This is a genomic window from Priestia taiwanensis (assembly GCF_014638355.1).
Lineage (GTDB): Bacteria > Bacillota > Bacilli > Bacillales > Bacillaceae_G > Priestia_D > Priestia_D taiwanensis.
This window is the reverse complement of the sequence record NZ_BMFK01000001.1, coordinates 493,845-549,846: the sequence shown is the minus strand read 5'-3', so window position 1 is coordinate 549,846 and position 56,002 is coordinate 493,845. Positions and strand designations below refer to the sequence as shown.

Genomic DNA, 56,002 nt, shown 5'->3' with positions numbered 1-56,002 from the left:
GAATATCTTTCAAGAAACTAAACCAGTAATAGAAGGAAATACCAATTTATACGCTCCACAAATCAATGCATATCGAGCAGCCATTTCTCACTACAAAGAATTCCCAGAACTTAGTCATCGAGAGAGCCTTATTGTGATGCCAACTGGTTCAGGTAAAACAGGTGTTATGGCTATGCTGCCTTTTGGTCTAAGTGAAAAAAAGGTATTAATCATTACTCCTGGTAAGATTGTTCGAAAAACAGTATTTAAAGAATTTGATTCTATTACTAACCCTGAACACACGTTTTGGTACAAACAAAAAGTCATATTAGATCGTAAGAAATTCCCAAAAAGTTACCTATACCAAGGCTTTAATAGTAAAGATGACGAAGCTAAGCAGCAAACATTAAGAAAATTAGACCTTACAGATATTGTTATTACTAATATTCACAAGATAGTTGGCAGTAGTGATGAAGTAAATTTAAAAGAATTAGTAAGTCCAGATTTCTTTGACTTGATTATTATTGATGAAGCACATCATGTGGCAGCAGACATGTGGCAACAAACTTTAGATTATTTCAAAGACTCTAAAGTTATTAAATTAACAGCGACTCCTTTCAGGGGAGATAATCAAACTATTTCTACCCACGAATATGATCCAATTTTTGAATATACTCTTGCTGAAGCTATAGAAGATGGCTTGTTAAAAAATATCGTAAAAGCAGAAGCTATTCCTGGTGAAATGAGCTTTACTAATCCAAAGAATGGTAAAGTCTATACTCTCGAAAGAGCCAAAAGAGAGATTGGGAACAATTGGGTTAATAAAACAATTGCAATGGACGAAAAATGTTCAAAACAAGTCATCTATCATACAAAAGAAATTCTGGAGCTAAAAAGAAAAAGTTATCCTAATCACCAAGTTTTAGCCGTGACTTGTAATGAGGATCACGCTCAGCTGGTTACAAAGTGGTTTCAAGAATGCGGTCTAACGTGTTCCTATGTAAGTAGTAGATTAGCCCCTGAACAAGTTGAAATTCGCTTAAATGATTTTGCAAATGGACAATATGACGTCATGGTAAGTATACAAATGTTAGGAGAAGGATATGATAATCCTAATATATCAGTAATATCAATTTTTAGACCATTTAAAACCCTAACACCATATGCTCAAGCAATTGGACGTGGCTTAAGAAAAATACATAATGAGAATTTACAAGAAATTGATAATTTCTGTAATGTTGTATATCACCAAGAACTTGGTTTAGAACCTCTATGGAATTATTACAAAAATCAAGAAGAATATGGGAAATACTTAAAAGAACAAACAAAATTCGTTATCGAGCAATTAACGCTTACTTTTGATGAATTAGGATTTGTAGAAAAAATTCCAGTTCCTACTAAAACAGAACCTTCAGAGATTGATTCCAATCCATCAGTTGTTAATATTGGATCTGTTCAATCCTATTCACCAAAAGGATTTGCTAAACAAGACTCCTTTACAAACAATGGATTTAAAGAGTATCTTGAGTCCAGACATAAACTAATTTCTGACACAGTAGAAAGCAACAAACAAAAAATTTCTGATATTAAATCCTTATTAGAGAATGGAGCGCTTAACCAAGAACAAGCAGAACTTCTAATTAACCAATTAGAATCTAATACTCAAATTGAACATGATAATACATTTGAAGAAATTCAACACCTTCTCTTAGCAGAAACAGTAAAAGGTGATTTCAATTTATGGGTACAATCTAGACTAGAAGAATTTTTTAGAACATCTGTACTGGAAAAAGAAGGATTTGAGCTATTTGATGAAGAATTTAATATTGATAATTCACGTATAAATAATATAGGATATATACTAAAGAGTTTTAGACAAGGATTATACCGTACAACAGGCAAACATTTTTCATCATATTTACCCGAAGATTTTGCCATAGCAAAACAGCGCTTCATTAAAAAATTAGACTTTTATCTCACTCAATATGGAAAAAAGAAAGAAGGAGGTGCACAAAACGATGAACTCTAACGTAGATTATAAACTAGTCTACAAAGGCATCCATTATTTGGATTTAGTAGCACGTAATACTCAAAATGGTGGTACTATATTAGACATAATCTTTGACAAAAAAATGAACAACTGTATGAAAATTGATGTGCATACCAGTTATGCTGATGGTTTAACAACGACAATTGATAGATTAGTCTATGATAATGAGCTACTAACAACTTGGGAACTAATAACATCTTATGATACTCATACTATCTTTTCTAGAGAACTATTAGATAGCTATCTGTCTAAAGCATCAACTATCTCAGCTTTATCATAAGTAAATAAAATATATACCAAAAGCCCTCTTCACGGGCTTTTATTTTTGCTGTAAAATAGAATATATGTTCGTATTTTACAATATTGGAGTGAAATAACATGCACACGTCACAGCACTACTACACTACTCAACTTGAAGACTATATACAGAACTTGTACCACTCTCTAGGTATATTTGTTCCAGAACAAATGAATATAATGAAGGTTACTCAAAAACTCAATATATGGATCTACTTCGCTCCAATGGGAAGTTGTGCTATCGAGCGTAACGGACTAGCTAGTATCGTAATTGATAATCGTCAACCGCCTCAAGAACAATTTGAAGACTTTGGCCATGAGCTTGCTCACCTACTCTATCACGCTGGTAATCAACTACATATGCCCAAGATGTTTCTCGATTACCAAGAAGCGAAAGCACAAAGTTTCGCTATGCACTTTTGCATCCCTACTTTCATGTTACAGAAGCTATCCCTTCCCTATTCAAGATTGGAAGCGATTTATCTTATCTCTACTACGTTTAATGTCACGCCAGAGCTTGCTGAGAAGCGCTTGGAACATTATGAGCAACGAATACTCACAAGTCGCTTTCATGACATTGTACGTGCCGAATATGCCGTTTAAATATGCTAAGGGGGTATAAGACAAATGAAAGGCTATTTTAGAAAACGTGGTGACACGTGGTCATTCACGATTGATATTGGTATGGACGATCTAACAGGGAAACGCAAACAGAAAACAAAGACTGGATTTAAAACGAAGAAAGAAGCGCAAAAGGCTGCAGCTGCTATGATAATAGAGCTTGAGAAAGGCATTTATTTTGATGATAAAAATCTAACAATACTTGACGTATTTACAAAAATGAAGCCTATTCGAAAATCACATTTAAAGAAAACGTCATTTGAGAAAGAAAATAGTATCATCAAACTCCATATCCTATCTCGCTTCGGTCAGAGAAGATTAAAGGATATTAAGCCATTTATGATTGAAACCTATTACTCTGAATTACAAGATAAAGGTTTGTCTACTGGTACCATTAGCAATATACACAATTGTTTTCGAGCAATTTTCAAATGCGCGGTGGAATGGGAAATAGTACATACAAATATTCTCTCGAAAGTAAAGAAACCACGCGATACGCAGGTAAAAATGAATACTTGGACTGTTGAAGAGTGTAATAGATTTTTAGATTACCTCCAAAAGAAAAAGAACAAAAAGTATTATATTTTCTTCTTACTTGCTATCTATACCGGTATGCGTCGTGGAGAATTACTTGGGCTGACATGGAAAGATATTAACTTTGAGAATAAAAAGATACTTATTACGAAGGCACTAACTAAAACGGATAACGGACTAGCAGTTGACTCTCCAAAAACAAAGTCGTCCAATCGAAGTATCAATATTTCAGCATTTGTTGTGAAAGAGATTCAAAAATATCATCTAGATCAAAAGAAACTATTTCTTCGATTCGGTTTAAAAATCACTGAAGATTCATTTGTATTTTCGGGGGCTACTCCACGCTCTCCCCTACATTTAGATGCACCACATCACTTTTTGAAAATAAATTATAAACAAGCTGGCGTACCAAGGATACGTATACATGATTTACGACACACTCACGCAACGTTAATGCTCGAAGCTGGTGAGCATCCAAAAATTGTACAAGATCGATTAGGTCACTCCTCTATCCAAATGACCTTAGATAAGTACAGCCATGTAACAGAAAACATGCAACAAAAGGCAGCCGAGAATTTCGAGAACATCATTAATAGCACACACAAAATACAATAAGTTTTTCAATGTGGTCAAAATGTGGTCATTTGTACTTTTATAGCTTCACACACCCTTATATATCAAGGTTTTACAAAGGATTTCGTTGAGTGCTGGGAGAAAAACGAGCAGTTTTAGTGGTGTTCATTTCGTACTGCTCCAAAAAGAAAAAAGTGCTGAAAAACCTTGATATGAAAGGATTTTTGGCACTTTCGTATTTAATATGAATTATTGAGATATAGTAGCTATTTTCATAGATTTCCGGGGGTTTTTATATAAAATGTGGTCATTTTCTTGAATCAACTTCCACATTAATAAGAGTTTAAATTCCGTGTTTAATTAATGAGACGCATATACATTCATAGTGGTTCAAATATACCTGTATCTCAGCATTCTCCATAATAAACAAAGTTGTTATTTTTTTATTTTTTAGTCAAAATGTGGTCAAAAATGTGGTCATTTTCCCCTTTAAAATCTTGTTGATTTCATAAAAAGGGGATACTCTCAACGGTGATGGAAGATTTATATGGTGAAGAACCTATGAACGCTTAACGGCGTCTATTTTTCATGTAGAAAATATGCATACTTTTTATTGCATAACGCATACTAATTCCACGGTAGAAGCTTACTCCTTAAAAAACACGTAGTCTAGAGAATTCTTATTCACCTTATTTGGCTTCTCTACATGTCTTAATTGAATAACTTGTATAATACGTACAAGGCATTACAATTTCAATTTTATTGTATAATCCACACACAACGTAATTATAATAATCGTATATCAGTAATGTATTTGAGAACTCCATAGATAAAAAGGCGCACAACTCGTAATGAGTTAATGCGCTTTTTTATATTATAATATAATCTTTTAAGAAAAATAAAAAAAGCACTCAAATGAGTGCCTTCCATTATCGTAGTTGATAACCAATCCACTTACGTCCTAACCATGTTTCAATTTCATACCAAGCCTGACGTACGTCCACAGTTTGAGGTGAAACTGTTCCAGGAATGCCCTCACTCGACTGAGGCACAGCAGTATGATATAAATTTCTTTTATCTGATACTTTAAGTGTTGCGTTTGACGCATTAAAGCCAGTATCAATCATTGCTCTATTTTGTAAGACTAACTTATGCTCATACCAATTACTAGTCAGTTCCTCACCAGGAAGTCTTACCCACTTATGACCTTTATACGAATTAATTAAAAAAGCTGCGTTTACTACCTTCACGTTTTGAACAGGAGAGACATAATTTACTACAGCAAGACTAGATGGATCATTATGTAAAGATTTAGTTACTGTAATTTTGTTGTACAAGATATTGTTTGTTTCAAATACGTCTGCTCTAGAATCTCCTACTGCTGAAGCTGATGGTGCATAAATAGCTGTTAATGATAATGCAAATACAAAAAATGATGCGATTAATTTTTTCATGATATTTCCCCTTTGAATTATTTTCCACTCCAATAAATTAACACAATTAACATAAAATTGTAAATACAATTATTCCAAAATAGTTATATAGAACTATTTTTTACATAAAAAGGAATTACTATTGATGCACCCCTTCATGCATTTGAAGGGGTTTTTTTACGTAATTAAATAGCAAGGCAATATAACTTGCCACCTTCTTTGTGACAGTTACCTTTGAACCCAAAGTCACTCTTCCTGTCGCTAGTTATTGTTATGAGATGTAAATATTCATAAAGCCATACCCAGTATGTTTCATTACCGTACATGACCGAATAATTTTTATAATGTTTGGAATTAGAATCCCACAATAAATGATTGCTTGTATTTGCAACTACAACATTGTATTTACCTTGCCCAACGACATAGAATGCGTGATTGACTGTATCTGTAACAAACTTTTCTCTTTCTTTGTCTTTCTTCTTACCTTTGCCTTTGCTGTAAGAGATCATATCACCGGTTTCAACAATGGGTTTAATTGTACTCAAATTACTAGGCACATTTTCATTTTCAAAAGCGTTAGCAGTCCCTCCTGTTAATAGAAGTGACAATCCTAATCCTGGAGCTATTAACTTACGAATCATATTTTTCATGTAATATCATTCTCCTTTTCTCATTAATTTTTTATCTACCAAATTAGCTATTATTTAATAGTTGATTTAATCATAACAAGAAAAAAGTGAAAAAATGTAATATGATGTCAGCTATATGTTGGGAAAATAAATCGACTTTTACACCTCTTTAACCCCGTACCACCAACCTCAATTGTTCAAAACCCCTTAAAAGCTGATTGTGTATATTCGCTTAACCCCACCTTTTATAGCAATTCCAAGCCCTCATTAAACCCAGTTTCCCCTACTAGTTTCACTCAGAAATATATTGGGAAACTTCGTCGTCTTCGTGTATGAGTTGCCCAGCAAGTGGACCTTTCACATGACGGACCAACGACTGAACAAAGTCATTAGCTTTATATTTTCCCACTATTTTTTATTCAAAATGTGGTCAAAGATGTCGTCATTTTCTCCTTTAAGATTTGGCGGATTTTATAAAAAGCGGATACTATCAACAACTGTGATGGAAGGTTTATATAGAGTAGAACTTACAGGCACTTAACGGCGTCTATTTTTACGATAAACCCATGAATAACTTACCATTGCATCACCTGTACTAATTATACGGTAGAAAACTTACTCCTTAAATATATAATCTAGAGAGGCCTCGTTCACCGTACTGGACTTCTCTACATGTCTTAATTGAGCAACTCACATAAGACCTTACAAAGCATTACGATTCCAATTTCATTGCATAATCCACTAACAATGTAATTATAATAATCATACATCCAAAAAGTTTTTGAGATCTCCATAGCTAAAAAAGGAGCACAACTCTGTAGTGAGTTAGTGCTTCTTTTTGCGTTATATTATTGTTTTATAAGATAAATAAAAAAGCACTCAAAAGAGTGCCCTTCCATTATAGGTTATAACCAATCCACTTTTCACCCATACGTGTATCAATTTTATACCATACTTGAGTTGCAGTTACAGTCTGGGGATTAAAAGACACGGCATCTTTATCAGTACGATTAGTCGTTGCATTTTCCCATGTTTTAGTTCTTCTATCTAAATACAATTCTCCCATTGTTGCGTTAAATCTTTCAGGGAGGTTAATCATATCACCGTATTCATCATACTCAACCCATCTAGGACCAACACTTGTTTTAATTTTAAATAAAGCTGCCTTAGGAGTTGTCTTCTCTCCAGGGTAAAGTACCATTTGTACTGATTGGTTAGATGGAGATAGATGTACATCTTTCTTTTCCATTAATACGTGATATATTAAATCTTCTCCGGTTTCGCTATGTGTCACTGCTGCCTTAGGATTACCGGCTGATGCTGATGGTGCATAAATCCCTGTTAATGATAATACAAATACGAACAGTAATGGCATCATTTTTTTCATAATATTTCCTCCTTTGTGATAAATCGAACCTTTTAAATAATACAATATTAAAATACCAACTGTAAACCAAAAAGAACCAATACAGGAATTTATAACCATAAAATAAGAGGGCGACATGCCAATTGTATGACACGTCGCCTGGTTGTTTCCTCTTTAATTACCTTTTTCATGTAATGTTCGTGGAAGCCACTTCAAATTATTTTACTTACTTTGATGAATGTCGGTTATTATCCTATTCTATTTCCATCCTTCCATATCGCAATGTACTTTGCAGCTTAAAAGGCAGTAAACAAATGCTTTCTGCTTTTTATTAGTTGTTTTCGTAAAGGTTATTTTTTTATACATGTCAATCATGTATAGTATAAGAGATTGACATGTCATATTTAACACCTATTAGTTATGAAGAAAGGGATGATAACAATGACGAAATTATCTTATAGTGGTTTAAAACATGGAGAAAATAATGTGGAAATAACATTATTGGCGGATATCCAAAATGATTGGTTGGAGATAACACATACGAATGAAGTGTCTCAAGTAATGAATAAATCAACAGGTAAATATATCATAGTAAAGCGAAACACTTTGAAAGTTGAATTTGCTTCATAATACGGAGAACATATAAAAAATGCGGCTGACTAGATCAGTCGCATTTTTTATGTACTTTTAAATACCTCCATAAAGGGCATTATGTCAGTCTCTATATACAACAACTTTTTAATTAGTTGATTCTTTTTCTTTCCTCATCGCGTTTTTATTTTAGAACTCGTTTAATAAATTCTGTTTTAGCTTTTGTGTATGCTTCTCTATCTTGATGAAACTCCCTAGCTAGTTCTTGTTTCAGATTTGCATAATCATAAACTAATTGCGGATTTTCCCGTAAACGATTACGAAATAGAAGTTGTTGCTCCCATCGCTTTTCCCCTTTAAGCATCACATGCAAATGAGCTACACGCTTATTATTTTTTACCTTCACAAAAAATCTTCTCCAAGGTCGTTCATCTAATTTCGGACTTACATAATGCCAATCATATGTAGACAATGCAGTCGAAATATCTTCTAATCTATCAAACGAATGTGCTTCAGCCATTAAGTCAATGATAGGTTTTGCAGGTAAATCGGGTATTGATGTACTTCCTATATGCTCTATCTTACTTATACCCAGAGGAGCAAGAAGGGTATAAAGTTCTTCCTTCTCTCGTTTTCCTTCGTCTTGCCAATCAGGATTTGGTTTCACTATCTCTACCGATTCAGTGGCCCATACTGGCCAATTATTTTGCTCCACCATACACAACTCCTTTTCTTTTATAAACTCTAATTCTAATTATATACTCTCTTCTGCTCTAAAACTAACTAGACACACTCCCCCATCTTGCATCTCAATTGATATTTAGACACTATTCATGTAGTATATAAGGTAATATTTCACTTTATCTAAAGAAAGGAGAGTACCGAAATCATGAAGAAAAAATCAATGAAATTTTTATCAAATGGATATGGGTACTCGACTGCTGTTTTTTTCTAAAATCATTTTATAGGGAGAAGTGTGTCCAAAAATGAGATAGAAGAAATCGCAGTTATTTTTATTATGATGAGGTGGATCAAATGAGAAACGGAATAATTACTAGAAAGAACCCAGCAAATATGCCAGGACCAGTAGGGAACTATACACATATTACGAAAATCCCTAGAAATGCAGAGTTATTTGTGACATCAGGACAGATCGGAATAAATCAGGACGGCCAATTCCCAGAAAGTATGAATGAACAAATCAGTAATACGTTTCAAAACATAAATAAAGTTTTAGAATCCGAAGAGTTAACTGCTGCTAACATTATAAAAGTGAATATATGGGCAACAGAAGAAATTGATTGGGAGCACATGGATTTCGAATGGGAAAAGTTGTTTCATACGGAATATCCAGCAATGACAATTGGATATCTTTCAGCATTAGGATTGCCAGAAATTAAAGTTGAACTAGAAGTATGGGCAGCTAAACCATAATATAAACACACACTTCATTCCATTTGGAGAGCAGGTAGCTTTTGCTAGCTGCTCTTTTATTTATCCGATGTAAGACGCATTCTCTCCTTCATTTTCTTTACTAAAATAAAGCTTTTGTTAAATATTATTTTCCTTTAAACCTACATCTCTATTAAACTACCTAAGTATAATTTTGGCATTAGAGATATCTGTATTTGATATTTTTACGATGATGGGGGTGTATCTAGTGGCTTTTTAGCTAAAAAACGCTTCATACTTGTTTTTACTTACTTTGTTAAACTTCGCTTAGCTTCCTGTTCTAATGACCTTTTTATTCATTGTTACGGCTTATCCATCCCCCTATCATATTAGTGTCCAGTTGCTAATAACAATGCAAGTAATATGTTCGTAGATAATACCTTTGGTGAATTTTTCTATAACTTACTAGTTATTATATTTAGCTTAATTGGCGAAGAATGTCTTGTTTTAGTTCCGTCGATACTAGCAATTTATTTTTTAAAAAACATGAAGTAAGCAAACAATGGTCGCTCATTATCGTCACTCTTGTTGGGGCTTTCTTATTCGGTTTAACCTATTACTCCGTATACGACGGTAATTGGACTCAAATTTTGTTAATTATTGCTTTAGCGAGATTACCTTTCAACTGGGTTACCTTTAAAGTCAATTCACTATGGGCTATTGCTATTGTTCATATCACATTTGATTTCTTATCACTCCTAACATTTTCATTTATTTAAACAGGATATTGACGAAAGGGCGCTTTTAAAAAAGCGCCCTTTTTGCATTTCCTTAACATCTATCTTGTTTCTATGCCATTTTGTTTATAGCAACTTATAGAAAAACTAATCTATCTACCTCCGTGACGCTAAATATACGGCGACACACCAGCTTACACATTCCTTGCGCCTCTATTCTTCTTAGTAATTCTTCTGTTGGAAAACCAGCTTGTACATGTTGGTGAAAGAATGCATGGACGTTATAGAATTGAAAATAGTCCGTGTTACTGTCTATTGGAATATGCGGGAAGTCATATTTTAACATGTTGAAGATATGAATAGATTTAGAATTATCCACTTTCAAAACAGACAAACATGGCATCAGTGTGAGAACAAAGTCGATTCCTTTATTCATGACCCCTATCTCTTCCAACTATTCTATTACGGTTAATTCGTCCATGATACAAGGTTTTCCTTTCATATTATTTTACAAGCTAAAAAGCACGCCTAAAGCGTACTTACTACATACATATATGAAGTTACATGTCATACTATCTTTTACAAGCAAAAATCCACTCAGCTTGCACATTAAATCGCAATTCCGACCTCTGCCTAGCTTAATTATAACATGTAAAAAATCGTGAATATAGACTTTTTCTTCTTCTGTCCTCTTGCTACAATCAATTACACATTAATGGTTAGGAGAGATGCCGCATGAATTCTTTTGTTCTTCATTTTCATGAAATAGAAAAAACACAGCTTTCACTCGTTGGTGGAAAAGGATTAAATCTAGGAAGATTAGCAAGCATGCAAGGAATACACGTACCAGAAGGCTTTTGTATCACAACCGCCGGATATGAAAAGGCACTTGAGCAACATGACACGTTTCAAACATTGTTGGATCAACTAACGATGCTCAAAATAGAAGATCGTCATCACATTAATGAAATTAGCAAGAAAATCCGCCAAGCCATTACCGAAGTGGAAATTCCTTCTGATGTGGTAAAAGAAGTTACTCACTACCTATCTCAATTTGGCGATGAACATGCTTATGCAGTTCGTTCTAGTGCGACTGCTGAAGATTTGCCACATGCCTCTTTTGCCGGTCAACAAGACACTTATTTGAATATTATCGGTATAGATGCTATCTTGATGCATATCAAAAAATGCTGGGCTTCTCTCTTTACAGATCGCGCAGTCATCTACCGAACCCAACATGGATTTGGCCATCGAAACGTATCTTTATCCGTTATCGTTCAAAAGATGGTATTCCCACAAACTTCTGGTGTTTTATTTACAGCTGATCCAATTACGTCTAACCGAAAGCTACTATCGATTGATGCTAGTTTTGGACTTGGTGAAGCGTTAGTCTCTGGATTAGTATCCGCTGACTGTTATAAAATACAGGACGATACGATTGTCGATAAGATAATTGCCACGAAGAAATTAGCTATTTATGCACGAAAAGAAGGCGGAACAGAGACGAAGCAGCTCGATCCTGTGCAACAAAAGACGCAAGCACTTACGGAACAACAAATTTTACAGGTAGCATGCATAGGAAGACAAATCGAAGCTGACTTTGGTTGTCCACAAGATATTGAATGGTGTTTCTTTGATGGTACGTGTTATATTCTCCAAAGTCGACCAATCACTACGTTATATCCGATTCCGGAAGTACATGATGAAGAAAATCACGTCTACGTATCTGTCGGCCATCAACAAATGATGACCGATGCGATGAAACCGCTCGGATTGTCTTTTTATTTGTTAACAACTCCTGCACCGATGCGCGTAGCTGGCGGAAGGTTGTTCGTTGATGTTACCCCTCCGCTCGCTTCACCAATTAGCAGAGAAAAGATCGTAAATACATTAGGACAATCCGATCCACTTATAAAAGATGCACTAATGACGATCATCGAACGGGGAGATTTTATCAAATCGGTACCAAACGATACTAATCCTACTGAGAGTGGCAATGAGATACAGGCACCACAAATGGAAAACGATCCGACCACCGTTGCTAATTTGATGAAGAATAGCCAAACGTCAATCGAAGAATTAAAAGAAATGATCAAAACAAAATCAGGAGTAGATGTGTTTGATTTTATTGTGGAAGATATGCAGCACTTAAAACAGATTTTGTTTGACCCACAAAGTTTGCGTGTTATTACGGCAGCGATGGATGCTGCAACGTGGATTAATGAAAATATAAACAACTGGTTAGGTGAAAAGAACGTGGCCGATATCCTTTCTCAATCTGTACGAAATAATATTACGTCGGAAATGGGTCTGGCACTACTAGACGTGGCGGATGTCATTCGTCCTTATCCAGCAGTCATTGATTATTTACACCACGTAAAAGATGATACATTTTTAGATAAAATCGATACGCTGGATGGTGGACAGGAAGCTAAGGACGCTATCACCGACTATCTCCGCAAATATGGCATGCGCTGTCCCGGAGAAATCGATATGACAAACACTCGTTGGAGCGAAAAGCCAACTGTACTTATTCCAATGATCCTTAGTCATATTAAACATTTTGAGCCAAATGCTAGTCATCAAAAGTTTGAACAAGGGCGACAAGAAGCATGGAACAAAGAACAAGCGTTACTAGAACGAGTGGAAAAATTACCAGACGGTCAACAAAAAGCAAGGGAAACAAAACGAGTAATCGACCTACTTCGCACCTTCATCGGATATCGTGAGTACCCAAAATATGGCATGATTAGTCGCTACTTCGTCTATAAACAAGCATTACTAAAAGAAGCAGCACAACTCGCCCAAGCAAATGTTATTCATGAACAAGAAGATATATACTACCTCACGTTTGACGAACTTTACGAAGTTGTACGCACAAACAAACTCGACTATGAAATAATCAACAAACGAAAAGACGAGTACAGACTATATGAAAAACTAACTCCCCCACGTGTTATCACGTCGGACGGAGAAATCATCACCGGTACGTACAAACGAGAAAACCTCCCACACGAAGCAATTGCCGGTCTACCTGTTTCTTCTGGTGTTGTAGAGGGCCGTGCTCGTGTCATCTTCAACATGGAAGATGCTAATTTAGAAGATGGCGATATATTAATCACCCCCTTTACAGATCCGAGCTGGACACCAATATTCGTATCTATCAAAGGACTAGTCACAGAAGTTGGCGGGCTGATGACCCACGGTTCCGTTATTGCACGTGAATACGGCTTACCAGCAGTTGTCGGCGTAGAAAATGCTACGAAATTAATAAAAGATGGACAGCGAATTCGCGTCCATGGAACTGAAGGATATATTGAAATCGTGTAAGCTATCGAGACGAAACTCTTACTAGAAAAGAGTTTCGTCTTTTACGTTAGGTCATTTTCTCAAAAATTGTTGTTCCTCAAATCATTTGATAAAATCAATATGTGAAAAATTCACAAAAAAGAGGCTGTTCATTCTCAAAAGGACTTATACATCATATTGAAATATACGTTTCAAATTTGAAAAATTCGATTGCCTTTTGGGGTTTGTTATTAGAAGAATTAGGTTATGAGCCTTTTCAGAAGTGGGAACGTGGTCAAAGTTGAAAAATCGGAGACACATACATTGTTTTCGTTCAAACAGAAGAAGGATTTATGGATATACCCTATCATAGGTGCAGAGTAGGTCTGAATCATTTGGCGTTCCATGCAAGTTCACGGCAAGAGGTTGATGATATGACAAAAAATTCAAAAGACAAAGGTATTAACATTCTTTATACGGATAAATATCCCTTTGCAGGAGGAGAATATTACGCAGTTTATTTTGAAGACCTAGATAGAATACAGGTTGAATTAGTAGCACCTTGACCTCTATATGTAGTGGTCTTTTTATATTGTAATAATGAGGACTCGCTAAAATAATCCGCCTAACACGCTTCCACCTACTCCTCTTAGACCGAACAATTAGTTTTTGCTAGCTGTTCTTTTTCTGTAAAATAGCACTTTTTCTTTTACTTTTGCAAATGTCTAAAATTGTTTTCGTAACTACATGAATAGCCAAAACAACTATAAGTATAAGTGCTGATGTCATCAATGGAACAAATGAAATCACAGCTTCCTTAAACGTCATCTAAACAATTCCGTTCTATACAAAATTCAAATCTTCCGACTAGACCGTTCATCTATGCAAAGTACCTTTCCGTTTTGCCAAATGGTCGTATGCTCACTAAATCGTGTTCCTGGTTGCCCGATTATTTCCACGTCGCTATCTTTCACGATGAAAATTCTATTTTACTTATATCTATTACACCACCTGCAACCGTGTAAAAAACACTTTCCCACCCTATATCGGTACTCTAATTTCAACTGCTTCTTTATTAACCTGATGTTCTTCTAGATTTCAAATAATTGCTCACTTTAGAAGTTGATTTGAGTTCTTCCCACTATCTTCCCCCCTAGAATCGATTTCGTATAAAACTTAAAATTCCGCTTACCATCGTAATCTCCCATTGTCCATGTGCTAAAATTCTGATAGACTATACATACAGATGTATTTATTGAGTGTTCATCGCTATAACGATGGGCCTTTTTTTATGCCTTCAACTAAGCTAGCTATTTAACCCAGACTATATATATATATGTATTTGCTGAATAATACGTCGTCTCTCGTAATTCACCTTCTCATCATGCAAGTCCTCATCCCCTTTCAAATTAAAACTTGATTAATCATCAAATTCTCACTCAAAAAAAGAATGTCCATCAATCCTTTCAATTGAATATCCAACTTTTGTGCTAGTAAAGCTTTTAATTTACTTTCACGTTTATAACCACCTGCATAACATATTAGTAGTCTATTGTCTGAATTCAATGCGCAAAATCCATTTAACTTCATTCCCCGCCACTTATTTGGTATTTAATCAAGTTCTCGTTTTTATGGAAGTTGATTAAAAAGCAAACTTTGTATGAAAAAATTGGCATGAGTGGTAAAATTAATTTAATAATGTATCCAAAAGAGGGATATCGTTTAAAAGATTAAACTTTTTCTATAGTTACCCACGTATATCAATATTATTTCTCGTTATTAATGTGATTATTTCACACTAGTATATATACCATTTACATATTTTTAGAAACAAAGGTTAAAGACCATGGAGGTGAAAATGAATAAAGCAATACATATAATTTTTTCAAATTAATTCATATTTTTTAGATTAGGAGTGTTACAGATGGAAGCTTTATTAGGAATATTTTTCGGACTATCCTTTTGGTCATTTATCGTTTTTTTGGCAATATATTTCTTCCGCCTTTTGATGAAAAAAGACAACCCAAACAAGTATGCAAAGTTAGCTGGCATTGCATTTATGATTGCTCTCACTTCGTTAATAATATTCAATATACTAATCTAACGGTACCAAATAATTACCAAGCAAGTATAGAAAATGGAGCATTAAACATTGAATAAATAGAACTATCATCCAAAAGCTGAACTGCATCCAATAAGTGAGACACAAATAAAAAACAGGAAAGTGCCAAGAATCCTTTAAATGCTAAGATTCCTGGCACTTTTTATTTATTGTAGATACCCTTCCATCCTCCGCAAAGGCTTATCTGTGGAACAGTTCGTATAATTAAAACTGCAAATCAAACTCAATTAACATGAGAAATTTTCACACTTGCTGGATCCACTTTCACATCAATACTTTTTACTTTAACAGAATAACTACCTTCCTCTACCCCTTTTATAGGCGCTAAAAATGGTTGATATGTGGAAGCATTAGAAACCGTTGCCGAAGTGCTATATACTAAATCACCTTTTAAATCGTAGAATTCGAATATAATTTGACCAGATGAATGTTCCGGTGTTGAACTAAAATCAGCTATTCCAATGAAGCTATTAAAATACGGATGATATTTAATTGGATTTCCATCACTTAACCAAAATTCATTCGTACTTACTTGTACAGCAGTTTCCGCAGAGATTTCTTGCTGAATAGGATGATAAAATGCACTAGAGAATAATACACCCATACTCATTATTGGAACAAGCATTCTTTTTTTCAATTTCATCATTCACATCTCCTTGACTTTTATAATTTTTACTCGAAGATAAATTTACCAAATAAAGTAATTTTTGTAAATGTATTTAAAATAAAGGTTAAATGAAGATTACATGCACATTATGAAACAAACTCTCCGTTCTGAATCTTGATCAAGTAGGTTCGATTACTACAATCTTACATACAACTTATTTCCCTTAGATTGTTTGATTTAACATACACTTCTACTAACGTAAAACTGCCAGCATATATATACGACAAAACCGCGTTTTTCATGTTTATTCCCCTCTCGAATAAAGGTTTTATAAAGACTTCATCAAGATTACTCTCTTATTTCTGCTAATGAATTACAAATAGTTACAGATTTCGAAAAATAGTAAATAAACAAGCTAGTTTTCCATACATTGAGAACGTATTCCAAATCTAACTTTTGAAAGGTGATGGTAATGTATGTTTAAAAAGATTCTTTTATCTAGTGTGTTATTAACCGGGGCTTTAGGAACTTCGACAGCTCTAGCACAAACTGATAATGTAAGTAAACCCGTTTACACTGAAAGCAAGCATTCTGCTTCAACTGTAGAAAGTAATTTTCATTATGGTTTAATCGACTTCAACTTTTCTACAAGGTATATAGTAGATGAACTTTTACCTGTAGAGAATGGAGATAATGCTGTAATAGGTATCTTCAACGACAAACCTTTTGAATATAACGTAATTTTGAGAAATGTTGAAACAAACGAATTAATACACGGTACAGCAACTGGAGGCCCACTTGTCGAGGGATACAAAGCTGAAGTTCCCTTCTCTTCTTTAAAAGCTGGAACTTATCAAGTAATTTTAGAAGATCTGACTGGAACAGAGCAAAAAGGTCAATTTGGAATGTATACCTATAAACCTAACTAACTCGTAATTCTTTTCATAGGTGGGCTTTTCTTTTTGAAAAGCTCACCTTTTGTATTTTTTGTTTCCTTTCATACTAAATAACACGTCTATTCGAGTTAGCATCCATTATCTTATACACTAAAAAAGATTTCTATATAAAAGATGGCTGCCGTATAAGTCGATATACATCCGCTTATACGACAGCCATCTTTTATTTTTCTCATAGGTCCTACTGCTAACTCAATCAAGGTATTCTCATCTATTTAGATGCATACTTATTGTCTAAAAAATAAAAATCCAAAAATAGTAACTTAAGTTGAGCATTGCAAGCGCAAAACATTGATTTTCAGTATCAGCACGGTATGCAAGTACAAATCCTACAAGTGGCGCAAATAGGCAAATTGCTACAAGATCCTCTCCTAAAGCATCCTTCGCTAATGCAGTGAAAATTGAGAACAGTGCACAACCTAAAGAGATTTTAGCCTATTTATTCAAAATATCTCCTCATTTTCTACTAATAGTTATAATAATAGTTTACTAGAAAAATCCTTTTATACCAACAAACAGAAAGTGTCTTATCGTTTGACACTTGAAGAGAGATGATTTGAATATTACGTTAAGACGTTAAATGACAGGTATGTGGCACCTTTTAATTTTAGTATACTAACAACTATACGTTTATTATTTTTAAGAGAGGAGATGGTACTTATAAATATATTTTCTAAGGTCTCTTTAACCTGTATACCTTTTGCTGTTTTCATCTTAAGTCAATACGATGAAAATAGTACTCTCTGGAAAATCGGTATTTGTGCCCCAATAATAGGAGCATTTTTGGCATTTGGTTCTAACACTAGAACGCAGATTGTTTTGCTGACGTTATGTAATATAGGGTTTTATTTTATATGGATTATTTTCCTTTTTTTAGCTGAGCCAATGACTCCTCCTTCGGGACCTACCTATTGGGAACGTTATCCTCGTGAATGAAGAGAATGCCGAAAACCTTCATACATTTTCAACAAGAAAAACTCTTCATACATGTTGAATCGTTAGCGGTTATATACTATATTATAAAAATAAATAATGGTATAACATATACCACTAGATTAGGAGCACGAAAGATGGACACTTTATTAATTATTTTGTTTTTTGTAGCGGCTATCGCCAGCGTAGCATGTTTACTACTGGCACTTGTATCTCTTGTACAAAAGAAAGAAAAAGTTAAAACATATCTAACATATGCTGGTATCTCCTTCTTGCTGTTTCTTCTTTCTCTTCTTGGAATGGGAATGCTATAAAAAAAATGCCGAGACTTTTGAATTCTCGGCATTTTTTTAGTTGCTATACATGTTTTATCTCTATCATATAATAGGCGAACGGCATCTCCCTACTTTTATTCCTAACGAATTGTAGTGATTTTTAATATGGACGATAGCTTGATTGCTTGTAACTTCATTAATTAATTGTGTTATGTTGTGGAGATTTACTTCTCTCTTTTCTACTATGTCATAGAAGGCTTGCTTAATTTCTTTCGGATACACATTCCCTACCATACTAGAAAGTCCATTGCAGCCATCAATTATTTTTGCTGGGAAGTTTATATCCCCGCCCGCAAACAAGATAAAGTTATCTGGTAGCTGTGTATTGTTATGACGTTTGACATCGCTCTCTTCTTTCAATCCGACAAGATGAGGATGGCTCTGATTGATAAGTGTTTGAAGAGAAGCAACTTCTAAATCAAATCCTGTTCGAGAAGGGTTATTATACAAGACAACATTTTTCGTTGTATGCTCGAGTAATTCATTCACATAATGGATTGCTTGTTGTTGTGTCGGTTTGATATAAGGTGGAAATTGGAGGAGTACGGAATGAAACACAGAATCTTCAACTTTACGAATAAGCTTGATCACCTCTTTTGTCCTGGTAGCCGATACGCCAAATATGAGTTCAACACCTTGAAACTGTTGGTTGTTAAAATAATCAATAATCTCCATGCGTTCATCAATACTCATCGAATGTTGCTCACCGGTTGTACCAGATACAAGGAATGACTCTATTCCATTCTCTTTTAAATGGTTAATAACCGGCTTAAAGCCTTCTACATACAAACTTTCATCATCATGAAATGGCGTCGGAATCGCAACATTAAGATGTTTCATGCGTCATACCTCCCCTTATTTAGACATATCTTTCCTCACGACATGTCGCGGTGCACTTCCTACTGGCTCTTCTAAAAACCATGTTCCCATTGAAGTAAGCACTGGCACATCTTGAAACGTAAAGATAATTGCATCTTCTGTTTCTGATGTATTGCAATGCTCATGTGCAGACCAAGGTGGTGCTAAAAATAAGTCACCCTTTTCCCACTCAATCTTTTCTCCATCGACAATACTAAACCCTTCCCCTTGAAAAACTAAATTAAGAGCGACATTCATCGTCGATGACGTACCGTATGCCTCTCCAGTATCATGATGAATAAGTGACAATGTACCGCCTCCAGCTTCAAGGAAATGCTCTGATACCGATTCCTTCAATAACGGATAAATATCCCTCCACTTCCATGAACACGGACTACGTACAGGAGACATCAAAAAATAATTAATAGACAATACAATAGAGATTGGCATTGTTTTTTTACCTATAGAAGGAGACGGATTCGAACAAATACCTTTATATACAGAAGAAATGGCATTTGCCGTACCTATCAGACATCCATTAGCGAAGCACAAGACATTACGATTGGAAGCACTGTAAACAGCCTCTTCTATCTTACTTCCAAAAAGCTATTTCATAAGACAACTTATTAACAACCATTGTAAGGAATTCGGTTTCCTTCCTGAGCCAGTCTTTGAAATGACAACGATGGAATCATTAATAAATATGGTAATAGAAGGAATAGGAATCACTATCTTACCTAAGCAGTATCTCGCATACTTGAACAATCCTTCTATCAAAACCATTCCTATTTCGAATGCGAGTCTTACTAGAGAAATAGGGATTGTTTATCGAAAAGATAAGTATATATGCGCTGCAACACATATGTTTATGAAACAGTTAACAGATACATCACTTCATCTATAGTAGAAAAGCATTCACACGATATGGATGCTTTTTTAGCTTTTATAGATGAAAGAAATAACTAAAGAACAACCCAATACCGTATCCTGTAACGCCTAATCCGACAATAAACAAAACAGGCGAAAAAACGCTTTTCTTATGCGTTGCTTTCCCAGCGTACAGGAGAAGTAACCCAATTAGGATAATGAATAACACATACAAAACAGCCATCGCTATTCCCTCCCAACATTATTTACACGTTATGCCTTTTTACAGTGCTATATGCATACTTTCAGAGCTCTCTTACTTGTACAATAAACTATCATATTGCATGTTGGATACTAGTTTCATTCTATCTCTATTTTAACCCCTAAAATACATATATATCATCCTATACCTTGATTATTCCACTATTTCTTCCTCTCATTCATCTTTCTTTCCTGGAATATACCAACTAGACGTCTAGTATACTTTAAAGTGGTTTTCACACCATTATATAAATTGGATGTACATCCATTACAAGGAGGAAGAAACATGAATTGGAAGAAGAAAGTAATGAAAGTTGTTCCGCTTGCGGTATGTGGTATCGTCGGTTCTTTATTATTTACAAGTGGTGCATCTGCACATGGCTACATCGACAATGGACGTTCATCTTTATGTAAGCAGGGATTAAACACGGGTTGTGGTCCGATTCAATATGAACCACAAAGTGTTGAGGGTCCTGGTAACTTTCCGCAATTAGGTCCATCAGATGGACAAATTGCTGGTGCTGGAAGATATCCTAACCTTGATGTTCAAACCGCAACTCGTTGGCATAAAGTGAACTTGACAGGTGGTACAAATACATTCTCATGGACATTTACTGCTCCGCACCGTACAAAAGAATGGAAATACTACATCACGAAAAAAGGATGGAATCCAAACCAACCTCTTACGCGTAGTAACTTAGAATTTATTTCAAGGGTGGACGGTGGAGACAAACAACCGCCATTTAAAGTTGCGCATGCAATTAATCTACCGACAGACCGTACAGGGTATCACATTGTTCTTGGTGTATGGGAAATTGCAGATACTGGAATGGCCTTTTATCAAGCTGTTGATGTAAATTTAGGCAATAATCCGCTTGTAGGAAATACACAACCTTCTTCTTCCTTAGCCAATTTGCTATCCATGAAACAATTTACTCAATAACCTCCTCACAGTATAGAAAAGGACGTGTCCACGGACACGTCCTTTTCTATACTCACATTATGCACTCACCAACACATTCCTCTTAATCCACTAATTCATATTGATATTATCAGATTTATTAATTCACTTTATTCCTTCTATATTAAACGTTATTTTCTCAATACGAAATAATCATGCCCCACATTGTACTGCATATATTAGACTTATCGTTACAAAAATCATAACTCTAGAACTGCCCTCACCATCTATATAATCTCATCAGTGAACGTTGTTTGTTAAAAAGTATCTATAATAGATTAGAGGAGGAACAAAGTTGTTAAAAAAACCTGAATTAGGAATTTTTATTATTCGATTAGTATTAGGTATTATCTTTGCTGCGCATGGTTTCAAAAAAGTCCAGGGTGGCATTCAAGGATCAGTGGATTCATTCGAAAACATTGGTATATACGGCTGGTTGGCCTATCCAGTTGTCTATATCGAATTAATTGGTGGAATATTACTTATCCTTGGAATTGGAACACGAATTGCGGCGGCTCTCTTAGTAGGTGTAATGATGGGTGCAATTTTCCTTGTGAAATTAAAATACGGTCTTCTTGGTGGTTTCGAATATCCATTAGCACTAGCAGCCATGTCTTTACTCCTTGTCTTCAATCCTGGCCAACTTTTATCACTGGAAAAGTTATTACACAAACGAAAAAACAGCCAACAGCAACCTGCCTAGTGTGAAAAACATCCTTGCATTGTATTTATTACCCTTTACTATACATAATCTTGTATAGTCATGTAGTTGTAAAGTAAATAACTTATCTCTACCGTATCACCTATCTTTTCTCATGAAAAAATAACGGATTCTTCATCCTTTGCTCTCTCTGTCTTTATTAAATTAGTATTCATCATTTCCTTTCCCGCTCATATCTTGTATAATGAACTCACTTTACTTGAAGGGACTGAATTATGCGCAGATATCAATATTTTTAATCCAACCAACTACTACACAATGACGGAGGTTAAAGTATTGATTACTCAACTACAAACAAAAAGATTACATGTACGAAGAATGAATGAATCCGATTCATATAGCTTGTTTAACATTTGGTCCGATCCTGATGTGACGAAATTTATGAACGTTGATTGTTTTACAGATGAACACCAAGCAAAAGAGATGATTACCTTTCTTAATGAGCTAGCTAAAGAGAACAAAGCTTACCGTTTCGTAATCGTTGAAGCCGAGTCCAATGAAATTATTGGTTCATGCGGTTATAACTTCTTAGATTTCGAACATGCAAAAACCGAAATTGGATGTGATATCGCGAAGGCACATTGGGGAAAAGGTTATGCTCCTGAAATTATGGACGCTTTACTCGAATACGCATTTAAACAATTAAACATACATCGAATTGAAGCGAAGGTTGATCCTAAAAATATAAAATCAATTAAACTACTACAAAAGTTAAACTTTACATTTGAGGGAACTTTACGAGATTATGAAAAATTAAAAGGACAATTCATGAATCTCCATATGTATTCCAAGCTCGCAACAGATTAATATACTTTCTTTGCCTATATCTCGTGGAGATATAGGCTTTTTCTTTCGCACGTAATACTTTCATCTTATCCCACAAAAATAACCTCCTATCTAAGATACTCGTCCGAAACATTCAACAATGCTTGTTCATATCATATAATAATATTTCTCATAATGGAGGTGAACAATATGGATTATCCATGTCCTCAAACACAATGTTTCCCTATACCAGAGCCTATATTTCTACCACAATCAGCCTTTCGAGCGGTAAACAATTCATTCGAACAACGGGTTACTGCTAATCTTCCCCTATCACCAGTACAGTTTCCAGATGTAGAATTTGATTTAAACAATGAATATAACCCTGTTACATCTACTTTTATCCCAAAACAAAATGGTATTTATTCACTTATCGCAAGTGTTAACTTTGGTCCTGATATTATTAGTAACTATCGGGTGTTAATTATCATTCAAGTGAACGGCGTAACAACCGTTGGTGATAATGACTTTTTCGGTGATATTCCAATTGGCGATGCAACAAGTGTTTCTGCTATTCTTCCATTAGCTTCGGGAGATGAAGTGAATGTAGCTGTCATAAGTTCTACTGATGGGGTCTTATTCGTCAATCCAGCTGCGATACATTTCCAAGCGGCAATATTCCCTTTCACAGGAATTACTAGCTCGATGACCAATAACGCTTCTCGTTCGAATTCCTTTTCTAGTCAAAAATTTTAAAACCTAGTATCACAGACTAACTGGATGGTCCGTGATACTAGGTTTTTCATATCCTTATGAAAGAATCCAAAAAACATTTTATCCTTACTTCATCAATAAACTGAATCAGGAGAAATCACATCCCATTTACCAAATAGAGTGAGACCTGTAGCTTTTGCGAGTGCCGTAGATGCCTCGTTATCCAATTGACATCGGTATTGTGGCTCGTATCCTTTCGCTAAAGCATACTTACTAATAGCACGCACTACTCTGCGGGCATGACCTTTCCCTCGAAAAGCTTGTAGTGTTAATACCCCAAGATCTGCAATTTGCGCATCCTGCCAAGGATACATACTAGTAGCAGCGACGAGACGCTTTTGTTCAAAGGAACCGAACACTGCCCAGTGATCCAATTCTACATAAGCATCATCTAAATCTTGTTCCGAAGCAGCACCCTCGAACTGGGAGAAAACCGTATTATCTTGCGCTGTTAACTGTCGTACCTCTCCTTCTATCTCTTCTTGCACCAAGACATTCTTATCCTCTTCGGAAAAATAAAAAAGAAAATCTGCCCCGTGTAACATTACTCCTGCTTCATTCAATTTTTGACGAAATATCCCTTCAGACAACTCTTGTCCTATTTCAAGACCTATTTTCTCTACCATAGTAGGTGTCAACGTTACCATCACTTTATTATCAGACGTCTCCAAAACCATTACTCGACGATCTTCATCTAAGTTAGGATTGACGACAACTGTAAAGACTTCATTGCGATACAAAACTTCTCCATCCAAAAATGGTTTCCGCCAAAAGTCTATGATTGTTTCTGAAACTACAGCCATTATTCCTTCCTCCTCTATACTAAGTCTATTTAAAAATACCATACGCAAGAGGAAAAAACATTATTTTATCTTATTATTCAGAAAAGTTAATACTACCTCTAAATATTACATCATGCTAACAAATAAATTATGAAAAGAATGCAAGATAACAACCGCCCACAACGATCCACTCTTTTTAAATACGAATCCAAAAAATAAACCTACTAGGAAAATATATATATGACTTCCAATAGCAAAAAATACACCATCATGCAGCCAAATACCGTAATGAATAATCAAAAATAACAAAGAAGTAATGACGTTAGCTTTCCAGAAAGACAATCTTTTATTAAGTTCTTGTAACACGAAACCGCGGAATACGATTTCTTCCGTAATCCCAACTAACAAAATACCGTTTATATAGTTACTCAAAGATAAATGAAAGTTAAACGATTGATTATTTACTATGTACACGTTAAAAGTAAAATAAAGACCTAGCAATAGCGAAAAAGCTAATCCGAAACGAACCCCTTTATATACATTATCCATTTTTAAATACTTTATTGGATTCATGTGTAAGTAATATTTGATGTAGAGCCAGACTGGGAGTATCCATACTATGACCTTCATACACGCACTTAACAATGTGGCTGTAACTTCGCTCAATGGCTCTATATATTGTACCAACCATAGTTCTCTTAACATCCAAGCAGAGTTAAATAGAAACAAATATATCACTAACATTTTTAGATTTGATGCCCCTATTTTGCTTTCAAATGATACGTTCATGTTCATTACTTTCCCTCCTAACATATGAAAACACTATTATCACCTATACAAAAATACTGGCATTCTCTCCAAAAGAATGCCAGTATTTCTCTATCTTATCCTACACAAAACGTCGAATGAAGGACGCCTAACACGAAGTACCACTCATCTACATATTCCTCGTCATATACATTTAACTCCATACGATATGTATCACCTTCGACTTGGATATTCCAATCCGCAATGACATGGTCTTTCTTCAATAATTTGCAAAGACCGAATAGCTTCTTATGGATTACATAATCTGCTCCTTTATACGTTAAGGTGAATAACGAATCTGCATCAACTAACTTCCCATCCACCACAATAATTTCGTGCTCTGTATTATTATTATCTACGTAGGTTACGTAAATCTTTCTTCTTCGCCATTTACTTGTATCTTTCGTGCTAATACGAATATTGCCTTCACTATCTTTTAGTTCGTACTTTAAATTACTAGAACGTCTTGGAATAAAGTCTAACATTTTCAGCAATGAATTTTTGTAATAGCCACGTATTACCCCTACTTGATCACTCCCATTGTAAAGCTCTAGCACTGTCTCATCTGCTTTACTATCAATCGGTCTCGTATACGAAAGTTGCATCACTCGCTCTTCTCGCAAATATTGACCGAATGTAACAGGATACTCTATTGAGCGCAGTTCCTCATTCAACTGCTGTATATACCCCTTAATTCCTTCAAGTAGTGTCGTAGTCGATATATGTTCATCAAGGACAAATTCTTGCCAAATGGAAGAAATACTCCATTTATCATCTTCTTCATGAGTGAAATCAAGAATGACCTCTTTACGGTCCATTGTTCCATAATTCATCTGTACGTTCTGCCCGTATTGAACGTGTTCCATCCATTCTCCTAAATAAATACCAAGCTCCGCAACCTTTATAGATGGTTTCTGGAAATACACTCTATCATCTACAAAAATGGTTAACTCTCCTTCAATAAAGCCGTTTTTATAAGCTGTATATGTTGGCTCACCTTCCTGTGGAATATGTTTATCTAACTCAAACGAAAACGTAATCATCTTTAAATCCCTTCCAGTTATGTTATACACGTTATTTTATCTTTTGAAACTGCTTCAATACAATACGCTCCCACCATGTCCAAGGCAGCAAGCTTTTCATAAAAATTGTGAACTTTACCCCTTTTCCAATTGGATAACGAAGTGTCGTCTTTTTTGCAACGGCAATCGAAGCTATCTTTTTCGCAATGTCCGTTGGATTACCGAGGCTATCTTTTTCGCCATTAATATGCGTCTGGATTTTCTCGATTTGTGCGCGGTACGGAGAATGTGTGTAATCATTTTCCGCAAGAAGTTCTTGTCCGGTTTGCCAAATATTTGTGTCATATGAACCAGGTTCTACGAGTACGACATCAACACCAAACGGCTTTACTTCCAGACGAAGAGATTCACTCCATCCTTCTAGTGCGTATTTCGAAGATACATAAGGAGACAAGCCTGGGAATCCAACTTTCCCACTAATACTGCTAATGTTTATAATTTTGCCACTTTTTCGTTTACGCATATACGGTAGCACGAGTTGTGTAACCGAAATCGCACCGAATACATTCGTTTCGAATTGACGTCGGTATTCTTCTACTCGAACTTCTTCCGAGCATCCACCACCTGCATAACCAGCATTATTCACCAGTACATCTACACGATCCACTGTTTGTAAAAACGATTGAAAAGCTTGTAATGAATGTTCATCTGTTACATCTAATTGTTCTACTTGTATATGTTCTGCCACATTCCGTGCAGTAGCTTCTACTAAAAGCACCTGTTGCTTCTCTACATTTCTCATCGTCGCAATGACGTGAAATCCATTTTTCGCAAGTTCAAGAGAGGTTAATAGTCCAAAACCACTCGATGCCCCTGTCACAACCGCAATCTTCTTCATCATCGTCTCACTTCCTTCTCTATCATCATACTCGATGTATTCATGGAAAATCTATGATGAATAATGCCTTTATTATTCGACTTTTCATTTTTGTGAGTCTAAAAGGTCCAATTTGTATTGAATCAATCTACTGTCTTTCCCCATATACTCCTCTACACCGATTCTACTAACCTCTGTGAAACCTACCCGCTCTAACATCTTACGTGAACGAGTATTCGCTTCGTGCGTTTCAGCGATGAGTGTTGTAATGCTATATTCTTTCTCCGCATACTCGATAAGAGAAAGAATCGAGTGTACACCTATCCCTTTTCCCCATAGCCCACTTTCACCAATCGCAATGCCAATTTCTGCTTCAGTACCTCGAATGCACGCTAAGTCAACGTAACCAATTAATTGCCCATCTCCTTCAATACCAAGGCGATGAAAATCTTCAGTATTATTCGTTACACAGCGTTCCCACCACATATGCAATTCTTCTTCATTTCGGTTTCGTTCCCAACCATTTGCTTGGCAAAAGGTGTCATCCTTGCTCCATGCTAGGACGTTTTCATAGTCTTCTAGTTTTAATGGTCGGAGTATAATCACTCTATCATCTCCTTCTTCACAGGTCACTATATACGGATATTTTTTAACATTATCATCTGTCTATATACTTCTCGCTCATTAGCCCATAATAATAATGCTTCGCAGTGTTTAATGACCTATCTAAACTAGAATATGCAGTAAAAGCTAAGATTAACGATAGCGCACCAGATATGACAAAAGCTCTCCGTTCTTTTTCCCACAACTTCTTATTCTTCTTGTAGATAATGAATGCTGCAAGTACACTCCCAACAGTCCATAACGATATTACTAACAGCGTAAAGAAATTTGTATTGATTTCACCGACAGCGCGCTTAAATGCCTCTACATATCGTTTATTTTCTTCGTTCTCGATGATAGTCGTTATTTCGCCGCCATAGCCGATTCCCCATGTAGAAACTCCATTTTCTTTCGTCCACACATATTCATAACCAAATGCTTTCTCTTCGATGACCGTAGATGAAGAGGTTGCATATACGCGTGGAATACATAACGCAAACAAAATAATTACGAATGAAAATGCGATGAATCGTTTTTCCATCACCCACATCCCTCTTTATCTACATAAAAGCAACTATCTATTTATAGATTACCTTCCTATCCTTACAAAAACAAGGTGATTATGGTACAATTTTACAAAAGGATTTTTCACAAGGAGGGATTAACATGCTATATGATTTTATCCTGACATTTATCATTGCTTTCTTCTTCATTGGAGCAATTAATTTCGTCATACATACATATTTCCCCAAAGACAAACTGGAACGAAAAAAACGACTTGTTATTTATACAGTACAGAGTGCTATCGCTGCACTATTACTTGTCTTCGTGATTTAACAAGGAGGAAAAAATGAAGAAATCAAATCTATTACACAGCATTTTATTTGGGGTATTTGCGGTAGGGCTTCTACTTACGATATTTCTTGTATATACAGATATGAAAGCTTCATTTTCTTTTTACTTTGTGCTTGGATATGTCCTTTTTATTTTCTGCTATATGTTATTCAACATCTATCTAATCATCTACAATTCAAGAAAGTTACGATGGAGTCAACTAAGACAACGACTAGTAAGATTTGTTCTATTATTTCTTTGTTTCAGTGCTGGGAAATATCTAATTGATTATTATTTCTTTGGAACACCAGAAACTAGCGTTGGGTATTTCGCTACTTCGTTTGGCGGCGCACTTGGAGCGGCTTTTTTTGATTTAATGTTTCGCAAGAAGGAAGCACAATAAAGGAGGGGGAAAAATGAAGAAATCTAGTTTCGTAAACATATTGTTATCTATTTTACTTGTTGTAGGAGCAATCGTTGTTGCATTCCTCTTATATACAGATATGAATACGGCGTTTTCTCGTGTATTTATCATTGGATACGTCATTGTTCTTTTCGTATATGCGTTATTTACGATTCTTCTAGTTACGATAAAAGCAAGAACATTGACTCGTGCGCAAATAGGACAACGCCTCTTAAAATTTAGTATGTGGTTCGTGTTTTTCAGTGTGATTAAATACGCTGTTAGTTCTCTTGATGGAACGCCAGAAATTAGCTTCGCCTACTTCGCACTTCCGTTTGGTCTATCATTTGGATTAGCATTTTCTGATCTAATTAATAAAAGGAGAGCATCCTCATGAAGAAAATTTTGAAGTTTGGTGTGTGGTTCATTATATTAATTGCCGCAAAATCTAGTATTAATTATGCAATAGGTGGCCCAATCATAGAGACGGCCGATTTCATTCAACTTGCCATTGTCGCACTTGGATTAGCTCTTTTGGATTTAAATAAGCTTCAACCAGCCCATGCGAGACTAAAATGATGAGCCACTCTGTTTCATCATGAAACGCTAAAAGACGAATTCAAATGAATTCGTCTTTTCCTTTACATATTTTTCAGCTTTTCAAAATAGAAGTGTGCATCCTCTAATGCCGTGTTCAAATCTAACGAAGTCATCACGATGAAATAAAGCGCGACACCTGCTAGTACACTAAAAATACCAATTGCCTTTTTGAACATTGGTTTGTTCTTTCTATACAAGATTAATGCTACAATGACTGTCACAAGTAAATATGCCCCGAATAGGCCAAGTCGTGATTGTTGTGAGTCAACTCGCTCCACCGCATTCATAAAGTCGATTAAGAACGGCGCGCGCTCTTTCGTCTCTTCTATCGTATATGTATCACCTTTATGCCCGATTTTCCATGTAGATGTATCATTTATCTCTGTAGCAGTATATTCATAGCCCCATGCCTCTCCCTGCGCAGTCACTCCCGAGGAATTTGCATATACATACGAAACACATAACATGAACATAGCTACAAATAACAAACATGTAATAAAGCCTTTCTTTACCATAAATAATCTCCTTCGTCCAAACTTCTCTTCCATCTTACCATAAATACAAAAAGAATCATCCTATTCTCGAACAGGATGATCTATCTTCCTCATCAAAACAAACACGTAAATAACTTATTTACCTCATCGAATAATTTATTTAACGCTGGATCTTTTTTAATTTCATCAATCATTTGTTGTTTTTTTAATGCATCTCTTTCCATTTGAATACATTGAATTTGCCGCATAAGGTATTGTACATCTTTCATCATATCATCCTTTCAACTATCTACATGTTATGCAACGTACTTCCCATCTGTTATTCCAAACATTAGCAAATTATATATAATCATCGTCTATGTACATAGGTGAGAGAAATACTCTCACCTATTAATGGTCTTGATAAAACTAGCTACATTGTGGAACTCCTAAAGCTAATAACAATTGTGCCACTTCCGCAGTAATTGGTACTCGAACTGGAAGTGGACCAACTTGTGTTACGAGAAAGTATTGATTGTTCTCGAGTGAAATACAAATGATTTCCATTCAAATCACCTCCTCTCTCTCGAACTAATACTAGTCTATGAATTAGTTGCGAAAAAGTAATAGGAGGGAACACTATTTTCTATTAAATAGTGAAAAATAGCACATATAGCTTTAATTAAATAGTTTATAATACAAGACAAGCCCCCTTAGAAATCCCAAAAGCACTGGTTATTTTAATAAGAGAAGGATGCCTTTCGATGTTTCATTAACTGGCACACACCACTAAATTGCTGAGGGTTGTGCTTCTTCTATAACTCCTTACACCGACAACAAAAACGATTCTAGAACACTTTCTTACTTAGTGCCACCAAGGTAAGCCTTACATCATATTAAAATTCACATATACAATAAATTTCTTTGTTTTTCATCAACAAGAAGTGGCGATACAAAGAGTATTTTTTCTGCAAAATAGAATCATCCTACACACATGTTCAGTTAAGCAAGTACCAAATAAAGAGTGACCTACTTTTGGATACATAAGCTACTGTAACGAACAGGACATCACCGGTTTGAACGGAAAGTTTACTATCAAATACTTTTACACCTTATCCCGCTCTAACTCCACAAATTTACTATACTCTTTCAAGAATGCTAGCTTTACAAGTCCAGTTGGGCCGTTCCGATGTTTCGCAATAATGACTTCCATCACATTCTCCTCTTCAGATTTATTGTCATAATAATCATCACGATATAAGAAAGCGATAAGGTCGGCGTCTTGTTCAATTTGACCGGATTCACGTAAATCTGAGAGCATCGGGCGTTTGTTTTGGCGATGCTCGACACCGCGCGACAGTTGAGACAAGGCGATGATGCATATATGTAGATCGCGTGCCATTACTTTTAGCTTTCTACTAATCTCAGAAATTTCTTGCATACGATTACTGTTATAACGCTGTTCTCCTGTAATAAGTTGTAAGTAATCAATGATAAGTAAGCATTTCTTCTCTTTATGTTTGTGGCGAAATCTTCTCGCTTGCGCATAAATCTCTTGGATCGTAATACCCGGCTTGTCCCATAGTTCTAAATCTCGTTTGTCCATCTTGGCAATGATATTCGTCGTCATTTTCCACTCTTTCTCATGAAAGAAACGTGCACAATTTCGCATTTTCATACTATTAATGTTTCCCATTCGAGAAACCATTCGATTAAGTAATTGCTTATAATTCATTTCCAATGATGCAATAGCCACCGCAGTTCCTTTTCCTAGCGCATTCATGCCAATGTTTAATGCGAATGCGGTCTTTCCAATGGACGGCCTTGCTCCAATAATAATAAGGTCATCTTCTTGTAATCCACCCGTTATACTATTTAATCCCTTATAGCCTGTATCAATGCCGGTTAACTCGCCTTTTTCTTCCTGTATGTAGTCAATATATGCAAGTAGTTGATGATGCAAGTCATATTCAGTCGCTAAGTCCGCCTCGTTAATGTTCATTAATTTTGTATTTGCATCGTAAATAGCATGCATGTTGCCAGATTTGAGTTGCTGTTGCAGTTCTATCGTTACTTTCAATGATTCTCGTTGCTTCCATCCTTTGATTACTTCTTCTATGTAAAAGTCAACATTCGCTATGGACGGCACATGACACGCCACATCGTTCAAATATGTGCTGCCACCTACTTGGTCAAGCATATCCCCAAGTGCCACCATGACAGAATACACATCAATTGGATGACTAGCCTCTTCTAACTCCTGCATCTTCTGAAAAATCATCCGGTTCTTCGCATAATAGAAATGCTTTGGCATTAAGATCATACCTTTGATCAAACTTTCATCTAGAAAAATAGACCCTAATACAAATTCCTCTGCCAAACGAATATTTTCTTCAATCATTGTACATCCCTCCCTTCAACCGTTTTCTCGCCGCCTCGATGATAGTAGCTCTTCTCTCTGGTTGTGCAGCGTTTGTAGCCCAGTTATATAGTTTCTGCGTATATACATGTGCTGGTTGTTCTCGTTTCATTACGGGGATTAAATGACTAAGGTTTGGTGGATATTTGTTATCAGCAGCGATGTATCGTTTCAACATATTCTCTACACAATCTTTCTCATAGTGTTGCAGTGTTTCATAATACAGTTCTACCTTTTGTTGCGAAACTTCCGTACATTTCATTGGATACGCTAGTACAATTTTCCCGAGTAATTGAAAGATTTCACGCTTAGTCATCTAAATCAAAGTCCTCCTCGTTATAAACAGTTGTAAAAGCTGCTTTCTTACGGAATCGCGTACTTTCCATATGTCGATCCAATATGTACGGCACACAATAAGAAAAGGCACGTATTCTATCACGATGATGCCTCGGAATATACTGTTGAAAACATTCTTCTAACCATTTCAATGCATTATCACGCGATACACCTACCTCTAGAATCTCCTTTATCCCTTCGTAATCAAGTGGCGTCAAGACACACCCTATCGCTCTCAACTCGATAAACTTCGCTGCGATTAACCCTACCTCCGCATCATGTAAAGAAAGCAGTATTTCATCTACGGTAGACGGCCCCCCGCTACTTGCCTTACATGCGTGTGAAGTTGATGAAGTATATGGTGTATTCTCTGTAGTAATCTCTGGTATAGCTGTGTTAACATTGACCTGCTCATCCACCCAATTTGAATAACCTTCTTGCTCACTTTGAATAAGTTGACTGTTCAACGTGGATAGCTTCTCATAATTAATTCGATACCATTTTGTATGATCCATTTTCTTCTTATTGTAATTACCTGTCACAATATACCCTTCATTCTCAAGTCTATAAATGGTTCTCTTAATTGTAGATACACTCCAAAAGGGGAACTGCTTCTGCCAATCAGCGTATGTATTATATATCCACGTATAACCATCGTGAATATGCTTACTCATGTGTAACCAGTAGTGTATCTGCTGAAGAACAATTGCTTCGTTTAATCCACACTCACATGCTAGAGCTGGTAAGATGATTAATGGTCGATTCTCCACTACCAGCTTACTCATCCCCTTCACCTACTTCTATATAAGAAAACCGCAACAACATCGCTTCAAATGCAAGTCGCTTATTCTTCTTATCTAAGTAATCTAAGTCCGTTAGACGAAATGCATCATCTCCGTTAAACAGGTGCAATGCTAGATTGAGCATAATTTTTTCTGAATGTGATTTCGTTCGAAAGACGTGACGTAACTTCTCTACTTCTAGCACTCCATTCCCAACATGCATATAGTCTGTGTTGAAATACTTCCTTAACAACAAACAATATTTGAACAAATGCAAACAACCTCTCCAATACGGATCTAGACCTCTCATTTCTATCATCCCTTCTGTTCAAGTTGACTTCCTCATAATGTATATAGCAAGAATAAAAACATGTTTGTTATAAAATAAAAACGTTCAAAAAAACTTCACAGAAACATAAAAGGCTGTCCATTAGTTGGACAACCTTTTATCTAGTTTCTACATAAAGGAGCTCCCGCCGCTAGTAATTCTTTCGCCAGTTTGCTGGAGATTCGAAGTCTACGACCATCGTCTTTCTCTGTATACACATAATACTGTCCATTTTGAACCACGATGCAAATATGCTTCATGCTACCCCTTCCTTTCATATTAAATTACTAGTTAATCTATGATTTTCTCTACCAAAAAGGAACAATAATACTTGTACTATTTTTGCAGCTAATAAAAAGGCTGCCCACACGGGACAGCCTCAATGGTTTGTGTAAGATTACTCTTCACATAAAGGAGCTCCTGCTTTAATTAACTCATCAGCAGCTTCTTTCGTAATCTCAACTTTTGGATTTACTACTTCTCCTTCCTTACTTGTAACAATGTAGTATTTCCCATCCTCAAATAAGATACAAATATACTTCATGAAGGTAACCTCCTTTCCCTCCAACTACTATTAATCTATGATTTTCCAGTTGAAAGGTAATAGGATAAAATACCATTTGTGAAAAAATAGCAAATATGCCGTTGAGTAACATACACATAGTCGCAACTAATCTTGTAGGTAATTCAAGCAACAATCCGCTATGCGTTTTACTGTTTCATGAGAGAAATCGAATGAAACACCTGTATGTCGATAAATATCCACTATCGATGTGTTCCAATCTATACTCGCACCCTCTTTAAAGAAGGAAATGGCTTTTTCAGGATTTTCTCTATATAACTGAAACAATTGCAAAGCACCTAATTGTGAAATAGCATATTCAATGTTATAAAACGGATATTGAATATAATGTCCAAATTCTATCCAACTCGTACTGACCTCTTCTTCAATGCCGACTATATCAACAGGTGCTAATTGAAACCTTTTACTAATTTCCAGATACTTCGCGTCTCGTTCTTCCGATGTATGATGTGGGTTTGTATACATCCAATGTTGAAATAAGTCTCCGGCAACGGGAGAAATTAATAGAGAACATGCTCGGCGAAGTTGTTCACGTTGTGCCCATTTACACTCTATCGGATTTTGATAAAATACATTTAATTTATCCATTACGAATAACTCTAAACTATGTGAATATAATTCTGCTACCTCTTCCCTAAGATACCGTTCTTGCATGCTACTTTCGTTTTCAAATTGCTTATAGAAGTGAATGGCATGTCCCATTTCATGAACGAGTGCATTGACAGCATCAAATGAAGGACTAAAGTTCATATGAATAAAGACTTCTCTCACCTTCGGCAATGTAAAACAAATTGCCCCAGCCCCTTTGTTTGCTCTTGCTTCTACATCCAAGAGCCCTTGCTTCCGCATATATTGGAACCGTTCGTGAAAATACGAATCTGTCTGACGAAGCATCTCTCCTACACCATCTACTAAATCGGCAAACTCATCAAACGCGGGTTGTTGCATCGTACATGATCCTCTATCCCACGGACGATACGTTTCGACCTGCAATACTGTTTTGAAAAAATGTGCGACTTTCCTCCATACCGGAATAACATACGTCTCTACAGATGCATGTAGCATATAACAATCCTCTACACGATATTCACGATGCTTCGTCACAAATATATAATCACGGTAGTTCATAAACCCTGCATTACACGCCATTTGATGACGTATTTCGATTAATTCTGTCATCAAGCCGTCCACTTCTTTTTTTACACGTCGATTTTCTTCTGCTAACGCCTGCCACGCTCGCTTACGAACATCTCGATTTGGACTATCTAGCTTTGCTTTTATATACGAACGAGATTTTGTTTCACCGTCCCAGTCAATTGTCATACTGGCCATTATTTCTCTATACTGTGTGATAAGCTCTTGCTCTCTTACTACTAGTGCAATGTTTTTCTCTTGAAACAGCTTCTTTCTTCCTAACCGTACATTGCGCATATGTCCATATTTCTTTTCATCTAACAACAGGGTGAATGGACAATCACTAAATTTCTCATCAAACTTCGCTTCATAACTTGTAAGAAGCGGCTGAATCTCACGTTGATACTCTATATGTAGCTGCCGATTCTTTTCATGTTTCGTATCTTTGTAAAAGGTAATGAAATGCTTGGTAATGGCCTCTTCTATCTCCGCACATAATTCTCTCTCTTCTACAAGCCATACCTCTAAGTCTTTTACCGAATGAATCGCTTTCGCAAAAAGTGCTTGTAATCTCTGTTTCCATTCTTCCATTCGATTCTCCCTTCCTCTTCTAACTCTACTATTCATCCTATCAAATTATGTACCGACAAAACACATATTTCTCATTATTACAAATTCACAAAATATTCACTTTTACACTCATTCCCAACGTACCTACCGTGTTAAAATTGACGTACAACCACCCTTCACCTTTTATAAACGACAAACACCACGTACAACCACAGAAAATCCCCTTCAGAATGCCTATCTGAAGGGGATTTCTTCTTTCTATTCCTGTATACGAGTTGCTTTACTAACTTCTCCTGCTGTAATAATCATTTCATTCGCTTTCTCTTCCTTACCTACAACAAATTCAATTTCCAATGGAACTTGCGCAGAGAAAAATGTTGTTTCTGACGATGGTAATAGTCTTATTTTTTGTCCATTTGCTTTTACATATAACCACTTTTCCTCTACGAATATACTGAGTTTTTCCCCATCTCCCTCTACATATACCCCTACATATTTCGTATATATTTCAGGATTAATTGTTACCATTTCACGTTTTGGAGGTAATTGGGGGAATGTATAATCAAGGTCGAACGCAATATTTTCTAACGCTGCGAGTATCTCTAGAAACCATGAAAACCCTTGTGGCTTATTCGTTAAGTAGATAATCGTTCTATCTTTATCTATATAGCGCGACAAAGATGTTTCATATCCCGGCCAAGCTCCACCATGGCTCACTTCTTTTCCAATGTTTTCTTTCTCCTCAATTCCCCATCCATATCCATAAGGGAAACTACTTCCGTCACTTAATATCGTTGATTGGAATGCTTCCTTTACTATCTCCTTCGGTAATAGTTTCTCTGTATACAGCGCTCGGTCCCATTTCAGCAAATCTTCTATCGTTGAATTAACCGTTCCGTCCCCTTGAATACCATCTAGCCAATACACATAATTTGTCTCTTCATAGTTATCTGGTAGAACGTATTGGTTTTGTTCATATGAATATACATATCCGTACGCATAATTAGGAATACGACGTGGCGCATATCGCCGGTTATATACAGTTGTTCTTGTCATCTGTAGCGGCTCGAAAATATTTTTCTCTAGGAATTCTGCAAACGACCTGCCAGATGCTACTTCAATAATAGAAGCTAGTAACACGTATCCTGTATTGCTATAGTGCCACTTTTCATTCGGTTGAAATAGAACATCTTGTTTATACTTCGCTAATAGCGCTATAACATCATCATTCGTTGCAATCTTTGTTCTGTCCCAATGTTCCAAAAACAACGTCTCATAGTCTGGCAATCCAGACGTATGATTTAATAAATTTTTTATCGTTATATGTTTGTACGGAAGTACTGGAAGATATATGTCAATCGTATCATCATAGCGAAGCTTCCCTTGTTCTATCAACATCATCGTTGCTACTGAAGTAAATGTCTTCGAAACAGATGCCAATTCAAACATCGAATCTGCCGTAATAGGCGCTTTCGATTCCATGTTCAAGTAACCGCATGCATCTTTATAAATAACTTCGCCTTTTTCCGCAACTAAAACAGCACCGCTAAACCCTTGTTCTTCTGCTAATACCGTGAATAATTGCTTTAGTTTTTCTGCTTTCACAGAATTTGTTTCGATTCTATCCATCTATTCTCACACTCCGTTTATCGATTTATCCCTTGCATCATAAAGGTTCGACAACATACCTCCCAATCCTGTCTACATTAGTTTTTGTAACCATTTGTTACCTTTTTCACTTTCTCAAACTATGTACCTTCTCTAAAAAAGGCTCCACTTTCCCTATTCTATTATCCTAATAACAGGTCTTTGTCCCACTCCCTTTCTTCCATTCATTCATATCTTATAAGGATGCTATTCAAAGAAGAGAGGTTATACGATGACTAAGCATGACAAAGATTGTTGTTTCACATTCGAATGCGATTGCCCATGTCCGATTGTTGGCCCAACTGGACCAACAGGACCTACCGGAGCTAGAGGAGCAACTGGTTCCACTGGCGCGACTGGTTCTACTGGCGCGACTGGTTCCACTGGCGCGACTGGTTCTACTGGCGCGACTGGTTCTACTGGCGCGACTGGTTCCACTGGCGCGACTGGTTCTACTGGCGCAACTGGTTCTACTGGCGCGACTGGTTCTACTGGCGCGACTGGACCTACTGGATCAGGTGGAGTTGCATCTGCATTCCGCGCAAGTATACTAGCAGACCAATCTTACACGGCAGATACAGGTGTTACTGTTGTTTTTGCAAATGTTTCCTTCGATCTTAACGATGAATACAACGGATCTACTGCCTTTACACCGGCACAAGCAGGTATTTATCAAATCAATGTTCATTTCTCTTTTAGTTCGCTCACTACCGAGGTCTACCTATTAAATTCTGATATCTTTGTTAATACAAATGTTATCGCGAATGATTTCCAAGATAATTTACAAGGAAATGCGACTGTTACTTTGTCCACTATTTACGCTTTAAATGCAGGAGACACTGTATCCGTGACTTTCTTCGCTACAACAGATGGTAACATTACGAACTTAGCCCCTCCACAATCATCAGGCTTCTCAGCCGCAAGATTTCCTTTCTCCACTTAAATCAAAAAAGGAGGGGTACCTTAAGTAGCTATACACATTAACATTGAAGGAGTTTTCACATTTTCTTCCTATATTATTTAAATAAAAAAACCTCTTCCTTCCCATACTTAGTAAAGAGAAAGAAAAGAACTTATATCTATGTGTGAAGGAGGAAAGAATGTGGACATACACGAGTACATGACACCCACTGAAGCAGCATTCCGCTGGGGATTAGACCCCGACTTAGTAGCTCAACACTTACAAGACGAGGAAATCATGAGTCCGTACTTATCAAAAGGATGGGCGAAGTCATTTCGCCATCCCTCTTATGGAACGAAAGAATGGATTATTACGGAACATGTCATGCTTGATTTACACGGAACCGCTCCTTCCAACGAATGCGAAGCACCGTGATGTAAAAAGGGCCTCTCATTATGAGAAGCCCTTCTTCTATTCCAATACATGAACAAATAACGAACCGTTATCACGGCTATACACAACTACTCGATCATCATACGTAAATAAATCTAGTACAGATTCTGCTTCCAACACGTCTTGTTGCTCACCTGTTTCCATATCGAAAACGATAATTTTCTTGCCACCTTCATTCACGTAGAAATAGCCACCTCGTATGAGCGGATTACTATAGACGGCCGTTTCATCCTCATGAAAATAATGGAACAACACACGTCCAGTCGACATTGATGTCACACTTACCTCCCCAAGGTACGTATCCACCCTATAATCTCCGTATACGTATACCGGAGCACTATCATCTAAGTGAAGCTCCCTTTCTTGCATGGAGCTATCTTTTTTCTTTATTTGTAAAAGGCGCGTCTTTGAATGATCAGCGTTTGTTATATCTTTTGTTAAAACTAACGTATCCTCTATCCCAATAATATCTCGATAAAATCCCCCTGTAAATCCTTCTCCTTGTTGAACCGCCTGTAATCTCTCTACTTCCTTCTTCTCTCCCGTTTCGATATCATACATCATTAATGTACTCGTCACCGTATTCTTTCGTTTCTCCATTTCAACCCAGTAAACAATTTTATCTTGCTCAATCAGCGCTGGCATACTTAAACCAGGGAATTCCTCATACTTTTTCACTGTTCCTATATGTTTCTTTTCTTTCGTACGTAAATCATACTGCTTTATATGCGAATAAGCCTGTTCTCCTTTTTGCTCGCCTTCTATCCAAATAATACGCTCGTACATACCAATAGAATTTTGAAAATCGGCAACAGTCATTATTGTTTCACATTGCTTCGTCTCCAAATCCATCACTTGCAAGGAAGAGCTGTATACGTTATTTGGAATCTGCTGGACAACGTAACGATCACTAACATACTCTAGCATAACCTTACTTGCCTCTGTATCACACACAGACTTCCCTAATTCAATCGTCTTCTTTGCTTTATTTGTCGTAGCTAATACCCTTTCACTAACTTTCTCTTCTTTCCCCACTTGGTTCGGTTGACTTTGTTGAAACAAGATATTCCCACCAACGATAATAGCCAACAGGATACATACTAGCCCAACTACACGTTTGTTCATAACAACCTCCTAGAAAGCAGTAAAATATTAATAATGGTCTACTATATCATAATCCCCTATGACGCCTTTTCTTGTACGATTGTACGTGGCCGTGGCTTCACAAATGTACATACCATCCCAATAAAAATAAGTGCAATACCAGCTACTTGTAACCAAGTTGGCAAGAAGCCAATTAAGAACACATCAGACAAAATAGCCGTCACAGGATTCAAGAAGACAAGTGCTGAACTAATCGAGGTTGGTAACTCTCGCAAACTATCGAAGAACAACACGTACACGATACCGGTATGTATTAACCCCGTTGCGATAATATAGATCCAATTTGTCATCGTAAGACCGATAAATGCATCGAAATCAGCAAATGGTAGAAGCATTACTACCCCAATGGATGTTTGAATGAACGTCACTGCATACGTGCTCACTCCTTGGATGCCTTTCCCTCCAACCATTAACAGCGCATAACAAATTGCAGCTAAGAAAGCAAAGCCAATTCCCGAAGCTAGCAAACTATCTACCGAAATAGACGAACCTTCCCCCGCAATAAGAATTGTCCCTACCAAACACGCCACCATTGCGAGGAACGAGAAGATTGATAGTTTCTCCTTAAAGACTATACTCCCTAGCACAAGCGCAATCACAGGTGCTAGATGATAAATAGACGTTACAATTGTAATGGATGCACCCTCTTCTCCAAATGCGGTAAATAAAAATACCCAGTTCCCAATAAGAAAGAAACCACAAAGAATAATTTGCATCACACTTCGCCTTTGCCACTTCTCTTCTTTATATTTTCCAGTTGCATACCATAGCCCACCTAAGAACACCATCGCACACAAACAACGTACAAATACTAACTCAATTGCAGGGATACCTGTTTGTTCGGAAAAGAACCCGACAGAGCCAAATATCATCATCGCAAGGGCCATCTTGCCTACTGCCCATCCTTTCATATCTATCTCTCCTTTCTTTGTACTAGTCTATCACGTTGAGAGAAAATTCTCACATTTCTAACTCTCACGCTACCTGTTGATTGTAACGGAAAAAAAGTGCTATACTTGACTTTATGGAAAAGTATAACGTTTTACTTTTCTCTATGATGATTAATGATGAAGGAGAAAGAAAAGTGGAAAAGAAAGATACTATTCAAAAATCTATTACTGATACGTACTTCCTATTTATCCTCATTCTAGGCGGAATTTGCATTCTGTCTTTCATGTCGATTATTTCCTTACATATGCCACCGTATCCAATCGATAAAGCATTATTTTGGACATCTCTTGCTGGAACTGTAGGTTTCATTATTGAGCTAAAACTTTCTAAGAAGGGGGATACACATGAATAATTCAAAAACAAACTGGTTACAAAACATTCCATTTAGCATCCTGTTCATTGCTATCGTTGATTTCTTATTATTAAAGGAATTAATTCCATTTTACAGAGACTACGAAGACAAGGATGTTGCCCCATTCATCCTTGCTGCTATCTGTGTATTAGTAGTTGTAACATGCATCATTCTTATCGGATTTGCACGTGTTCGTTTCTTACAAGCGAAGCAACGCCTACAGGCCAAATAATGAAAAAGCTCCTCACGAAGAGGAGCTTTTTCATTATTTATGCTACATTTCGAATAATCCCCTGATCTGTCACAATTGTAACCGGTGAGGCAATTGCTTCTTTCGATGAAAACAACCATCTTCTCCCTACTGGTCCCAACAAAATGAACGTCCCATCTTTGTATTCTCCGACAAAATTCAATTCCGCCTCATCTACTCGCTCACGTACATACATACCCTTTCCTTTCATTTCCCTCGCATGCTCCGCCACTGTATTCGTCGTTACACTCATTTCACTAATACATAAAACATTCTGTGATGAAAATACTGTATCAAGGGAAGAAGATGACGTTTCTCTTCTTGCAATATACTCCACAATATTTCCAGCTGGATCTTCAAAATAACATGAATTTGCTTTCGAATCGGTAAAATTTATTTCATCCATGCCGTCTTCTTGTAATAACCCTACCCGATCTAAAAGCCATTGCTTCGCTTCCTTGAATAAATTTTGATGAATATTAAATGCAAAGTGATAATAGTAATGATTTTCTTCTTTATCTTTTATAAATTCCAAGACACTTTCTCCAATTTGAAATGATGCGCTATCTTCATTCTTTGATAGAAGAGAAAATTGCAAAACATCTTGATAAAATGCGACCGTTTCTTCAAATTTTGAAATAAGTAGTTGAGCTTTTTCGATTTTCATTATGAATCCTCCTTTGACTTTCTTTCTATCCATAGATTACCAACTAATCACATCAATAAGAACACTACAAAGAGGGAGAAACGCTCGAGAAATAGTATGAAACAAACCTCCTACTTTTGTATGAGTTCCTTCACACAATTTTCTTGTAAATCCTCACAAAATCGCCATACGTGCATATACTATATAGTATTTGCAAACATATACTTCGTATTGAAAGGTGGAATCAGATGGAACCCATTACGATTGGGATGAGCCAATTTCTAGATTTTACGCTGAAACATACGATGTTATCCAAAATGAAAAAAGTACAAGAAATCAAAAATCAAGGCGCCTATCACCCTATCCGAGATCATTGGAAGGAATTTCGTGAAGCACTCGCCTCTTGTTGTAAGAACCAACGTGATCTTCGCGATATGGAAGTATTACTGCGTGATATTCCAGAACGCAAGAAGAACTCGTATGCAAGTTTACTAGATGTCTTCCTCAAATTTATCCGTAACAAAGATGTTACAGCTTTCGTCCCACCAAACGTACATTGGAAATACAGCGATGCACTACTCGTTCGCGCTACACCAGAGATTGGTCTTACCATCAACGGCATCCCACATCTTATCAAAATTTTCTTCAAAGGCGATACTGTCGCCGTATCAAAACGTAACATCCAACCAACTTTAACGCTTATGGAAGATGCAACAAAAGATTGTGATCTACTCGCATACACCACCCTCTCCACACTCGATATTAAAAAAGGAAAACTCCACACATTAGACCGAAAGAATCCACTCGTCCTCCAAGCACTCCGACACGAAGCCCAATTATTCTTGCAAATTTGGCACGAACAGGCAGTTTTTGTCGATTAATTACTATAAATTTCTCTTCAAAACTCGTCCTCCTTTGCATAAAATAGAACTAAGATTCTTTTTTCATCTAGATACACACTTCTTACTTTTCGTGTGAGAGGAGGTATGCAAAGATGAATACTATTTATTTAGCTGTGATCATCGGCGGGTTCACTGGTATCATTTCTCATATGCTCAAGAATAAAAAAGTTCTTATCTTTCCAAAGAAACGTAAGAACGGAGTCCATTTAGGATTTATTGCTGATTTTCTCGTTGGCTCAGCTGCTGCAGTGTTCACAATTACGTACTTGCTGCCCGATTCAAACGACTGGAAGACAGTAGTAGGCATCGCTATTCTTGCAGGTATGAGTGCCGAAAACATTCTACTCTACCGCGAACTAAGTACAGAGAGAGCAAAAGTAGAAGGATTAGATAACATCCAAAAGAGACTAACAAACTAACCTTATCTATTTATATACCTTAGGGGTTTTTAGGGGGAAACGCATATGTCATGGGACAAATTAACTGATGAAGAAAAAGAACGTTACTGCTCCTTGAAAGAATGCATGATAGACGCCCTTTCCGTAAAAGAAGTACAACTATACGAACGGCTAATCCACGAACTATTAGATAAAGTAAACGAACGACAAAAATAAAAACAAAGCAGGCCAATGATGCGCCTGCTTTGTTTTTATTTTTGTTTATTATCTGAGTTCCTCGTTGTCCAACAAATCAGGAATCCACCCTGCTTAAACCGTTAACGAACCACGGAAACCTCTTGCCGCGTAGTACGAATCTGCTCCGTTATGGTACACGAATACATGACCAAAGCGGTAATCGCAGAAAATCGCACCGCCAAGTGCACGAATATCAGAAGGAGTTTGTACCCAGCTCGACGTCTTCTTATCGAAATCACCAAGTTGTTGCAATGCACGATATTGTTCTTCCGTTAGTAGTTCAATTCCCATTGCAGCTGCCATATCAATGGCGTTATTTTCTGGTGGATGTTTCTTTCTTGATTGCAGCGCTTCAAAATCATAGCAAGCACTTCTGCGGCCTTTAGGACTTTCTCCTGAACAATCAGAAAATGTGTACTCGTCCGTCTCTTTATCATAATGGATAACATCCGGTTCCCCTTCCGTTCGTTCCATTTCATTCAGTGACCACAATTTATCGGGATGAGCCTCTAGCTTTGCTTGAACGTTAGCCCATTCAACACCTTCATGGCGGTTCATATTTTTCTCAAAACGTTTTTTTAATATGTTCAGTAATTCTTCACGTTGTTCTAGTGACAATTCTTTTGTGTTTGTCATGTTCATTCCATCCTTACTATTGTTACTTGTAATAATTTAAGTATATATAATTACTTGTTTTATAATCAACTTATTTTATAATAGCTTTTCAATCTCCTCGACAATCTTCTTCGGCTTTGTTTTCGGAGAAAATCGTTTCACAACATTACCATCTCTATCTATAAGGAATTTCGTGAAATTCCATTTGATAGAAGTCGAACCTAATATACCTGGCGCCTCTTTCGTTAAATAATTATAGAGTGGATGCGCCTCTTCTCCTTTTACGTTTATCTTTTGAAAAATCGGATAAGCTGTACCATAGTTTAAGAAGCATGCCGTCGCAATTTCCTCGTCTGATCTTGGTTCTTGATTCGCAAACTGGTTACACGGGAAGCTTAACACTTCAAATCCACGTTCATGATACATTTCGTATAGTTCTTGCAACTCGGCTAATTGTGGTGCAAATCCACAATTTGTTGCAGTATTGACGATGAGTAATACATTCCCTTCATATTCCTTCATCTCTATCTCTTCTCCGTTGTTTCTTTTTACTTGAAAATCATATATTGTCATTTCTATCCCTCTTTTTCTGTTTTTTCTGAAAAATATAGTCAAATTGGTAGACAAATTACATTACCTATAATACAATGTAAATGTGAACAATTTGTGACAACTAAGTGTCAGAAATGTGTCAAAACCTATTTATGAAAAGGCAGGTGAATACGATGAAACGAAATAAAAAACACGGTATGTCAAATGCACAATTTTACTTCATTCTTTATGTAACTGCACTCTTTTTTGTAGGTTGGATCGTAGACACAACTGGTATTATTAGCACATCTTTCAACTTATACGGCCTAATCTTCGTGCCTACTATCGGTAGTGCTATCGGATATACCGTATGGAAGATATTCAACAAAAAGCCTAAACTATATGTTGTACGTTAAGTATAACATACTACACAATGCGTATACTTATGTTACATTCCCCCGAATGTACAATTTGTATAAAAAAAGAAAGATGGTTATGAGCGCCATCTTTCTTTTTATTTTGTTTTTCATGGAAAGGCTTGGTTGACCCCTAGGCGTGGACGCTTTTCGCGGGCGAGAACGAGTCTCTTCGCTTTCCCCGCTGAAGTCACCACTCGCAGTGAAGTGGATAAAATGTCCTTCATTCCCAAAAAATCAACCACACCATTCAATAATAAACCTTATTTCATTTTCTTCTTCTTCACTTTTACACGTGGGACGAAAGGCTTCTTGTCTACTAACGTTCCTTCGAAGATTTCTTTCTTCGCAACGTCTAAGTTCAGCTTACGTGCTAATGCCATTAAGCGTTTTTCTTCATTTTCTGTTACTAATGATAGAACTGTTCCTGCTTTACCCATACGTCCTGTACGGCCTGAACGGTGAACGTATTGTTCCGCTAACTCTGGTAAGTCTAAGTGGATAACATGTGTTACGTCATCAATATCAAGTCCACGTGCGGCGATGTCTGTCGCAAGTAATACTTGGATTTTTCCTTGGCGGAATGCTGTTAATGTCGCAGCGCGCTCTTGTTTACGTGCATCTGAATGTAGCACTCCTACACGTACTTTGCGGAATTTCAATTTTGACGCCATATCATCTAATTTGTACGCATCATTTAAGAATACAAGTGCTTTTACTTGTTCCATATGAACAAGTTTACGAATGTTATCTAACTTGTGACGTAACTCACTTACGATGTATAAGTGCTCAACATTTGTGACAACTTCACTCTTGCTGATGCGCTCTACTGTTGCTTCTGGTGCGATTTCTTTCGTAACTTGCTCTACGTTCGGTGAAATTGTCGCAGAGAAGAAGACTAACTGACGATCACGTAACGTCGTTTTCACGATGTCTTTTAACGATTGTGTCATGTTCGCTTTAATTAGTTGATCGACTTCATCGAAGACGATTGTTTTTACTTCGTGCATTTTGATTTTTTTCATTTTAATCAATTCTTGCACACGACCTGGTGAACCAATTAGTACGTGTGGACGCTTCTTTAATCGCTCGATTTGGCGCTTCATGTCCGCACCGCCGATTAATGTCACAGCTTGAATACCGCTACCTTCTGCAAATTTCTGTACTTCCATATGTATTTGCATTACTAATTCTCGCGTCGGAGCCAAAATAAGCGCTTGAGGAGCTGATTTTTCTGCGTCAATTTTCTGTAGCATTGGTAGGACATACGCTAATGTTTTCCCTGTTCCTGTTGGAGACTCAGCGATAATATCTTTTCCTTCTAGTATTTGTGGAATTGCTTTCTCTTGGATTGGCGTTAACTTTTCGAATTTCGCCTTCTCCCAAGATTTCTGGATAAATTCTTTCATTTCTTTCATTACTGTCATTGTTATTCTCCTTTACTCGTTACATCCATTTACGAAGCTCTTCGATTGTTTCTACCATATATTCAATCATGACTGGCAAATCATCAATATGATCTTCATTGATACCTTTATTAAAGTGTATATCTATTATATATTCATACGCTACATTCTCTTCACAAGGTGCATACGAAAGGCGTTGCTTAATTGTTCTTCCTTCGCCCCACTTCGCCTGTAGCATATGTTGCATCTCTTTATATGTCGCCACATTCTGTTCGACCATTCCGGTAAAACGAACGCCAATCTGACAGCTTGACTCTGTCTGATGTTCCAACACTTCATCGCTCCAATTTTTCGCATCGACACGTAATTGTAGCGTTGCCGTAATTGGTGCATCGCCTACTCGAAACGAAATTTCATAATGACGGCCCATATGTGCCATATCAATCATATCTTTTCGGTCTGTCACCTGTATGATGCCGTCTAAATCTAAATCGTATACAGCACCTTCTGTGACAACTTTTAAATTTTCGAAAATAGTTGGATCAAACATCGTTGGTTTCCTCCTTATGACAAAAAGAAAACCAAGCGTCGTGTCTATTCCAACGCTTGGATTCTTACGAAAGTCTATTCTATCATATAACGTAACTTTTTAGAATAAGCCTACTGCATTTCCGTCCGCATCTACGTCCATTTGAAGGGCAGCTGGCTTCTTCGGAAGACCTGGCATCGTTAATACGTCACCTGTTAAGGCAACAATGAATCCCGCACCAATCTTCGGACGTAATTCACGAACTGTAATTTCAAAGTCTTCTGGACGACCTAATTTCGTCGCATCATCTGACAGCGAATATTGTGTCTTCGCTACGCAGATTGGCAAGTTACTCCAACCTTCTCCTTCAAATTGAAGAAGTTGTTTCTTCGCTTGTGGTGTGAACGTTACTTTCGTTGCGCCGTATACTGTCGTCGCAATCGTCGTTAACTTCTCTTCAATCGATGCTTCTACATCGTATAATGGCTTGAAGTTATTTTCGCTTGTTTCAATTATATGTAGCACTTTCTCCGCTAGATCAAGGCCACCATTACCGCCTTTTTCCCATACTTCTGTTAACGATACTGGATAGCCATTCGTCTCGCACCAGTTCATTAAGCATGCGATTTCATTGTCACTATCGGCAACGAAACGGTTCACTGCGATAACAAACGGTAAACTGAATGCTTGAATTGTTTCCACGTGCTTTTGTAGGTTTTGTAAGCCATTCTCAAGCGCTTCTACGTTCTCTTCTTTTAACGCGTCTTTCGCTACGCCACCGTGCATTTTCAGCGCACGAATAGTTGCTACGATAACAACCGCTTCTGGCTTGATGTTTGCACTGCGCGCTTTAATATTTAAGAACTTCTCCCCACCAAGGTCGGCTCCGAATCCACCTTCTGTTACAACATAGTCGCCTAGTTTAGACGCCATTTTCGTTGCGATAACACTGTTACAACCATGGGCAATATTGGCGAACGGTCCACCGTGAATAATAGCTGGTGTATGTTCTAACGTTTGTACTAAGTTCGGCTTAATTGCATCTTTTAATAGAAGTGTTAAGGCACCTTCTACACCTAAATCATGTACCGTTACTGGCTCGTTGCTTGTATTGTACGCTACAACGATTTTTGCTAAACGTGTTTTTAAGTCTTGTAAGTCATTCGCTAAGCAAAGAATGGCCATAATTTCCGATGCTACTGTAATATCAAATCCGTCTTCACGTGGTACACCTTGTACTGGTCCACCTAGACCGATGACGATTTTGCGAAGCGCACGGTCATTTAAGTCCACAACGCGCTTCCACATAATTTTACGTGTATCAATTTGCAACTCGTTTCCTTGTTGCATATGGTTATCAATGAATGCTGCTAAAGCGTTATTTGCTGTTGTAATCGCGTGAATATCGCCAGTGAAATGAAGGTTGATTTCCTCCATCGGAATAACTTGTGAATAGCCGCCACCAGTTGCTCCACCCTTGATTCCCATTGTTGGTCCAAGCGATGGTTCGCGAAGTGCAACAACTGCATTCTTGCCTAATTTATTTAACGCTTGCCCAAGTCCTACTGTTACCGTTGACTTTCCTTCTCCGGCAGGCGTCGGATTAATAGAGGTAACGAAGATGACTTTCCCATCCTCTTTGTCCTGTAATCGGTTAAAGATATCTAGTGATAACTTCGCCTTATAATGACCGTATAGTTCTAATTCCTCTTCTACTATGTCTAATCCATTTGCTATATCTTTAATCGGTTTCTTTGCTGCTTCTTGTGCAATTTCGATATCTGATTTAACTGGTACTTTTATTGTCATGTCCTCTACCTCCACCTGATTCTATTTGCATCTTTATTTTAGCACGCGTGACTCCGAACTACCAAGCATTATCACGCCTTCTTCTCCAGCATGAACACCCACATGAACGACAACGATTGTTTCAGTGATATCGACAAGTCCGCTATACATATCTCCTCAACTCCTCGTTTATACACGCCGTATCCATCGATATGTACAAATCCGTTCTCACAGGCAAGGCGGCCAAATTCCCATGGCATCATCGTATTACACACGACTTTCTCCCCGTATAAGCGTTGATAGCTTCTCTCACGTGGCTTTGCAGTTGGTCCCAATATTGCCACACAACACTTCCCACCATCTTCTAACACACGGTAAAATTCTTGAACAGCTTGCAGCGGGGATTCCGTCCATTCCACAGACGTAATCGCCATAATACTAGCAAATGTCCCGTCTTCAAATGGCATGTGGCACATATCCCCTTTTACAAACGAGACGTTTTTCTCTTTATTATGTCCAGTTGCAGTGTTTACCATTTCTCCGGAATAATCCATGCCAACGACGTTGTATCCTTCTTTCGCTAACAAGTACGAACCGTAGCCATCCCCGCAACCAACATCCAGTATGTTTGCTCCTTGTGGTACATATTTCTTCATAAATGGTACGACACCACTCCGACTTCCATTGTCCCACATGTGTTTGCTTCCATTGCTCCAAAACGATGCATTCTCATTCCATAACTTTTCGCCTTGCTCTAACCACGTCATACACGTTCCCCCTCTTATATTTTCCATTTATAAATCGAAAACACGTAAGCAAAACTAACAGTATCTTGCAGTAGAAAGTGAGGTTATTATGAAAAGATCAAGCAACAAATACCCATATCACCGCACCAAAAAGAAAAAAGATGACGAAGAATACGCAGCAGAAATTTCTCCTTCTATTCACTCTTATGCAACTTCTAGTGAGCGCTATTCCAACAGAAGAGTAGGACTCACTATTGGATATACAGCTTTATTTATCGCATTGTCCTCCCTTGTCTTCTTACCTTTCATTTTAGGGACAACGGCAATTATTTTAGGAACAATCACATGGATATTCCGCCAAAAGGTTCTCGCTTTCACCACAATTGGATTTGGACTTTTCTCCGTCATTTTCACGATCATCTATAACACATAATGTAAGAAAAAGGCTGCCCGCGGACAGCCTTTTTCTTGTATTAACTTTCTAATCTCCATTGTTGCTCTTTCTTCATATATACCAATTTCCCATAAATTGAGGAAATTTTTGAATATTTCTCTTCGTACGTAAAGAACTCCATCGATTCCCTTCCGCTTTGAATCTTGTATATCGGGATTTCGATTGCCTTCCTTGTATCTACTTTCTTCGACAAATCAATAATCATTCCTTCTTCCATGATAGGGAGCAGAGCTTCCATCACATGAATAGAAATCGATGATAGTTGTTTCGGACGTTGGAAGAAAAACATTTTTCGTTTTTGTGAATCCGAAAGCTTTAATGGAATAACATTACATAGCATAAATAAAAAATCATACAGCTTTTTATAGTATACTTTCGTATAACGACCATCTTCCTCAGATAAATAAGCATATGTATTATTTAAAATAGGAAAAAACGCTTTATTTAGCGGCTCTTTCATATGCCCTAAATAGAGCAACGATGCAATTTCAGACGGTTCGAGTTCGTCTAAATCACTACTATCTTCAAAATCTACCCAACAAAACTCTCCATACTCATGGACATCGTCATCCATCAATCGTGCCACGTTCTCTTGCTCGACATAATCAAAGCGTGACATAAGATTGAAATCAGCCCATTCGAATCGATGCTTTAACAACAACACATTTTTCAATGGACATACGAGTGAGCTTGAGAACTCTTCAAACGTAATCCCTGTCGTCGTATAACATTGATTATGACGATCTCCATTAATATAGATAATATCACTAAGGTCTTCTAAGTCTGCCAATAAATTTGACCACCTTTACTCAATTATTGATTATTCTTTATTCTATCATAATTTCTGTTACAACGTGTATAATTTTATGTTTCATTTTTTACATTTTATAACAAAAATTTCGTAAACCATGCAACATAATAAGCTGCTGGCACAAAAATAATTTGAGCAAGGATTGTCCCTAACAGACGCGATACAATCATCGTTAATGTAACCGCCTTCAACTGCGCATAACTTCCCTTTCGATTTGATACTTCATCAGCCAATATTGCCACCTTCGGATCAACAAGAACGAAAATAAGAATTGTCGCTACGCCGTTAATTAATCCAGATGCCATAATTGCCGTAGATGCATGTTGCGGGATCAGAAGTGCCGCAAACAACGAAGATAACACACCAACTGTATAAATCGCCGTAATGAGCGTATTTGTAATTAATAATGAGAACGAAATATGCTTAAACTTCACACCTTTTAAATACGAAAATCTCGGAACCGTAATATGCTTGCATGCACGTAATATATACGAAGGGGTTAGACACTTTCGTATCAAGCGAACAATTGAACCCCTCTCAATCGACAAGTGAAACAGCGCCCGTGAGAATAACGAAATAAACGTCGGAAAGAACAGAATACCAAGTACTGTCCCAACTGTACACGCCGCAATAATAAAACGATATTGATGCTCCACCCATACGAGCGCATCAATATACGATAAGTCACCCGCAATATCCACTAAGCTTCCTGTCAACGGTTGCTGGATCATATTCGACATACGTGACACAATGACCATCACATTAAATAACGAAAAAGCCGACGCCAAGTACCCAACTCGCGCCCCCGATAACCTTGTCGCATATGCAGATGTATCAATACAATGAATAATCATAATGAACAACGAAATAAACAATACCCGCTCCGTTACATACTCCAAGCCCACTTCCCCCACCTACTCCATAATAAATGACAGCTAGTCTAAATATATGTGACAAGCCTATAGGAATATGAATAGAAATAGGGATGTCTTTTCGACATGGTGGAGATGTTATCAGACTTTCCACTAGTAGTAAAATAAACAAAGCCCCATTTCTCGATTGTATAAAACGAGAAATGAGGCTTTTCCCGGTGTATTATAGTCTAACCTTAACTTCCGTCCCGTCCTTAGCTTTGACATCTACTAGTACAAGTCCCTTATAATTTTTCAAATCCTTGACGATAGACTTTAGCATTTTTTTATCTAGTTGCTGAAAAGGAAAGTCCGTTTTTTTGCTTACATTTTGCTGAACTAATTTCGAATGAAAAATGGAGATTGCAATATTTAACATCGCATATGGAACTGGAATGGTGAAGCGCACATTTTTTGCTTTCACTTTTATATGCATCATGAATAACTACTCAATGATGATGGAAACGGTATCGCCGTCTGCCGATTTAATATCAACAATTTGACCATCTAATTCGTTTTCAATCGCTTCCATAATAAGAGCTATATCTAGATCTTTCACGTATTTTTCCGACTGTGGAAGACTCGCTGCGATGCTATGCCCGGCCACTAGTAACGTCTTAACAAGTTTGATTGGCAAATTCACAGTGACGTTATCATCTTGAGATGAAACAACACGGAGTTTTAATGTTTTGTTTAAATAGGTAGCCGTTTTTTCAGAAAGCTTATTTGTTTCTTCTTTCGCCTGCAATACTTGAATCAGTTCTGACCCCTTATCCGCATCAATCTTTCCTTCTTGGACCATTGTTAACACTCTTGTAATTTCCTCTTTCATCGTAAATTCCTCCCTATTCGTCTTTTAAGAGTTTAATGGCTTCTTCTGGTGTGATTTCGCCATTTTCCAACATGGTGACAACTTTTTGCTCATCTACTTCATTTTTCTTCTTCTGTACATATCCAAGGGATGAAATAATGTCTGTTAGCTTGCCTCGAACTGTCGGATACGAAATCCCTAGTTCCTTTTCCACCTCTTTGATATTCCCTCTGCATGTTAGAAATACTTCCACAAAATGAAGCTGATCCTTTGATAAAGATGCTAACTTAGATAACTCAAATTCATTTTCGATTGTAGTGTGACAATGAGAACAATGTAACTTTGTAATTTTCAACGTTTCACTACAAACAGGACAATTTGTTATTACTTTATAGGCCATAATGGAATCCTTTCCTTCTTATTGATTTCATTATATAACAAGAAAAAGAAATTAAAAACAATAAAATAAATATTTTTTAACTTAAAAATTAATTATTTAAATATTAATTTTAATATTATTAATACCACCTTCAAATCACTCAATATCCACTTCATGATAATTAACATTATAATATCCATGTACAAAGTATCTTCTCTTGACCAATTCACTCCATAAAAAAACACCTTTTCTCCATGAAAAGGTGCTTCTTCTTTATTTCTTCTCTTTCCCTTCGCTATCACGCCACACTTCTTTGACGCTTTCAACCATTCCTAATAGGCGTGTTGCATCTGTTGGGATAACGAGTTTTGACGCTTTTCCTTCTGCCACTTTCTCCATCGCTTCCATTGAGCGAAGTTGTACCATTTCTGGTGTAGGAGCTATGTCCTTCCACGTCTCTAAGACAACTTTCTCAGCTGAAGCTTTCGCTTCCGCTAATTTCACGATTGCTTCCGCTTCCCCTTCTGCACGAAGGATTTGGGAGTCTTTCTCCCCACGAGCACGTTCTACTTGGCTCAAACGCTCCCCTTCTGCTTCCAGTACTTTTGATTGCTTTTCCCCTTCTGCACGAAGGATTTTCGATTCTTTCTCCCCTTGTGCATTCAGGACTTGCTCACGACGTAGACGCTCTGCTTGCATTTGACGCTCCATCGCATTTTGAATGTCATGTGGTGGAATGATATTACGAATCTCCACACGATTTACTTTTAAGCCCCATTTATCTGTTGCTTGGTCAAGTACCGTACGAAGCTTCGAGTTAACCGTATCACGGCTCGTTAACGTTTCATCTAAATCTAGTTCCCCGATTAAATTACGTAATGTTGTCGCTGTTAAGTTCGAAATCGCCGCTAATGCATTCGCAATTTCGTACTCATGACGCACAGGATCCGTAATTTGGAAGAATACAACTGTATCTACTTGAATACTAACATTATCCTTTGTAATCATCGCCTGTGGTGGGAAGTCTACTACTGTCTCACGAAGCGACTTCTTACTAGCAACACGTTCAATAAATGGAATCACAATGTGAATGCCACTTTCCATCTTACGGTGATATTTACCTAATCGCTCAACAAGGTAGACCTCTGCCTGACGTACAATACGGATACTTGATAGCAAAATAATAGCAATGAATAAAACAATAACACCAATAATAATTGTTGTAACTGGAATCTCTCCCATCTACATTTCCCCCTTTGATCTCTATATAGCCTCCACCATTAAGGTAGCGCCTTCAATGTCTTTAATACTTACTTTTTGGTTTGCAATAAGTGATCGAGAACTCTTTACAATCCATTCTTCTCCGTGAATCATGATTGTTCCAATCGTATTATCCTTCTTGTCAACAGAATGTACAAGTACTTCTTTCCCAATGTAACTGTAAATGCCACTTTGTAGGTCTTGACCTTTGTGTACGTTCTTTCCAAACTTCTTCGTACCTAACCATAACCCAATGGCTGTTACTGCAAAGACAAGTAATGCTAACCAAATTGATTCGGTCGTAAAGATGACAGCCGAAGCTGCAAGTGTTGCGATACCTAGCCATAAAAGCACAAACGTACCAGTCAACATCTCCACAATAATAAGAAGAATACCTATTGCAAATAATGAAATTGCCAACAAGCAAATCCCTCCATTCCTCTTCTACCTCTCCAAAAGCAAAAGAAAATTTCACTTACAACTTAATCATAACAAACTTTTCCATATAAAAAAAGCCTTCAAGAAGGCTTTTTACATGAAAAGGTAAAGGAATTTGGCAATTTTAAGACGTTCATTTTTACAACATTCCAATCGCCTTCCTCATTATTTAACGTAAAAGTTAACCGTTCAAACGGCGGCTCATAGTTCCCCGTATATGTAATGAGCTCTACCTTCGTTTCATAAACATACGCCTGCGGATACTTTTTCGTTAACGAAAGAATTTTCACACAATCATACTGTCTCAATATGCCGTATCGTTTTTCAATCATCGTATTCATCTTTGGAAATAACGTTGATAAAAATGCTTCATTATATGACGCTTTCGCAGCATACACTTGTCCAGGCATCAACGAAACGCACATAATCAAACAAACAATGACAAATAAACGTTTCACTATGTATCATCACCTTTTATCATTTCATTGCCATTAGTATGACCGAAAAACAATAAAGTAACCCGCATTTATTTGAAGCGTATCGTTCTTCTCTCTTTCGCTTTCTTTCTCGGGGAGCGGAGTTGATGGATAACATATGCAAGAAAAGAAAAGAAAATAATTGCTAAACACATAAAGACCCCAATTTCCGTTATTAACACCGCGCTCATCACCCTTTTTTTCATGATATGCTTATTGTATAAGATAGTCGTTCTCAATTGGTTAAAAGAAGGTTACAATCTGACAAAAAAATAATGACAAAAAGATTACATCATGAAAAAAACGCGCCAAATAATGGCACGTTTT

72 protein-coding genes and 2 pseudogenes (1 of these 74 running past the window's edge) are annotated in these 56,002 nt (G+C 36.9%); 30 read left to right on the top strand and 44 right to left on the bottom strand.

Translation table 11 applies throughout. The annotated features are described in order from the left end of the window. The 4 genes from IEV41_RS02900 to IEV41_RS02885 all read left to right on the top strand — a co-directional run. Nucleotides 1-2,008 carry the 3' portion of a DEAD/DEAH box helicase gene (locus IEV41_RS02900; RefSeq protein WP_188386940.1) on the top strand. It extends 2 nt beyond the left edge of the window, so the window shows 2,008 of its 2,010 coding nt (coding positions 3-2,010); its start codon straddles the left edge of the window (only 1 of its three bases is visible, at nt 1); the stop codon is at nt 2,006-2,008. Beyond that, nucleotides 1,998-2,309 carry a hypothetical protein gene (locus tag IEV41_RS02895; RefSeq protein WP_188386939.1) on the top strand — a complete coding sequence of 104 codons (312 nt, stop codon included), beginning with the start codon at nt 1,998-2,000 and terminating at the stop codon, nt 2,307-2,309. Before IEV41_RS02900 ends, IEV41_RS02895 begins: the two co-directional genes overlap by 11 nt. 98 nt (nt 2,310-2,407) lie before the next feature. Then, nucleotides 2,408-2,929, top strand: a complete 522-nt coding sequence (locus tag IEV41_RS02890) for an ImmA/IrrE family metallo-endopeptidase (protein ID WP_188386938.1) — start codon at nt 2,408-2,410, stop codon at nt 2,927-2,929. Nucleotides 2,930-2,953: 24 nt separating this feature from the next. Beyond that, nucleotides 2,954-4,096: a tyrosine-type recombinase/integrase gene (locus IEV41_RS02885; protein ID WP_188386937.1), complete on the top strand. Its 1,143-nt coding sequence runs from the start codon at nt 2,954-2,956 to the stop codon at nt 4,094-4,096. A gap of 887 nt (nt 4,097-4,983) precedes the next feature. On the opposite strand, the gene IEV41_RS02880 is transcribed toward IEV41_RS02885, so the two are convergent. From IEV41_RS02880 to IEV41_RS02870, 3 genes are all read right to left on the bottom strand, one after another. Next, complete coding sequence (locus IEV41_RS02880) at nt 4,984-5,541, bottom strand: hypothetical protein (protein ID WP_188386936.1); 558 nt, start codon at nt 5,539-5,541, stop codon at nt 4,984-4,986. A 131-nt stretch (nt 5,542-5,672) separates the two neighbouring features. Next, complete coding sequence (locus tag IEV41_RS02875; RefSeq protein ID WP_188386935.1) at nt 5,673-6,137, bottom strand: hypothetical protein; 465 nt, start codon at nt 6,135-6,137, stop codon at nt 5,673-5,675. A gap of 877 nt (nt 6,138-7,014) precedes the next feature. Next, nucleotides 7,015-7,503, bottom strand: coding sequence for a hypothetical protein (locus IEV41_RS02870; RefSeq protein ID WP_188386934.1), 489 nt, complete (start codon nt 7,501-7,503; stop codon nt 7,015-7,017). Nucleotides 7,504-7,923: 420 nt separating this feature from the next. On the opposite strand from IEV41_RS02870, the gene IEV41_RS02865 reads away from it, so the two are divergent. Continuing rightward, complete coding sequence (locus tag IEV41_RS02865; protein WP_188386933.1) at nt 7,924-8,112, top strand: hypothetical protein; 189 nt, start codon at nt 7,924-7,926, stop codon at nt 8,110-8,112. Nucleotides 8,113-8,257: 145 nt separating this feature from the next. On the opposite strand, the gene IEV41_RS02860 is transcribed toward IEV41_RS02865, so the two are convergent. Continuing rightward, nucleotides 8,258-8,791, bottom strand: a complete 534-nt coding sequence (locus IEV41_RS02860) for a GrpB family protein (RefSeq protein ID WP_188386932.1) — start codon at nt 8,789-8,791, stop codon at nt 8,258-8,260. A 317-nt stretch (nt 8,792-9,108) separates the two neighbouring features. On the opposite strand from IEV41_RS02860, the gene IEV41_RS02855 reads away from it, so the two are divergent. Continuing rightward, a complete protein-coding gene (locus IEV41_RS02855; RefSeq protein ID WP_188386931.1) occupies nt 9,109-9,507 on the top strand; it encodes a RidA family protein in 399 nt (132 codons plus the stop codon). 455 nt (nt 9,508-9,962) lie between these two features. Further along, nucleotides 9,963-10,244 carry a CPBP family glutamic-type intramembrane protease gene (locus tag IEV41_RS02850; RefSeq protein WP_229722126.1) on the top strand — a complete coding sequence of 94 codons (282 nt, stop codon included), beginning with the start codon at nt 9,963-9,965 and terminating at the stop codon, nt 10,242-10,244. Between the two features lie 94 nt (nt 10,245-10,338). Here the strand turns inward: IEV41_RS02850 and IEV41_RS02845 are convergent, their stop codons facing one another. Beyond that, the gene (locus tag IEV41_RS02845; RefSeq protein ID WP_188386930.1) at nt 10,339-10,638 is read right to left on the bottom strand and encodes a hypothetical protein; all 300 of its coding nucleotides are present in this window, start codon (nt 10,636-10,638) and stop codon (nt 10,339-10,341) included. A gap of 299 nt (nt 10,639-10,937) precedes the next feature. On the opposite strand from IEV41_RS02845, the gene ppsA reads away from it, so the two are divergent. Continuing rightward, on the top strand, nt 10,938-13,532 hold the full coding sequence (gene ppsA, locus IEV41_RS02840) for a phosphoenolpyruvate synthase (RefSeq protein WP_188386929.1): 2,595 nt from the start codon (nt 10,938-10,940) through the stop codon (nt 13,530-13,532). A gap of 101 nt (nt 13,533-13,633) precedes the next feature. Then, nucleotides 13,634-14,056, top strand: a pseudogene (locus IEV41_RS02835) (VOC family protein). 288 nt (nt 14,057-14,344) lie between these two features. Here IEV41_RS02835 and IEV41_RS20320 read toward each other — a convergent pair. Then, nucleotides 14,345-14,467 (bottom strand): hypothetical protein, encoded by a 123-nt coding sequence (locus IEV41_RS20320; RefSeq protein ID WP_373284195.1) that lies wholly within the window; start codon nt 14,465-14,467, stop codon nt 14,345-14,347. Between the two features lie 947 nt (nt 14,468-15,414). On the opposite strand from IEV41_RS20320, the gene IEV41_RS02830 reads away from it, so the two are divergent. Continuing rightward, the gene (locus IEV41_RS02830) at nt 15,415-15,594 is read left to right on the top strand and encodes a hypothetical protein (RefSeq protein WP_188386928.1); all 180 of its coding nucleotides are present in this window, start codon (nt 15,415-15,417) and stop codon (nt 15,592-15,594) included. 241 nt (nt 15,595-15,835) lie between these two features. Here IEV41_RS02830 and IEV41_RS02825 read toward each other — a convergent pair whose 3' ends face one another. Beyond that, the gene (locus tag IEV41_RS02825) at nt 15,836-16,258 is read right to left on the bottom strand and encodes a hypothetical protein (protein ID WP_229722125.1); all 423 of its coding nucleotides are present in this window, start codon (nt 16,256-16,258) and stop codon (nt 15,836-15,838) included. Between the two features lie 437 nt (nt 16,259-16,695). Between IEV41_RS02825 and IEV41_RS02820 the strand changes: the two genes are divergently transcribed. Next, a complete protein-coding gene (locus IEV41_RS02820; RefSeq protein ID WP_188386927.1) occupies nt 16,696-17,148 on the top strand; it encodes a hypothetical protein in 453 nt (150 codons plus the stop codon). A 1,097-nt stretch (nt 17,149-18,245) separates the two neighbouring features. Beyond that, entirely contained in the window at nt 18,246-18,422 is a 177-nt protein-coding gene (locus tag IEV41_RS02815) for a hypothetical protein (RefSeq protein ID WP_188386926.1), read from the top strand. Between the two features lie 63 nt (nt 18,423-18,485). On the opposite strand, the gene IEV41_RS02810 is transcribed toward IEV41_RS02815, so the two are convergent. Together IEV41_RS02810 and IEV41_RS02805 are read right to left on the bottom strand one after the other, a co-directional pair. Further along, a complete protein-coding gene (locus tag IEV41_RS02810; protein ID WP_188386925.1) occupies nt 18,486-19,283 on the bottom strand; it encodes a dihydrodipicolinate synthase family protein in 798 nt (265 codons plus the stop codon). A gap of 15 nt (nt 19,284-19,298) precedes the next feature. After that, nucleotides 19,299-19,751, bottom strand: a complete 453-nt coding sequence (locus tag IEV41_RS02805) for a cupin domain-containing protein (RefSeq protein WP_229722124.1) — start codon at nt 19,749-19,751, stop codon at nt 19,299-19,301. Here IEV41_RS02805 and IEV41_RS02800 point away from each other — a divergent pair. Continuing rightward, nucleotides 19,726-20,205, top strand: a pseudogene (locus tag IEV41_RS02800) (LysR family transcriptional regulator substrate-binding protein). The gene IEV41_RS02805 and the pseudogene IEV41_RS02800 overlap by 26 nt on opposite strands. 39 nt (nt 20,206-20,244) lie before the next feature. On the opposite strand, the gene IEV41_RS02795 reads toward IEV41_RS02800, so the two are convergent. Continuing rightward, complete coding sequence (locus IEV41_RS02795) at nt 20,245-20,412, bottom strand: hypothetical protein (RefSeq protein ID WP_188386924.1); 168 nt, start codon at nt 20,410-20,412, stop codon at nt 20,245-20,247. A gap of 303 nt (nt 20,413-20,715) precedes the next feature. Between IEV41_RS02795 and IEV41_RS02790 the strand changes: the two genes are divergently transcribed. The 4 genes from IEV41_RS02790 to IEV41_RS02775 all read left to right on the top strand — a co-directional run bounded on the left by IEV41_RS02790 (nt 20,716) and on the right by IEV41_RS02775 (nt 23,632). Next, a complete protein-coding gene (locus IEV41_RS02790; RefSeq protein WP_188386923.1) occupies nt 20,716-21,372 on the top strand; it encodes a lytic polysaccharide monooxygenase in 657 nt (218 codons plus the stop codon). Nucleotides 21,373-21,685: 313 nt separating this feature from the next. Next, nucleotides 21,686-22,093 carry a DoxX family protein gene (locus IEV41_RS02785; protein WP_188386922.1) on the top strand — a complete coding sequence of 136 codons (408 nt, stop codon included), beginning with the start codon at nt 21,686-21,688 and terminating at the stop codon, nt 22,091-22,093. Nucleotides 22,094-22,387: 294 nt separating this feature from the next. Further along, nucleotides 22,388-22,918: a GNAT family N-acetyltransferase gene (locus IEV41_RS02780; RefSeq protein ID WP_188386921.1), complete on the top strand. Its 531-nt coding sequence runs from the start codon at nt 22,388-22,390 to the stop codon at nt 22,916-22,918. A 168-nt stretch (nt 22,919-23,086) separates the two neighbouring features. Further along, entirely contained in the window at nt 23,087-23,632 is a 546-nt protein-coding gene (locus IEV41_RS02775; RefSeq protein WP_229722123.1) for a C1q-like domain-containing protein, read from the top strand. A gap of 92 nt (nt 23,633-23,724) precedes the next feature. On the opposite strand, the gene IEV41_RS02770 is transcribed toward IEV41_RS02775, so the two are convergent. From IEV41_RS02770 to IEV41_RS02745, 6 genes are all read right to left on the bottom strand, one after another. Beyond that, the gene (locus IEV41_RS02770; protein WP_188386919.1) at nt 23,725-24,453 is read right to left on the bottom strand and encodes a GNAT family N-acetyltransferase; all 729 of its coding nucleotides are present in this window, start codon (nt 24,451-24,453) and stop codon (nt 23,725-23,727) included. 105 nt (nt 24,454-24,558) lie between these two features. Beyond that, the gene (locus IEV41_RS02765; RefSeq protein WP_229722121.1) at nt 24,559-25,227 is read right to left on the bottom strand and encodes a CPBP family intramembrane glutamic endopeptidase; all 669 of its coding nucleotides are present in this window, start codon (nt 25,225-25,227) and stop codon (nt 24,559-24,561) included. An 89-nt stretch (nt 25,228-25,316) separates the two neighbouring features. Then, nucleotides 25,317-26,282, bottom strand: a complete 966-nt coding sequence (locus IEV41_RS02760; RefSeq protein ID WP_188386918.1) for a tubby C-terminal domain-like protein — start codon at nt 26,280-26,282, stop codon at nt 25,317-25,319. 31 nt (nt 26,283-26,313) lie between these two features. Further along, nucleotides 26,314-27,162: an oxidoreductase gene (locus IEV41_RS02755; protein WP_188386917.1), complete on the bottom strand. Its 849-nt coding sequence runs from the start codon at nt 27,160-27,162 to the stop codon at nt 26,314-26,316. 81 nt (nt 27,163-27,243) lie between these two features. Continuing rightward, the gene (locus tag IEV41_RS02750) at nt 27,244-27,744 is read right to left on the bottom strand and encodes a GNAT family N-acetyltransferase (RefSeq protein WP_188386916.1); all 501 of its coding nucleotides are present in this window, start codon (nt 27,742-27,744) and stop codon (nt 27,244-27,246) included. Nucleotides 27,745-27,796: 52 nt separating this feature from the next. Further along, nucleotides 27,797-28,285 carry a hypothetical protein gene (locus IEV41_RS02745; RefSeq protein ID WP_188386915.1) on the bottom strand — a complete coding sequence of 163 codons (489 nt, stop codon included), beginning with the start codon at nt 28,283-28,285 and terminating at the stop codon, nt 27,797-27,799. Between the two features lie 122 nt (nt 28,286-28,407). On the opposite strand from IEV41_RS02745, the gene IEV41_RS02740 reads away from it, so the two are divergent. From IEV41_RS02740 to IEV41_RS02725, 4 genes are read left to right on the top strand one after another with little or no spacing between them, the layout of a single operon-like run. After that, nucleotides 28,408-28,578, top strand: a complete 171-nt coding sequence (locus tag IEV41_RS02740; RefSeq protein ID WP_188386914.1) for a hypothetical protein — start codon at nt 28,408-28,410, stop codon at nt 28,576-28,578. Between the two features lie 13 nt (nt 28,579-28,591). Then, the gene (locus IEV41_RS02735; RefSeq protein ID WP_188386913.1) at nt 28,592-28,978 is read left to right on the top strand and encodes a hypothetical protein; all 387 of its coding nucleotides are present in this window, start codon (nt 28,592-28,594) and stop codon (nt 28,976-28,978) included. A gap of 13 nt (nt 28,979-28,991) precedes the next feature. Beyond that, nucleotides 28,992-29,375, top strand: a complete 384-nt coding sequence (locus IEV41_RS02730) for a hypothetical protein (RefSeq protein WP_188386912.1) — start codon at nt 28,992-28,994, stop codon at nt 29,373-29,375. After that, the gene (locus tag IEV41_RS02725) at nt 29,372-29,557 is read left to right on the top strand and encodes a hypothetical protein (RefSeq protein WP_188386911.1); all 186 of its coding nucleotides are present in this window, start codon (nt 29,372-29,374) and stop codon (nt 29,555-29,557) included. Before IEV41_RS02730 ends, IEV41_RS02725 begins: the two co-directional genes overlap by 4 nt. Nucleotides 29,558-29,619: 62 nt before the next feature. On the opposite strand, the gene IEV41_RS02720 is transcribed toward IEV41_RS02725, so the two are convergent. From IEV41_RS02720 to IEV41_RS02675, 11 genes are all read right to left on the bottom strand, one after another. Further along, complete coding sequence (locus tag IEV41_RS02720) at nt 29,620-30,093, bottom strand: hypothetical protein (RefSeq protein WP_188386910.1); 474 nt, start codon at nt 30,091-30,093, stop codon at nt 29,620-29,622. Nucleotides 30,094-30,185: 92 nt separating this feature from the next. Next, on the bottom strand, nt 30,186-30,320 hold the full coding sequence (locus tag IEV41_RS20130; RefSeq protein ID WP_268235124.1) for a hypothetical protein: 135 nt from the start codon (nt 30,318-30,320) through the stop codon (nt 30,186-30,188). Between the two features lie 160 nt (nt 30,321-30,480). Continuing rightward, entirely contained in the window at nt 30,481-30,618 is a 138-nt protein-coding gene (locus IEV41_RS02715) for an exosporium protein G (protein WP_188386909.1), read from the bottom strand. A gap of 538 nt (nt 30,619-31,156) precedes the next feature. Further along, complete coding sequence (gene dnaB, locus IEV41_RS02710) at nt 31,157-32,452, bottom strand: replicative DNA helicase (RefSeq protein ID WP_188386908.1); 1,296 nt, start codon at nt 32,450-32,452, stop codon at nt 31,157-31,159. After that, nucleotides 32,445-32,786 (bottom strand): replicative helicase loader/inhibitor, encoded by a 342-nt coding sequence (locus IEV41_RS02705; RefSeq protein WP_188386907.1) that lies wholly within the window; start codon nt 32,784-32,786, stop codon nt 32,445-32,447. The genes dnaB and IEV41_RS02705 overlap by 8 nt, the downstream gene beginning before the upstream one ends. Further along, nucleotides 32,779-33,591, bottom strand: a complete 813-nt coding sequence (locus IEV41_RS02700; RefSeq protein WP_188386906.1) for a hypothetical protein — start codon at nt 33,589-33,591, stop codon at nt 32,779-32,781. The genes IEV41_RS02705 and IEV41_RS02700 overlap by 8 nt, the downstream gene beginning before the upstream one ends. Continuing rightward, entirely contained in the window at nt 33,584-33,898 is a 315-nt protein-coding gene (locus IEV41_RS02695) for a hypothetical protein (protein ID WP_188386905.1), read from the bottom strand. Before IEV41_RS02695 ends, IEV41_RS02700 begins: the two co-directional genes overlap by 8 nt. A 140-nt stretch (nt 33,899-34,038) precedes the next feature. Continuing rightward, entirely contained in the window at nt 34,039-34,176 is a 138-nt protein-coding gene (locus IEV41_RS02690; RefSeq protein ID WP_188386904.1) for a hypothetical protein, read from the bottom strand. Between the two features lie 137 nt (nt 34,177-34,313). Next, nucleotides 34,314-34,460, bottom strand: a complete 147-nt coding sequence (locus tag IEV41_RS02685; protein ID WP_188386903.1) for a hypothetical protein — start codon at nt 34,458-34,460, stop codon at nt 34,314-34,316. 126 nt (nt 34,461-34,586) lie between these two features. Next, nucleotides 34,587-36,224: a M3 family oligoendopeptidase gene (locus IEV41_RS02680; RefSeq protein WP_229722120.1), complete on the bottom strand. Its 1,638-nt coding sequence runs from the start codon at nt 36,222-36,224 to the stop codon at nt 34,587-34,589. A gap of 237 nt (nt 36,225-36,461) precedes the next feature. Next, nucleotides 36,462-37,832 (bottom strand): serine hydrolase, encoded by a 1,371-nt coding sequence (locus IEV41_RS02675; protein WP_188386901.1) that lies wholly within the window; start codon nt 37,830-37,832, stop codon nt 36,462-36,464. A 250-nt stretch (nt 37,833-38,082) separates the two neighbouring features. On the opposite strand from IEV41_RS02675, the gene IEV41_RS02670 reads away from it, so the two are divergent. Next, complete coding sequence (locus IEV41_RS02670; protein WP_188386900.1) at nt 38,083-38,793, top strand: collagen-like protein; 711 nt, start codon at nt 38,083-38,085, stop codon at nt 38,791-38,793. Nucleotides 38,794-38,952: 159 nt separating this feature from the next. Beyond that, nucleotides 38,953-39,186 carry a helix-turn-helix domain-containing protein gene (locus IEV41_RS02665; RefSeq protein ID WP_188386899.1) on the top strand — a complete coding sequence of 78 codons (234 nt, stop codon included), beginning with the start codon at nt 38,953-38,955 and terminating at the stop codon, nt 39,184-39,186. A 36-nt stretch (nt 39,187-39,222) separates the two neighbouring features. On the opposite strand, the gene IEV41_RS02660 is transcribed toward IEV41_RS02665, so the two are convergent. Continuing rightward, nucleotides 39,223-40,329, bottom strand: a complete 1,107-nt coding sequence (locus IEV41_RS02660; protein WP_188386898.1) for a hypothetical protein — start codon at nt 40,327-40,329, stop codon at nt 39,223-39,225. A 56-nt stretch (nt 40,330-40,385) separates the two neighbouring features. Beyond that, nucleotides 40,386-41,279 (bottom strand): DMT family transporter, encoded by an 894-nt coding sequence (locus tag IEV41_RS02655; RefSeq protein ID WP_229722119.1) that lies wholly within the window; start codon nt 41,277-41,279, stop codon nt 40,386-40,388. A 173-nt stretch (nt 41,280-41,452) separates the two neighbouring features. Here IEV41_RS02655 and IEV41_RS02650 point away from each other — a divergent pair, with 173 nt between their 5' ends. Together IEV41_RS02650 and IEV41_RS02645 are read left to right on the top strand one after the other, a co-directional pair. Beyond that, nucleotides 41,453-41,671 (top strand): hypothetical protein, encoded by a 219-nt coding sequence (locus IEV41_RS02650; protein WP_188386897.1) that lies wholly within the window; start codon nt 41,453-41,455, stop codon nt 41,669-41,671. Then, nucleotides 41,664-41,903 (top strand): hypothetical protein, encoded by a 240-nt coding sequence (locus IEV41_RS02645; protein WP_188386896.1) that lies wholly within the window; start codon nt 41,664-41,666, stop codon nt 41,901-41,903. Before IEV41_RS02650 ends, IEV41_RS02645 begins: the two co-directional genes overlap by 8 nt. A 37-nt stretch (nt 41,904-41,940) precedes the next feature. Here IEV41_RS02645 and IEV41_RS02640 read toward each other — a convergent pair whose 3' ends face one another. After that, a complete protein-coding gene (locus IEV41_RS02640) occupies nt 41,941-42,588 on the bottom strand; it encodes a toxoflavin lyase-like VOC family protein (RefSeq protein ID WP_188386895.1) in 648 nt (215 codons plus the stop codon). Between the two features lie 227 nt (nt 42,589-42,815). On the opposite strand from IEV41_RS02640, the gene IEV41_RS02635 reads away from it, so the two are divergent. The 3 genes from IEV41_RS02635 to IEV41_RS02625 all read left to right on the top strand — a co-directional run bounded on the left by IEV41_RS02635 (nt 42,816) and on the right by IEV41_RS02625 (nt 44,083). After that, on the top strand, nt 42,816-43,448 hold the full coding sequence (locus tag IEV41_RS02635; protein ID WP_188386894.1) for a hypothetical protein: 633 nt from the start codon (nt 42,816-42,818) through the stop codon (nt 43,446-43,448). A 113-nt stretch (nt 43,449-43,561) separates the two neighbouring features. Then, nucleotides 43,562-43,888, top strand: coding sequence for a DUF4257 domain-containing protein (locus tag IEV41_RS02630; protein WP_188386893.1), 327 nt, complete (start codon nt 43,562-43,564; stop codon nt 43,886-43,888). Nucleotides 43,889-43,933: 45 nt separating this feature from the next. After that, entirely contained in the window at nt 43,934-44,083 is a 150-nt protein-coding gene (locus tag IEV41_RS02625) for a hypothetical protein (RefSeq protein WP_188386892.1), read from the top strand. A 93-nt stretch (nt 44,084-44,176) separates the two neighbouring features. On the opposite strand, the gene IEV41_RS02620 is transcribed toward IEV41_RS02625, so the two are convergent. Both IEV41_RS02620 and IEV41_RS02615 read right to left on the bottom strand, forming a co-directional pair. Next, nucleotides 44,177-44,746, bottom strand: a complete 570-nt coding sequence (locus IEV41_RS02620) for a DUF4256 domain-containing protein (protein ID WP_188386891.1) — start codon at nt 44,744-44,746, stop codon at nt 44,177-44,179. Nucleotides 44,747-44,815: 69 nt separating this feature from the next. Beyond that, nucleotides 44,816-45,292: a glutathione peroxidase gene (locus IEV41_RS02615; RefSeq protein WP_188386890.1), complete on the bottom strand. Its 477-nt coding sequence runs from the start codon at nt 45,290-45,292 to the stop codon at nt 44,816-44,818. A 152-nt stretch (nt 45,293-45,444) separates the two neighbouring features. Here IEV41_RS02615 and IEV41_RS02610 point away from each other — a divergent pair, with 152 nt between their 5' ends. Next, nucleotides 45,445-45,666, top strand: a complete 222-nt coding sequence (locus tag IEV41_RS02610) for a DUF3925 family protein (RefSeq protein WP_188386889.1) — start codon at nt 45,445-45,447, stop codon at nt 45,664-45,666. Between the two features lie 263 nt (nt 45,667-45,929). On the opposite strand, the gene IEV41_RS02605 is transcribed toward IEV41_RS02610, so the two are convergent. The 4 genes from IEV41_RS02605 to IEV41_RS02590 form a co-directional block, all read right to left on the bottom strand. After that, nucleotides 45,930-47,093 (bottom strand): DEAD/DEAH box helicase, encoded by a 1,164-nt coding sequence (locus IEV41_RS02605; protein WP_188386888.1) that lies wholly within the window; start codon nt 47,091-47,093, stop codon nt 45,930-45,932. A gap of 19 nt (nt 47,094-47,112) precedes the next feature. Further along, entirely contained in the window at nt 47,113-47,622 is a 510-nt protein-coding gene (locus tag IEV41_RS02600) for a hypothetical protein (protein WP_188386887.1), read from the bottom strand. A 99-nt stretch (nt 47,623-47,721) separates the two neighbouring features. Next, nucleotides 47,722-49,410 carry a formate--tetrahydrofolate ligase gene (locus IEV41_RS02595; RefSeq protein WP_188386886.1) on the bottom strand — a complete coding sequence of 563 codons (1,689 nt, stop codon included), beginning with the start codon at nt 49,408-49,410 and terminating at the stop codon, nt 47,722-47,724. Between the two features lie 71 nt (nt 49,411-49,481). Next, nucleotides 49,482-50,174, bottom strand: a complete 693-nt coding sequence (locus IEV41_RS02590; RefSeq protein WP_188388652.1) for a class I SAM-dependent methyltransferase — start codon at nt 50,172-50,174, stop codon at nt 49,482-49,484. Between the two features lie 70 nt (nt 50,175-50,244). Between IEV41_RS02590 and IEV41_RS02585 the strand changes: the two genes are divergently transcribed. Beyond that, nucleotides 50,245-50,568 (top strand): permease, encoded by a 324-nt coding sequence (locus IEV41_RS02585; protein WP_188386885.1) that lies wholly within the window; start codon nt 50,245-50,247, stop codon nt 50,566-50,568. A gap of 40 nt (nt 50,569-50,608) precedes the next feature. Here IEV41_RS02585 and IEV41_RS02580 read toward each other — a convergent pair whose 3' ends face one another. The 8 genes from IEV41_RS02580 to IEV41_RS02545 all read right to left on the bottom strand — a co-directional run bounded on the left by IEV41_RS02580 (nt 50,609) and on the right by IEV41_RS02545 (nt 55,657). Continuing rightward, nucleotides 50,609-51,379, bottom strand: a complete 771-nt coding sequence (locus tag IEV41_RS02580; RefSeq protein ID WP_188386884.1) for an oxalate:formate antiporter — start codon at nt 51,377-51,379, stop codon at nt 50,609-50,611. A 95-nt stretch (nt 51,380-51,474) separates the two neighbouring features. After that, nucleotides 51,475-52,299: a lipid II flippase Amj family protein gene (locus IEV41_RS02575; RefSeq protein ID WP_188386883.1), complete on the bottom strand. Its 825-nt coding sequence runs from the start codon at nt 52,297-52,299 to the stop codon at nt 51,475-51,477. A gap of 196 nt (nt 52,300-52,495) precedes the next feature. Continuing rightward, nucleotides 52,496-52,750: a hypothetical protein gene (locus IEV41_RS02570; RefSeq protein ID WP_188386882.1), complete on the bottom strand. Its 255-nt coding sequence runs from the start codon at nt 52,748-52,750 to the stop codon at nt 52,496-52,498. A gap of 6 nt (nt 52,751-52,756) precedes the next feature. Then, nucleotides 52,757-53,143 (bottom strand): SHOCT-like domain-containing protein, encoded by a 387-nt coding sequence (locus IEV41_RS02565; protein ID WP_188386881.1) that lies wholly within the window; start codon nt 53,141-53,143, stop codon nt 52,757-52,759. 13 nt (nt 53,144-53,156) lie between these two features. After that, a complete protein-coding gene (locus tag IEV41_RS02560) occupies nt 53,157-53,522 on the bottom strand; it encodes a DUF2089 domain-containing protein (RefSeq protein ID WP_188386880.1) in 366 nt (121 codons plus the stop codon). 252 nt (nt 53,523-53,774) lie between these two features. Beyond that, nucleotides 53,775-54,743, bottom strand: coding sequence for an SPFH domain-containing protein (locus tag IEV41_RS02555; protein WP_188386879.1), 969 nt, complete (start codon nt 54,741-54,743; stop codon nt 53,775-53,777). A gap of 21 nt (nt 54,744-54,764) precedes the next feature. Continuing rightward, nucleotides 54,765-55,181, bottom strand: coding sequence for an NfeD family protein (locus IEV41_RS02550; protein ID WP_188386878.1), 417 nt, complete (start codon nt 55,179-55,181; stop codon nt 54,765-54,767). Nucleotides 55,182-55,279: 98 nt separating this feature from the next. After that, nucleotides 55,280-55,657, bottom strand: a complete 378-nt coding sequence (locus tag IEV41_RS02545) for a DUF3888 domain-containing protein (protein ID WP_188386877.1) — start codon at nt 55,655-55,657, stop codon at nt 55,280-55,282. Nucleotides 55,658-56,002 lie beyond the last annotated feature (345 nt).

Bases quoted from the DNA above. Each gene is read 5' to 3' on its own strand.
- IEV41_RS02895 (WP_188386939.1), top strand. From the start codon at position 1,998: ATGAACTCTAACGTAGATTATAAACTAGTCTACAAAGGCATCCATTAT.
- IEV41_RS02890 (WP_188386938.1), top strand. From the start codon at position 2,408: ATGCACACGTCACAGCACTACTACACTACTCAACTTGAAGACTATATA.
- IEV41_RS02885 (WP_188386937.1), top strand. From the start codon at position 2,954: ATGAAAGGCTATTTTAGAAAACGTGGTGACACGTGGTCATTCACGATT.
- IEV41_RS02875 (WP_188386935.1), bottom strand. From the start codon at position 6,137: ATGAAAAATATGATTCGTAAGTTAATAGCTCCAGGATTAGGATTGTCA.
- IEV41_RS02870 (WP_188386934.1), bottom strand. From the start codon at position 7,503: ATGAAAAAAATGATGCCATTACTGTTCGTATTTGTATTATCATTAACA.
- IEV41_RS02865 (WP_188386933.1), top strand. From the start codon at position 7,924: ATGACGAAATTATCTTATAGTGGTTTAAAACATGGAGAAAATAATGTG.
- IEV41_RS02860 (WP_188386932.1), bottom strand. From the start codon at position 8,791: ATGGTGGAGCAAAATAATTGGCCAGTATGGGCCACTGAATCGGTAGAG.
- IEV41_RS02855 (WP_188386931.1), top strand. From the start codon at position 9,109: ATGAGAAACGGAATAATTACTAGAAAGAACCCAGCAAATATGCCAGGA.
- IEV41_RS02850 (WP_229722126.1), top strand. From the start codon at position 9,963: ATGTCTTGTTTTAGTTCCGTCGATACTAGCAATTTATTTTTTAAAAAA.
- IEV41_RS02845 (WP_188386930.1), bottom strand. From the start codon at position 10,638: ATGAATAAAGGAATCGACTTTGTTCTCACACTGATGCCATGTTTGTCT.
- ppsA (WP_188386929.1), top strand. From the start codon at position 10,938: ATGAATTCTTTTGTTCTTCATTTTCATGAAATAGAAAAAACACAGCTT.
- IEV41_RS02830 (WP_188386928.1), top strand. From the start codon at position 15,415: ATGGAAGCTTTATTAGGAATATTTTTCGGACTATCCTTTTGGTCATTT.
- IEV41_RS02825 (WP_229722125.1), bottom strand. From the start codon at position 16,258: ATGATGAAATTGAAAAAAAGAATGCTTGTTCCAATAATGAGTATGGGT.
- IEV41_RS02820 (WP_188386927.1), top strand. From the start codon at position 16,696: ATGTTTAAAAAGATTCTTTTATCTAGTGTGTTATTAACCGGGGCTTTA.
- IEV41_RS02815 (WP_188386926.1), top strand. From the start codon at position 18,246: ATGGACACTTTATTAATTATTTTGTTTTTTGTAGCGGCTATCGCCAGC.
- IEV41_RS02810 (WP_188386925.1), bottom strand. From the start codon at position 19,283: ATGAAACATCTTAATGTTGCGATTCCGACGCCATTTCATGATGATGAA.
- IEV41_RS02805 (WP_229722124.1), bottom strand. From the start codon at position 19,751: ATGCCAATCTCTATTGTATTGTCTATTAATTATTTTTTGATGTCTCCT.
- IEV41_RS02795 (WP_188386924.1), bottom strand. From the start codon at position 20,412: ATGGCTGTTTTGTATGTGTTATTCATTATCCTAATTGGGTTACTTCTC.
- IEV41_RS02790 (WP_188386923.1), top strand. From the start codon at position 20,716: ATGAATTGGAAGAAGAAAGTAATGAAAGTTGTTCCGCTTGCGGTATGT.
- IEV41_RS02775 (WP_229722123.1), top strand. From the start codon at position 23,087: ATGGATTATCCATGTCCTCAAACACAATGTTTCCCTATACCAGAGCCT.
- IEV41_RS02770 (WP_188386919.1), bottom strand. From the start codon at position 24,453: ATGGCTGTAGTTTCAGAAACAATCATAGACTTTTGGCGGAAACCATTT.
- IEV41_RS02765 (WP_229722121.1), bottom strand. From the start codon at position 25,227: ATGAACATGAACGTATCATTTGAAAGCAAAATAGGGGCATCAAATCTA.
- IEV41_RS02760 (WP_188386918.1), bottom strand. From the start codon at position 26,282: ATGATTACGTTTTCGTTTGAGTTAGATAAACATATTCCACAGGAAGGT.
- IEV41_RS02755 (WP_188386917.1), bottom strand. From the start codon at position 27,162: ATGATGAAGAAGATTGCGGTTGTGACAGGGGCATCGAGTGGTTTTGGA.
- IEV41_RS02740 (WP_188386914.1), top strand. From the start codon at position 28,408: ATGCTATATGATTTTATCCTGACATTTATCATTGCTTTCTTCTTCATT.
- IEV41_RS02735 (WP_188386913.1), top strand. From the start codon at position 28,592: ATGAAGAAATCAAATCTATTACACAGCATTTTATTTGGGGTATTTGCG.
- IEV41_RS02730 (WP_188386912.1), top strand. From the start codon at position 28,992: ATGAAGAAATCTAGTTTCGTAAACATATTGTTATCTATTTTACTTGTT.
- IEV41_RS02725 (WP_188386911.1), top strand. From the start codon at position 29,372: ATGAAGAAAATTTTGAAGTTTGGTGTGTGGTTCATTATATTAATTGCC.
- IEV41_RS02720 (WP_188386910.1), bottom strand. From the start codon at position 30,093: ATGGTAAAGAAAGGCTTTATTACATGTTTGTTATTTGTAGCTATGTTC.
- IEV41_RS20130 (WP_268235124.1), bottom strand. From the start codon at position 30,320: ATGCGGCAAATTCAATGTATTCAAATGGAAAGAGATGCATTAAAAAAA.
- IEV41_RS02715 (WP_188386909.1), bottom strand. From the start codon at position 30,618: ATGGAAATCATTTGTATTTCACTCGAGAACAATCAATACTTTCTCGTA.
- dnaB (WP_188386908.1), bottom strand. From the start codon at position 32,452: ATGATTGAAGAAAATATTCGTTTGGCAGAGGAATTTGTATTAGGGTCT.
- IEV41_RS02705 (WP_188386907.1), bottom strand. From the start codon at position 32,786: ATGACTAAGCGTGAAATCTTTCAATTACTCGGGAAAATTGTACTAGCG.
- IEV41_RS02700 (WP_188386906.1), bottom strand. From the start codon at position 33,591: ATGAGTAAGCTGGTAGTGGAGAATCGACCATTAATCATCTTACCAGCT.
- IEV41_RS02695 (WP_188386905.1), bottom strand. From the start codon at position 33,898: ATGAGAGGTCTAGATCCGTATTGGAGAGGTTGTTTGCATTTGTTCAAA.
- IEV41_RS02690 (WP_188386904.1), bottom strand. From the start codon at position 34,176: ATGAAGCATATTTGCATCGTGGTTCAAAATGGACAGTATTATGTGTAT.
- IEV41_RS02685 (WP_188386903.1), bottom strand. From the start codon at position 34,460: ATGAAGTATATTTGTATCTTATTTGAGGATGGGAAATACTACATTGTT.
- IEV41_RS02680 (WP_229722120.1), bottom strand. From the start codon at position 36,224: ATGGAAGAATGGAAACAGAGATTACAAGCACTTTTTGCGAAAGCGATT.
- IEV41_RS02675 (WP_188386901.1), bottom strand. From the start codon at position 37,832: ATGGATAGAATCGAAACAAATTCTGTGAAAGCAGAAAAACTAAAGCAA.
- IEV41_RS02670 (WP_188386900.1), top strand. From the start codon at position 38,083: ATGACTAAGCATGACAAAGATTGTTGTTTCACATTCGAATGCGATTGC.
- IEV41_RS02660 (WP_188386898.1), bottom strand. From the start codon at position 40,329: ATGAACAAACGTGTAGTTGGGCTAGTATGTATCCTGTTGGCTATTATC.
- IEV41_RS02655 (WP_229722119.1), bottom strand. From the start codon at position 41,279: ATGAAAGGATGGGCAGTAGGCAAGATGGCCCTTGCGATGATGATATTT.
- IEV41_RS02645 (WP_188386896.1), top strand. From the start codon at position 41,664: ATGAATAATTCAAAAACAAACTGGTTACAAAACATTCCATTTAGCATC.
- IEV41_RS02640 (WP_188386895.1), bottom strand. From the start codon at position 42,588: ATGAAAATCGAAAAAGCTCAACTACTTATTTCAAAATTTGAAGAAACG.
- IEV41_RS02635 (WP_188386894.1), top strand. From the start codon at position 42,816: ATGGAACCCATTACGATTGGGATGAGCCAATTTCTAGATTTTACGCTG.
- IEV41_RS02630 (WP_188386893.1), top strand. From the start codon at position 43,562: ATGAATACTATTTATTTAGCTGTGATCATCGGCGGGTTCACTGGTATC.
- IEV41_RS02625 (WP_188386892.1), top strand. From the start codon at position 43,934: ATGTCATGGGACAAATTAACTGATGAAGAAAAAGAACGTTACTGCTCC.
- IEV41_RS02620 (WP_188386891.1), bottom strand. From the start codon at position 44,746: ATGAACATGACAAACACAAAAGAATTGTCACTAGAACAACGTGAAGAA.
- IEV41_RS02615 (WP_188386890.1), bottom strand. From the start codon at position 45,292: ATGACAATATATGATTTTCAAGTAAAAAGAAACAACGGAGAAGAGATA.
- IEV41_RS02610 (WP_188386889.1), top strand. From the start codon at position 45,445: ATGAAACGAAATAAAAAACACGGTATGTCAAATGCACAATTTTACTTC.
- IEV41_RS02605 (WP_188386888.1), bottom strand. From the start codon at position 47,093: ATGACAGTAATGAAAGAAATGAAAGAATTTATCCAGAAATCTTGGGAG.
- IEV41_RS02600 (WP_188386887.1), bottom strand. From the start codon at position 47,622: ATGTTTGATCCAACTATTTTCGAAAATTTAAAAGTTGTCACAGAAGGT.
- IEV41_RS02595 (WP_188386886.1), bottom strand. From the start codon at position 49,410: ATGACAATAAAAGTACCAGTTAAATCAGATATCGAAATTGCACAAGAA.
- IEV41_RS02585 (WP_188386885.1), top strand. From the start codon at position 50,245: ATGAAAAGATCAAGCAACAAATACCCATATCACCGCACCAAAAAGAAA.
- IEV41_RS02570 (WP_188386882.1), bottom strand. From the start codon at position 52,750: ATGATGCATATAAAAGTGAAAGCAAAAAATGTGCGCTTCACCATTCCA.
- IEV41_RS02565 (WP_188386881.1), bottom strand. From the start codon at position 53,143: ATGAAAGAGGAAATTACAAGAGTGTTAACAATGGTCCAAGAAGGAAAG.
- IEV41_RS02560 (WP_188386880.1), bottom strand. From the start codon at position 53,522: ATGGCCTATAAAGTAATAACAAATTGTCCTGTTTGTAGTGAAACGTTG.
- IEV41_RS02555 (WP_188386879.1), bottom strand. From the start codon at position 54,743: ATGGGAGAGATTCCAGTTACAACAATTATTATTGGTGTTATTGTTTTA.